The following is a 56,233-nucleotide window of genomic DNA, read 5'->3' as shown; positions in this document are numbered from 1 at the left end:
CGTGTGCGCACTGGCCGGAACATGGGTGGTGGTGCGCGGCATGGCCTTTCTCGGCGACGCGATGGCCCACGGCATGCTGCCGGGAGTCGCGGTGGCCTCGTTGCTCGGCGGCAACCTGTTGCTGGGCGCGGCGATCAGTTGCGCGGCAATGGCGTTCGGTGTCTCGGTGCTCGGACGCAATAGACGGTTCGCACCCGACACCGCGATCGGACTTCTGTTCGTCGGGATGCTCGCGACCGGTGTGATCATCGTTTCGCGCTCCCAGTCGTTCGCAGTCGACTTGACCGGCTTCCTGTTCGGCGACGTGCTGGCTGTGCGCGAACGCGACCTCGGCTATCTAACCGTCGCGCTCGTGGTCGCCGCGGCGGTGGCCGTCCTCGGCCATCGGGCCTTCGTCGCGCTCACCTTCGATCCACGCAAGGCGCACACGCTCGGACTGCGCCCCAAGGCGGCGCACGCCGTGCTGGTCGGCCTGGTGACGCTGGCGATCGTCGCGTCGTTCCACATCGTCGGCACCCTGCTCGTCTTCGGGTTGCTGATCGCCCCGCCAGCGGCGGCGATGTACTGGTCGAGCCGCATCCCGGTGATCATGCTCGTCGCCGCCGCACTGGGATCACTGTCCACCTTCGCCGGATTGTGGATTTCATGGCATGCGGACATCGCTGCCGGGGCCACGATCGCCGCCGTCGCGGTGGCGACGTTCTTCGTGTCCGCGATGGCCTCCGCACTACGGGATCGGGTCCGGTCGGCCGGAGGAGGAGCGGGGGCCATGCTGATGGTCGTTCTCGCCGCTCTGCCATTGCTGGGCTGCGGCGCGGGCGGCGGAGACGCTCCAGTCACCGAGGAGACGACACACGGCTATGTCGCGGGCGCGGAGGAAACGGCCGAGCCGCAGACACGTCTTGTGGTGGCGGACGGGAGCACCGGCGCGGTCCGGGTCATCGACCTCATCACCGAAGAGGTCATGCAGGCCGACCAGGTCCAGGGTGCACGCCACATCGCCGGTGACGGTCGGTTCGCCTATTTGGGCGCAGCGGACTCGGTGCGAGTCGTCGACAGCGGCGCATGGATAGTCGACCACGGTGACCATGTCCACTACTACCGCGCACAGGTCCGCACCGTCGGCGCCTTTTCCGGCGCGGAAGTGTCCGATGCGCACAGCGATCCGATGATCGCGGCCGTCGGCTTCGACAACGGTGGGACGATTCTGCTCGACCGCGGCTCGCTCGATGCCGGTTCGATCATCGAACGCGGTCGCGTCGACCGCGGCGCCGCTGTGCCCTACGCCGAGCACCTCGTCGTCGCCACCGCTGACCGAGTCGAGGTGCGGACTCGAGATGGAGCGGTCGCGGCGACCGCCACCGAGCCCTGCCCGGACCCCCGTGGCCACGCAGTGACACGGCGCGGACTCGCGATCGGCTGCGCCGACGGCGCACTGGTGCTCGCGCGGCGCGACGGAGCATTCGGTACCGAGAAAATCCCGTACCCGCGCGGAATGGGCGGCCGCGCCATGGAATTCACCCATCGCCCGGGCAGCACCACCCTGACCGCCCTTGCCGGGAGCGACGGTGTCTGGGTGCTGGATATCAGGAAGAAGACCTGGACTCTGGTGCCGATCGCCGACGCCGTCGCGGTGAACACCGCGGGGGAGGGCTCCGCACTGCTGGTGCTGACCCGCGACGGCACCCTGCACGCCCTCGACGCCGGAACCGGCAGGCAGACCGCGCAAGTTGCGCTGCTCGCCGCACCGGTGGGCGACCGAACGCTGCCGGTGATCGAGGTCGACGCCAACCGTGCCTATGTCAACGACCCGGCAGGCCGCGCCGTGCACGAAATCGCCTACAACGACAACCTTCGCTCGGCCCGCACCTTCCCCTTGGACATCGCCCCGACGCTGATGGTGGAGACCGGCCGATGAGGATACTGATCCGCGGCCTGGTCGCTTGCCTTCTACTCGCGGCGCCGACGGCCTGCGGTAGCACGACCGACCGCAGCGGAATCGTCGTCACCACCAACATCCTGGGCGACCTGACCCGCGCCGTCGTCGGTGACGCGGCCGACGTGACGGTGCTGATGGCCCCCGACACCGATCCGCATTCCTTCGCGATCTCTGCCAAGCAGGCAGCTGAACTCGAACGCGCGGGTCTGGTCGTGTACAACGGACTCGGTCTCGAGGAGGGGGTGGCACGCAACGTGGCCGCGGCCCGCTCCGCGGGAGTGCCCGCCTTGGCGGTGGCCGATCACATCGATCCGATCAGCTACGTGGCCGACGAGTCGGCCGGTCGGGCCGACCCGCATTTCTGGACCGATCCACATCGCGTGCACCGCGCCGTCGAGGTGATCAGCGCGCACGTCCTCGACCATGTGCGCGGCATCGACGCCGACACGGTGCGAGCGAACACCGACCGATATCTCGCCGAGATCGACCAGCTCGACCGGTGGATGGCCGAACAGTTCGCAGTGATACCGCCCGAACGGCGGCAGCTGGTGACCAACCATCACGTCTTCGGCTACTTGGCACAGCGTTTCGGCTTCCAGGTGATCGGGGCGGTGATCCCCAGCGGTACGACGCTCGCCTCGCCCAGCCCGTCGGATCTCGGCGCGCTCGCCGGCGCGATTCGCACCGCGGGAGTCGGCGCGATCTTCGCCGACTCCTCCCAGCCCGACCGACTGGCCCGCGTCCTGGCCGACCAGGTAGGCGTGCACATTCAGGTGATCGCGCTGCACAGCGAATCGCTCACCCGGCCGGGCAGCGGAGCGGGCAGCTACCTGGACATGATGCGCACCAACACAGCCGCCATCGTCCGCGGGCTCACCGCGCCTCCGGCCTAGAAGTCGCACGAGAAATGGAGCAGCACATGCCTAGTCGGTCACGAGCCACCACAAATGTGGCCCTGTCCGGTCTGATCGCCGCGACGGTCGCGCTGAGCGGATGCGGTTCGGACCAATCCGCGCACCCGCCGATCGGCGAACCGATCGCCCTCACCTACGACGGCGGCATCTACGTCCTGGACGGAACGTCGCTGGAACAGCGCGGCGAGGTGCGGCTCGACGGCTTCAACCGGCTCAATCCCGTAGGTGACGGTCAGCATCTGATGGTGTCCACCAAGGACAGGTTCCGCGTCTTCGACGCCGCGCACGCCGAATTCACCGATATCGCGTTTCCCGCAGCGGAACCCGGCCACGTCGTGCGGCACGCCGGGCGCACGGTGCTATTCGCCGACGGTACTGGCGAGGTCACCGTCTTCGATCCCGCCCAGCTCAACGGCGGCAAGCCGCGGACGGAGATGTATCGCTCGGCCGCGCCCCACCACGGTGTCGCGATCGAACTGGCCAACGGTCAACTGGTCGTCACGCTCGGCACCGAAGAGAAGCGTGTCGGCATCGCCGTCCTCGACCGCGATCGAAAGGAGATCACCCGCAACGAGGACTGTGCGGGCGCGCACGGCGAAGCCACCGCGAAGGACGAGGCAGTCGTGATCGGCTGCCAGAACGGTGCACTGGTCTACCGCAACGGTGTGATCACGAAGGTAACGAGCCCGACACCCTACGGCCGTATCGGCAACCAGTCCGGAAGCGAGGCCTCGCCGATCGTGCTCGGCGACTACAAGCAAGACCCGGATGCGGAACTCGAACGGCCGCAGCAGGTTTCGCTGATCGACACCACCACGGGGACCTTGCGTCTTGTCGTCATCGGCACGAGCTACACTTTCCGTTCGCTGGCCCGCGGCCCGCAGGGCGAGGCTCTCATCCTCGGCACCGACGGCCGAATCCACGTCATCGACCCGGTCGCGGGCAGCGTGACCCGCACAATACAGGTCACCGACCCGTGGCAGGAACCGCTGCAGTGGCAGCAGCCGCGCCCGGCTCTTTTCGCCCGCGGCGCCATAGCCTATGTGTCCGACCCGGCGACGAAAAAGGTTCTGCGAGTCGACCTCACCACCGACGCCGTCACGGCCACAACCACGTTGCCTTCGGCGCCGAACGAGATCAGCGGCATCGTCGACCACTGACGAACGCCCCGCGACGCCACCGCCCCGCGACGTCCACGGTGCGGGCCGCCGCGGGCTCCGCCGCCACGGTCGTGATGTGTCCGGCTCGGGACATGATTCGGGGAAGCTTCGGGTTTCTCGATCCGGCTCGGCCGGAGAGGATCACGCTGATCGCAACCCGTGGGTCCAGGAGCAGAAACGGCTAGCGTCAGCTCCATGGGCAATGCCGACGTGCGCCACCGACCTCTGAAGACCCTCACTGGCCTCAGCGGTGCCGTCAGTGTGTACGCGGCCGCGATCACTAGCCAGCAGCCCGGGGCGTTGACCTCCGCCGGAGACGGTGCCGCGGCGCTGGACGCGGACCGGGTCCAGCCGATCGACCACACGGGGGAGTACTTCACCGTGCGCCGGCCGCTGAACATTCCGCCCCTGCCGCAGCGCAGACGGGACCGGTTCCAAGTCGATCACTCCGCCGGCCACGGCGAAGGTGCCGCCACGGTCACAGTGGCGGCACCTATCACCCTGCTAGCCGATGAGTATCGGGGTGCGAGTGGCCGAGCCGTCGGGGGTCTGGTGCAGCGGCGCGGCCAACGGATTCCGCACCCAGGTGACGTTCGCGATCACATCGTCGTCGAAGACCAGCTCCTCCCACAGGGCCAGGCCTTTGTCCGGTTCCGACGGTGTCTGCTCGATGTGTACGTCAACCGCGGCCACGGGCACGGGCTGCGACGCCGGCTGTGGTTCGGCGGCGCGCCACAGCAGGTTGGCCGCGTACCGGCGGGTGCCCTGAGCGAGCGCGGCTACCGCGGTACCGCAAGCCGTCAAGCCGCCGACCAACGCCGCGGGAGTCAAGCCTGCACTGGCGATGGGACGCGGATCGGCATCCGAAGCCGTCGACGCACCCAAAAGCCTGTCCATGATCGAGCCGAACCCTTCGTGCTGGACAGTCAGGCTGCGAAGTTCGGGTCCCTTGGCATCGAGATACATCAAGGTGATGAGGACCAGAAGCGCCACGGCCGCGCTGGAACCCATGATCAGACAGGAGAGCACCTCGGTGCGCAGCCGCCGGTGCGCTATCACCGCGAACACAGTTGTCACCATGGCGCCGCTCGCCAGCAAGCCCCAGACGCCGGTGATTTCCATGTTGCCGAAGCTGGACACGCCCCAGTCGCCGTAGCTGGCCGAGTCGTCGGCGCCACTGCTGGTGATCCCGTCTACCCGGCCGAAGGCGTCGGTGCTGACCCGGCCGCCCGAACCGGACGCCGAAAGCCACGGCTGGAACAACAGGATGAAGGTGACCACGCTTCCGACGGCGGCAAACAGATAGCCCCACTCCGATCGACGATCCTCCCCGCGTGGCGCCGCGCCGAGTGTCGGGCGGGCGGAGTTCTGGCTCCGACGGGATTGCGCTTCGTTCACTTGCCAAGGGGTTGGTTGTACCATTGCTCCAGTTTCGATGGTGTCGCGTGAATTATTCAGCCGCCCAAGGCAATAACGTCCATTTGGACAAATTGCCCCGTGGCTGGGAACACAGCTTTTCGGTGAGATGGAATTCGAATGGGCGACATCGGCCATCGACGTAAATTACGGTAAGTGCCGAGGCGGAACGGATCAAGCGTGATCGATCTCCCATGCGTTGTCGCCGGTCCCGACGCCGCAAACCAGCACTGTGATCCAACCGGCCGGTAACTTTTCACCGAGGGCGCTGATCTTGGCTTTTGCCTTTGCTCCCGGTTGCGAGCCCCTCGACATGCGAAGGGGCACGCCGGCTTCGATTTGCCACGCAACGCAATTCCTGTGACACGCTTAACATGTCAACTTTGCGAGTTCGATCACATTCGTCCTCGGATAAGCGGCGCGGTAGCGCGCATCAATCCTGGGCGCTTGACCGATTGTTGGATTGCGTCATGCGGAGCGCACGCCGTCGTCAGTGTCTTCCGCAGCAGCACGATCGCTGACGATCGCACGGGCGATCTCCGCAAGACGGTCACTGCCGACCTCGACGGCGCCCTCGGCGTCAACCACCACCGCGGTCGGATAGATATCACGCAGCAGATCCGGACCGCCCGTCGCTGTGTCGTCGTCGGCCGCGTCGAACAGCGCCTCCACGGCAATACGCAACGCCCCCTGCTCATCGATATCACGACGGTAGGTCTTCTTCAGCGCCGACTTCGCGAACAGCGAACCCGAACCGACCGCCGTATAGCCGAACCGCTCCTCGTAACGGCCACCCACCACGTCGAAAGACACGATCCGCGCGGCCTGCTCGGGATCGGTAGCATCCAGGTCGTAGCCGACCAGGAGCGGGACCACCGCCATGTCCTGCAGGGCGGCCGGCAGGTTGTCGCGCACCATCTTCGACAGCTTGTTGGCCTTGCCGTCGAACGTCAGCGACGCGCCCTCGATCTTCTCGTAGTGCTCGAGTTCGACCGCGAACAACCGGATCAGCTCCAGTGCCATACCGACCGTGCCCGCGAAACCCGCCGCCGAGTAAGTATCGGTGATGAAAACCTTCTCCATATCGCGAGTCGACAGCAGATGCGCCATGGTCCCCCTACGGTCACCGGCGAGCACCACACCACCGCGATAACCGACCGCCACGATCGTCGTCCCATGCGGCGCGATGTCCGCGCCGCCGATGCCTACAGCGTCGACACTCTTGTCAGGCAGCAACTCTGGTGCGTACTGGCGCAAGCACTCCGAAAAGGATGCCGCCGTGTAGTCCATGGCAAGCGGAAGATGGCTATCGGACCTCATCGATCACCTTTCCGGGTGGACCGTGCGTCACCCGCGAACGCGACACATGCTCTCAGCCGACGTTACCGCAGCCACGCACATCCCTCACCAAGTCGGCCGTCGCCGGATCTCCGGAGGTACCACAAACGCCACCCGTCACGATGCCAGCGCATTCGATCCGCACCGGGGACCGACTCGACAACACCCGTCCAGCACCGCCGGGCTGCGTCGACCCGAGCCGAAGAGCGCGCGTACCGCAAACGAGTTCGAAACCCATTCACTCCTCAGCGGATCCGTCCTCCGGGCACGCTTGCGGCGCATCGATCTGTAGGCAGGGAACCGGGGCGCGGGTCGGGAGGTAGGTTGCGTCGACCCCACCCGCACGGATAAGCCGGGTATACGCGTCGACCGCGTCGGTCGGGCGGCGAGTCAGTGTCGGATCGGTGAGCACGTCGACCGTGTAGAGACCGAACCGCGGCGCGTAGGAACCCCACTCGTAGTTGTCGGTGAGACTCCAATAGTTGTAGCCGATCACGTTCATGCCGTCGGCTCTCGCGCGTTGCAGCCAGTACACCGTGTCCCGCAGATGATCGGCACGGCTGTAACCGTCCGGACGAGCCTTCCCGTTCTCCGTCGGGATACCGTTCTCCACCACATACAGCGGCCGATCAGGGAACTGCCGCGCGTAATGCCGCAATGCGTAGTAGATACCCTCCGGCTGCACCGGCAACTCCCAGAGCGGTGGACCGCCCTCGGCACCACCCTGCGCTGATGCCCCGGTCTCCGGCAGCCGAGCGAAATAGTAATCGACGCCGACGAAATCCAACTTCGCCGCGATCCGATCGACGATCGGCTGATTGACCTCGGTCTCCGCACCCGCCACATAGCCCAGATTGCTGGTCACCTGCGCGTCCGGCTGGAACCGGTGGATGACATCGTAGATATCGTTGTGCGCCTGCGCGATCCGATCCAGCATCACCGGCGCCTCCTCGACACTGATCCCGCCGGTGCGCAACTCGGTGCCGACATACGCGGCCGGCTCGTTGAACGTCACCCACAGCGGATTGCGCGAGGCATAACGGTCCACCACCTTGCGCATGTTCGCCAACCAGTTCTCGACCATCCCCTGGTCGCGCCACCCACCACGCTCCAACGCCCAACCCGGATACACCCAGTGATCCAAGGTCAGCATCGGCCGCATACCCGCCGCGACGATCCGGGCGATCACGTTGTCATAGAAACCGAACGCCGCCTCGTCCCAGGTACCCGGCGCCGGCTGCACCCGCGCCCACTCGATACCGACCCGGTAGACCTTCACCCCAAGCCGTTCCGCTAGGCCGATGTCGGTGATATAGCGCCGGGTGAAGTCCACCGAATCGTGGTATGGGTCCGCCGTCTCACCCGAGGCAATATAGCGCCGCCAGTTGCTATCCGGTGCGTGCCCTTCGGACTGGAACCCGGACGCCGACACACCCCACAGGAAATCCGCACCGAGTTCCGGCACATGCCCAGGCGGCTGAGCAGCGGAAACGCCGGACGCCGTCAACACGGCCGCCGCGGCGAACGGCGCGGCCCACCCGCGCCGGCGTCTGCGTGTATGCATCGCCGTAGCGTAACTGTCAGATTGCTGACCTCAGGTGTAGAGCCAGCCGTGTCGCCGATCGCAGTACCGTCACGGTTCCGCGAGGACTCAATCCCGCCGCGATCGCCGCGCCAACTCCACAGTCGCCTCCCGCAACCGACCGATCGAACCAATCGGCGCCGCATAACCCACCCTCGTGCGTGCTACCCCACGCGGCGTCACCACCCGCAGATCCAACCCGTAGCGGTCGGCACGCTCACAACTCGCCTCGGTAGAATCGGGATAGCCGCCCCACGCCCGCGCTATGTCGAGCAACGCCTCGGCATGATCGTCGTTGAGATGCGCGATGGCAGGCGCCGCCACCGGCGCCACCGGGTCCGGCTCGGCCGCCGCGTAGTGCTCGGCGCTAGCCGAATCCATCCGGCCGTAACCGCCGACCCAGCGCACCCGCCGCACCCGCAACACCCACACCGAGAAATCGCTGTAGTCGATATACGTCCTCGCCGCCGGAACCGCCGCCAGATGCGCCTCCCGCGCGGCTACCGCTTCCACACCGACCGGACGCTCCACCACACCCGACAATGTGATCCTCGTACCCGCCAGCGGGTCCGCCGGCGGATCCGGCGCCACGATCGCCAGACTCGCCCGCGGATCGCCTTCCAGATTGCGGCCGTGCTCAGCCAACCGCGACACACACAGCACCGGCTGCCCGTCCAACAACCCATAGGTCACCAACGACGCCCACGGCGACCCGTCCTCGGCAAGGCTGGCCAATGTCGCGGTATTCGTCGCCGCCGCAACGGTTCTCGCCTCCTCCGCCGCCGTGGGACGAGCCGGATTCAGCAGCGGCGCCAGCGGCCGCGGAACCGAAGGAGCATCGCCGGGATCACCATGATCGAGAGTCATACCCCTATCTTCCCAGCATGCACCCGCGAAACGCGGCACGTCGCCGCGGGGCCGACCACTTGGCCGCGCGCATCCGCCACAGATCGAGCAGACTTGCCGGGTGACCCGATACGCATTCGACGCCGACCGAACCGCCCTCGTCGCCACCTGGGCAACCGGACGAGGCGACCTCGCCCAGTCCGTGGCCACGCTGCCTCCGCAGGTGACCACCGACCAGGCCACCGATCTGGCGTCGAACCTCACCACATTGTCGCGGTTCCAGTGGCGCACCTACACCCACCCGGCCAGCGCCGCAGGCGACCCCGATGTCCCCAACAGCGAGGCGTGGCGTCGCGCCGAGGAACGCAGGAACTTCAAAGAAGTCGAAGGCGCTTTGCGAACCCCCAACCTCCCCACCGAAGAAGGACTGCTCGTCTCCTACAGCGGCGTCGTCGAATCCGCACACTGCGTCGGACGCACCCTCCACGAGATCGGCGCCGACGCCCTGCGCGACACCGTGCTCGCCGAGGTCCGCACCGAACAGGTGGCCATCGAATCCGCCGAGCGCGGCGACCTCTCCGGCCGCGCACGCCAAGCGGTCGAACTGTCCCGGCCCGATGTGTCCCCGGCCCAAGTCCACGCCGCCGACGCCCTGCTGCGTTCCGACCCACTCGGCACCATCGAACTGTTCACCGAACTCGATCCAGCCTCCGCCTCCGTCGCCGCTGCCCACTGGCTCTACGCGGCGGCCGAAGTGGCGGGGGAGACCGCGAACGTTCCGACCACGGATGTCGTCGCGGAAGCCGACGACATCGAGGCGCTCCAGGTCGAGACCCCCACCCTGGTCCTCGAACGGCTCTGCGCCGGAGAGACCCCGACCGACGTGGTCGTCGACCTCATCGCCGAAGCCATGGCGGTGCACGAAGGACGCGTACCCACGCCTTGGGGCCTCGTCGCGCGGGTCGCCGACATCGAAGCGCAGGCACACAAATTCGGCGTCGACGCCGACACCCGCGACGCGATGCTCGCCGGCTTTCGCATCAGCCGGCTCGATCCCGCGCGCCCAGCCCTCGACCTCCTGGAAGACCTCCTCGACGGCATCCGTGGCTGCCAGCTGCTGTATGCCGCGCACACCGAAGAAGCCGACCCCGAATCCCAGTTCGCCGCCGACGTCCGTCTAGAAGCGGACGCCGACCCCGAAGACCTCCTCTGAACGACGAACGGGACATGGTGCGCAGCGAATCGACGTCCTGCCCAGCGGAGACTCACCGATGGTGTCATGGGCGGGGCGGAACCGAGGGCTGCGCTTCTGTCGTGAGCCAAGGCGGCATGGCCCCGTAGACCGCCCCGCGGTGGAGCGGGCGCGCCGGCTCAGGGCACCCGCGACACAGCCACCGCCGACTCGATGAGACTGCCCAGATACAGCACACCGTCCTGCTCCACCACACCGGTCACCATCGAGTAGTCGGTGCCCTCGATCTGGAGGTCGTGCACCACCTTGCCCTCGAAATCGACCGCCATTACCCAGACCGTTTTGGCCGGTTTGGGCTGCATCCACTCCGGAAGCGTCCATACGATGCGGCGCAGAATGCCCGGCAGCGGAAGAAGGCGATCCAGCAGCGGATTTCGCGGCGAGGGAAGGGCAATCCAAATCAGGCCGTCGCTGCCGAGGCCCATGTTGTCCGGGAATCCCGGCAGATTCTCGATCAGCCGATCGCAGGTTCCCGCCTCGGGCCCGGTCAGCCAGTATCGAGTCACGCGGTAGCCCCCGGTCTCGGCGACCACCACGCAGGAACGGTCGGGTGCGAGAACGACGCCATTGGCGAACTGGAGGTCGTCGATGAGGGTCTCCACCTTGCCCGCAAGGTCGCGGCGGAATAGGCGGCCGGTCCCGGAATGCTCCAAGATGTCGCCCATGTACTCGTCGAGCGAGTACCGGCGCGATGACGAGGAGAAGTAGATCGTCCCGTCGGTATCCCGAACCACGTTGCTGGCGAATCGGAGTCGTTCACTGTCGATCTCGTCGACCAGTACGGTGAGTTTGCCGTCGGGGGTCAGCTCCAGGAGCCCTAGCTCGAAATCGCAGATCAGAATGCGGTCGTCGCCGTCGGCGTGTAGGCCGAGCGGGCGGCCGCCGGTGTTCGCGAGTTCCCGCACGTCACCGGTCGCCGGATCGATGCTGAGGATCGCTCCGTTCTCCGTGCCTGCGATCAACCTGCCGTCGGGGGAGAGCACCACATCCTCGGGGCCTTTGCCGGGCAGCTCTAATCGCTTCACTGCGGGAAGTGGTGGGACGCTCCGGGTTCGGCGTGCGCGGGCCGGAGCGTGCGGAGGAGTCCAGCGCTCCGGCCGCATTGTCGATGGGAGCATGGAATCAGGGTAGCCGGGAGAGTGCGGAGTTCCGTGGGAAATAGTGGCAGGGAAGGTGGCGCCCACGGCCCCAGGTGGGCGAAGCCCAGTGCCGGAGCCGGTGTCAGCCAGCGAGCTATAAAACATGTCCTTACGTAGATATGCGCATCTAACAATGAATCACCTTTCACTGATCGATCACACTCAGTCCACTTCACCAAAAACGCAACGAGGCCAGGGGCATCCAGCTCGGTCGTCTCACAATGAGGCAGGGGAGCGCCAGGGCGGCCACGTCTGGACTTTGCTTGTAGATCGCCGACGATGCATCGGAGAGTCTCTGGGAATCGCCTGGCATCCGGAGTTTGTTCGTCACCTACCGTTCGATGACGGAGCACGCGTCCGACGACGCGGTGTCAGGGCTGGTGTGTAATCGTGTACCAGAGAATGGCAAGGGTGCCGAGTGTGAACAGCGGTGACACGATCCAGATTTCGACTTTGTTCCCGGTTCGATCGATGATCGGGAAGCGGACGCGGATGTCGAAGGGCCAGAACAATCGACATCCATGGTCGGTGAGGCAGTCGCCGATCAGGTGGGCCAGCGCACCGAGGCCGACGGCAAATGGCAACCACACCGGCTTGTCCGCGATCCAATGGTCCATCGCGAAGGTTCCCGCAGCGGCCAAGACGACAATGGGTCCCCACGCTTTGAAGCTGTGGCCGGACGGACACAGGTGCAGTGCGCGGACGGCCAGCGCCAGCAGGAAGAACACGAGACCCAGGGTGAACCATCGTCCGAGCCAGTGCTCGCCGGCCCAGGTGCCGTAGGCGACTGCCGCGACGAACGCCAATGAGTGTGTGGCGTGACGGTGGCCGCCTGAGATCCAGGAGATGAGCTTGCACGCGGAGTGTGTAATCGGACCCAGTGCGTGGGCGATCGTTCCATCGGGGTGGTCCGCGTCGGGGAGTAGTGCCGCTCCAGCGGTGAGGAAGACCCCGAGCAGCAGGTCGACGATGCCGAGATGTCCCGTCGCATCCTGTAGAGCTGGATAGGTCAGCACCGTAACCGGAAGCGCCGCGGCCGCCGCCGACCAGGCCAGGGCGCCACTGGTCGCATGTGAATGTCCAAGCACCGGCCGAACATTAGTTCAACCTCGTATGGGCGCGCGAACGGCGTTGTGCGGTGGCGAAAGGTGAGTGGGGAACTTGCCGACCTGGCTGGCTCACCTGAATGACGCTGGTGCCCTGGGTTATTGCTCTCGTGTTGCGGACTAGGGGAGGGGTGTGGAAACCCGGTGCGTACGTTGCGCGTTGCAGGTGCTCAGGGCGGAGCCTGGGCAGGTAACGACGGTGCGTTCATCGATCCGAATGTAGACGTTCCTGAATCGTCCGAGACGCCGGATGCGGGGCTGTTCTTTTGGATCACTTCTATGGTACATCTAGATACGTACATCTGCGCATATAAGCATGTGTCCTGTATTCGAATCAACCCACTTCTAAAAGAAGAAACGGCCTAGACACTCAGAAACGACCCCGAGCTGCAAACTTTCGGTTTCGCGCTACAGCACATCATCGATGACGACCGTCGCCGCCGCCATGACCTGCCGTGCAAGGTCCGCGCAGTCCACCGGCGCGTTGGTATCGATGGAGACGACGGGGGTGAGGGCGATCGGTTCGGCGAGTCGCGCCCATCGGTTCCAGTCATGGGAGAGGTGGGCGTCATCGTGGTATAGCGCGGCGCGGGTACGGCCGCGGTATCGCGCCAATGCGACATCGGGAGGCGCCGCACACCAGACTTCGACGGCTCGCGTCGCGCCGGAGGTATTGATTCCGTTCGCGAGGAACCGTGAATCACGCGGTTTGAACCACCAGGAGTCGACCACTACTACGCCTGGTAGCGCGGCACTCAGCGCCCATGTTGCGTCCATCGCGATCGCTCCGAGATTCGGTATCACAGACGCATTGTCGAGCCCGGAACCCAACGCCTCCTTGATGATGTCCTTCGAGATGAGATGCGCGCCGAGCTCCTGTGCCAAGGTCGGCGCGAGGGTCGACTTCCCGGAACCGGGCAGTCCGTTGATCAGGATGAGCAGGTCGCAGATGGTGACGAGACCTCCGGTGAGCGCCGAATCTATGACAGGCAGAAACCTTATTGTGCAAGTCGATTCGTGCCCACCCGGAATGGCGTAGCTCCTGGCGGTGGGAGCGTCGCTGCTCGTCGACGATCGGCGGGCCGCCGCGAACCATTTGTTCGAGACCTCGTCTATCGCCGGACAGCGTTGAACGGTTGGAAGACTCGCAGGGAGCAGTACCGCTACGAGACCAGGCCGTCGCGCTGGAACAGAAGTGTGCGCTGCGCATAGCCGACGGAGGTGGCCGATCTGCTCGACGATGTTCTATCGGATCGCGCCCAATCCACGGACTCCACAAATGATCTGAGCACGTGCGATGCCTCCCGCATCCTGGCTGCGAGCGAAATTGGTCCACCGCAGCATCGCCGGATTCCTGCGGCCGAGCCGCGCTCGACCACTTCCCAAATGTGGGGAACTTCATTGCGCGACCGCGCTTACGCTGCATCGCGTAGCGCGACCTCATCGCGAGCCTGTGACCCGACCGCGCACCATCGCTCGGTCTCGCGCAGAGTGGGACGGTGCGTGGCAACAATCCGGTCTCGACCAGGTCGGCTCGACCAGCGGTAAGCGATGTTAGGAGGTTGTTGTGGGTAGGGGTCGCGGAGTTCATCTGTGCGGCAGCGTTCCGTTGGCGGATGCGCAGACGGTGTTCTCGGAAGCAGCGCAGCGGATAGGTTCTCGATTGAAGCGCATTCCGGATGGTGAGACAGGAGTGCGTGACAACTGGGTGGTGTGGCAGCTGCCCAAGATGCAGGCACACCCGGACCTGGAAACCGTTCCGCCGCCGAGCCCGGAATACGGGCCGAGCGAGCGAGTGCAACCTAAACCGGGCGTAGACGGGGCATCAATAGACTTCGGCCCCTTGGGCTATGCCGACGCCGCCCTGGAGTCGTGGCAGGTCTTCCGGCGGCTGCGGGAGGAAGGTGTGATCCCGCAGGGTACCCGATTCCAGGTGTGCCTACCGACGCCGATCGCGGTGATCGGGGCGTTCGTCGCGGGACCGCAGGGGGAGTTGGAGGGCAGGTACGAGGCGCAGCTGCGCAGCGAGCTGGCCCATATCGTCGACGGCATTCCGGCGGAAGACCTTGCGGTGCAATGGGATACTGCGGTCGAGTTCGCCATCTTCGAAGGCGTGTTCCCGTCCTGGTTCGGCGGCGACTATCCGACTCAGCTCGAGGAAGTCGCACAGCGGCTGGTCCGGTTGGGTGCCGCGGTTCCGGAGCCGGTCGAACTCGGATACCACCTGTGCTACGGCGACTTCGGCCACCGCCACTTCGCCGAACCCGCTGATACCGGGCGGCTGGTCTCGGTCGCGACCCGAATTCTTTCTGGGTTGGGCAGGCGCGTCGATTGGATCCACATGCCGGTTCCTCGGTCGCGTGCAGACGCCGACTACTTCAAACCCCTCGCCGATCTCGAGCTGCCGCCCGAAACCGATCTATACCTCGGCTTGGTGCACGCCACCGACGGTCGAGACGGTGCACTGCGCCGGATCGAAGCCGCCCGCACCGCCGTCGCGGACTTCGGCATCGCCACCGAGTGCGGCATGGGCCGCCGGCCGGCTGACCAGATCCCGGCGCTGTTCGAATTGCATGCGGAGCTGGCTGACACACTTTCTTGATCCGGACCGCATGGCGTTGATCGGCATGGTCACAGGTCCACGCGAATGCATGGCACCCCGTGAGCTGACATAGCTCACGGGGTGCCGCACTGTGATCAGGCGTAGACCTCGGCGCGAGCGCAGCTGCGAGTTGGAACCGAAGACTAGTTCGCCGGGCCGTCGACGCGGGGCGGACCACTGGCCGTCGTCGGCCCTTGGGCTGGTGATCCTGCATATTCGCGTTGATCGTATTCGACTGCTCCGAATCTCGCCCGGAATCAAGATCTACGGCCTACTGACCCTAGGTAGCAGGCCTTCTGACAGGCCTGGGCTGCGGCATCGATGCAGGCCCGCATCGCCCACTCTTGGTTGAATCCGCGCGGCGAGCGCTTCTCTCTTTCCCGGTCGTTCCCTGACGCCGGACGCTTCGTCTATCCCGAGATCTATCGCCGCACCGCCGCCTTGTGTCGTGCAGCCGGACCGATACAGACCGCACAGGCCTCAATCACACAACAGAATGGAGTGAAAACCCATGAGTACCCTCCGAATCACCAACGGCACCGAGCGAGCGATCATCGAGAACATGCTCGACCGCAACCGCGAAGCACTTATCGAGACCGTACGCGGTTTGTCTGACGTGGACGCCCGCCGACGACTCGTTACGTCGCTGACGACACCGATCTCATTGATCAAGCATGCTGCCGCCGCGGAACGGATCTGGTTCCAACGGTTCTGGGCGGGACTCGACAAATTCGAATGCGACGGATACTCCGACCGCGACGAGGGCACCTTCGCCGTCGCCGATGACGAGTCGCTGAGCGACGTCATCGCCGAGTTCGAGCGCGCAAGCCAACGATCACGAGTGATCGCGTCCCGCTTCGACCTCGACGACACCAAGGACAATCCCCGCGAGGGCAAGGTCAGCATGCGATGGACCCTGCTCGCCATGATCGAGGAATTCGCCAGGCACGCAGGTCACGGCGACATCCTCCGGGAACAGATCGGTAAGGGCGCACTCCGGCGCCCGAACCCGTAGAACTTCGGGGCTATCCGGACCGTCCGTGGCCCACTTGACATAATGTTGATTATCGGCGGAAGAACCGGCCGAGTTCATTGGTGCATCCGTGATGCTGCGCGCGTTGGATGTGCTGAAATCTGAGAGCAATGAGAGCTGAGATTTTATTCGGTTGATCTCGAGTCTCCGAGCGAGTTCGAAGTGGGTCGGATTGACCGTTGGCGCACGCATGTATGTATGCATAGCTATGCATACAATTCTGTCACTGTGACGAATGTTGTGGTCTGGTTCCCTCTGTCGCGTGGACGAAATTATCGTGTCTTTTTTGTGGGGCGCGCGTGCCTGCTATCGGCGCAGAATAGTCATGACAGCGGACGGCAGGCAGGTACCGGCTCACGGTCGAAATCCGGCGTGCCTACTGCGCGCTCCATAGTCCGGGATGATGTCGATTGAGAAAGAGGTGTACCCATGGTCACGGTGTTCTTGGTCGACGACCATGAGATCGTCCGCCGCGGGGTCGGTGATCTCATCGGTGTGGAGCCGGACCTCGAGGTGATAGGTGAGGCGAGCAGTTACTCACAGGCGCTGGCGCGGGTTCCCGCGTTGCAGCCCGACGTCGTGGTCCTCGACGTGCGGCTACCCGATGGCAACGGCATCGAACTGTGCCGGGAGCTACTCTCGGCGAACCAGGATCTGCGCTGTCTCATTCTGACGTCGTTCACCGACGAGCAGGCGATGCTCAACGCCATCCTGGCCGGAGCCAGCGGATATGTCGTCAAGGACATCAAAAGCCTCGAACTGATCGATGCCATTCGTGAGATCGGGGCAGGCAAATCGCTGCTCGACAACCGCGCCGCCGCCGCGCTCATGGTCAAGCTTCGCTCGGAGGCCGAGGAAAAGACCGGCCCGCTGGCGAGCCTCACCGACCAGGAGAGAACGCTGCTCGCCTTGCTCGGCGAGGGGCTGACCAACCGGCAAATTGCCGGTCGGATGTACCTGGCCGAGAAGACCGTCAAGAACTATGTGTCGCGATTGCTGACCAAGCTCGGGGTGGAACGACGTACTCAGGCAGCGGTGCTGGCCTCGAAGCTCAACCGACCGGACAGATCGGACTAGCCAGCCGCCTGCCCAGGTTTCCAGTGCTCAGCGGTCAGATCCAGGCATCGAGCGTGGAAGAATGCCGGATATGGAACGACAGCCGTCCGGGACAGGCCCGAATGGCCGGATGGCGGTAACCGAAACGCTGTCCCAGTTGCGGCTGCGCGAGCTGCTGATCGAAGTTCAGGAGCGGATCGCGCTGATCGTCGATGTGCGCGATCGGATGGACCGGCTGGTCGAGGCGATGTTGGTGATCACGGCCGGACTGGACCTCGACAACACGCTGCGCACGATCGTGCACGCCGCCATCGAACTCGTCGATGCCGGGTACGGCGCGCTCGGGGTCCTGGAGGCCGACAGGGCAAGCAATCAACTCGCCGAGTTCGTCTACGAAGGGATCGATGACCGGACTCGTGTGTTGATCGGAGACCTTCCGCGTGGCCACGGAGTGCTCGGTCTGCTCATTCAGCAGCCGAAACCTCTTCGGCTGCTGAATCTTTCGGACCATCCGTCCTCGGTCGGCTTCCCGGAGCATCATCCACCGATGCACACGTTTCTCGGTGTGCCGGTGCAGGTGCGTGGCGAGGTCTTCGGCAATCTCTATCTCACCGAGAAGGCGGGAGGCCAGGAGTTCACCGAAGACGATGAGGTCGTGGTGCGGGCACTCGCCGCGGCCGCGGGCATCGCCATCGAGAATGCCCGTCTCTACGAGCAGTCCCGTTTGCGGCAGCAGTGGCTGGAGGCGACCTGGGATGTGGCGACCGAGTTGCTGGCGGGCGGCGAGCCGGGAGAGGTCCTTGATCTTGTCGCCGAGCGAGCACTGACGCTCACAAAGTCCGCATACACGTTTCTCGCTTTGCCTGAGGACACGGACATCCCCCACGATGAGGTGACCGAGCTGGTCGTGGTCTCCGCGGCGGGAAGCGGCTGCGAGGAGCTCATTGGGCGGCGGATACCTCTCGAACAATCCGGTGCCGGCGAAGCCTTCCGGGACGGGCGCATGATCGCGGTCGACAAGCGGTCCTACTTCCAGCTCTTCGGCTCTACCCAGCTGGGTCCAGCGCTGATCCTTCCGCTGCGGGCCGGACGCTCAGTCCTCGGTGTGCTGATCACTGTTCGGCCCGCCGACGCGACGCTCCTCGCCGCCCCTGCCGATTCGATGATGGCCGCGATCGCCGACCAGGCAGCACTGGCGCTGCGACTGGTCGACACTCAGCGCCGGATGCGGGAGCTCGACGTGCTATCCGATCGCGACCGCATCGCCCGAGGCCTGCACGACCACGTCATCCAGCGACTGTTCGCGGTCGGGCTTTCTCTCCAGGGAACGGTGCAGCGGGCACGGGCGCCGGAAATCAAGGCCCGGCTGATGGAAACCGTCGACGATGTCCAGGCGATCGTGCAGGACATTCGCCATTCGATCTTCGACCTGCAGAGCAACTCGGCAGTGGATTCCTCGAAGTACCGCAAACATGTGCACGGCATCATCGTCGACATGACCGCCGAGAGTGGACTACGTACCACCGTGCGATTGGCTGGGCCCGTCACCGTCCTGGCGCCCCCGTTGTCCGATGATGTGGAGGCTGTCCTTCGAGAAGCGGTCAGCAACGTGGTGCGGCACGCTTCGGCAACCACCGTGTCGGTCGAATTGCGGGTACACGATGACGTCACGATCGAAGTGACCGACGACGGGGTCGGTCTACGCGACGACATCACCCGCCGCAGCGGATTGGCGAATCTGGCGACGCGAGCGGAGCAGGCGGGTGGCTGTTTCAGTATCGAGAGCCGTCCGTCCGGCGGCACCGTCCTGCGCTGGTCGGCGCCACTACCCTAGCTCGCCGGCCGCGTGGTTTGTGACCGAGGACCGGTGCTATGTCACGGAGAATTCATGACCTACGGGGCTGCGCCGGTGGACGATGCCTGCGATGTCGTGGATGACCGCGAGTGGATGACCACGACTGGGCAGTGTGCGTGCCGGGTCACCGCGGTGCTGACCGAGCCGAGCGGCGCGCGGTGGAAGGCGCTGAGGCCCCGGCTGCCGACCACCAGCATTTTCACTTGTTCCGACCGAGCGATCAGTGTGGGAACTGGGAGGTCGAACGACACCTCTGTGGTGAGCACGAGTTCGGCATCCGGCACCGCGGCTCGCGCGATCCTGCTGGCTTCTGTGACGATCCGCTCGCCGTCGCGGCGCATGGACTCCATGTCCGACTCGCTGGGTGTCATGCCGGGACCGAAACCGCTGGGAAGTGCTATCGAGGTGAGAATGTGCAGTTGTCGGCGGTGCATGGCAGCCTCGACCGCTGCCCAGGCCACCGCTTGATACGAGCTGGCGGATCCGTCGACGGCTGCGATCATTTGCGGGGCGGACTGTGAGGCAGCGGAGTCGGCCATGGGGTTTACCTATCGTCGTCGGGTTCGCTATCGAGAATTCCCGCAGGGTCTGGTGCGTGGCAGAGACGAAAGTCCCTCGCTGGGCGGCCACCGGTCCTCGGTTGCCCACTGCGACGCGGTTTGCGCCATTGGTCATCGAGGGGCAATTGAAAGGCTCACTCGCAACGGAAGGCGCTGCTCAGTGGGCGGTGGTTTCCTCGGCGTCGAACGGGTCCAGCAGTTCGTCGACCGTTCGTCGTGGCGGCATCGGCAGCGGCGGGGTGTCGTCGGGCAGCCAGCCGATTCTGATGATGGCTTGCGGGAAGGTGGCGTCGTCGAGCACGCCGTGGCGGATCTTCTTGCGCAGTTCGGGAATCTGTAGCGGCTCGGTCAGCAGGCAGGTGGCCAATCCGACATTCGTGGCGGTCAAGAGGACCGCGCTCGCCGCTTCTCCCGCGCGCAGTCGCGACAGCCGGTCGTCGGCCGCTGTGCCGAGCACCAGCAGTTCGGCGTAGTCGGGTTCGCGGATGGAATCGACCAGCCGTGGCGGGGTGAAGACTTGGCTCGGCGTCCTCTGGCTGGTGTGGGGTGGCGGGGTGTCGCGTGCCGGTGCACCGTCGGTGGTGTCGTGCTTGCCGCTCCATGCCGCCAGCTCGAGTTGATAGTCCGGGTCTTCTGGGTGTTGTCGTGCCGCCGCGTTCATCGCCTCGACGAGCCGGTTGCGTGATTCGTATGCGGCCTGGCGAATGACGCCGCCGAACTCCGCGGCGCGTTCGGTGACGAGCCCGAGATAGCCAGGCGGTAGAGGCTTGGAGCTGTAGTTCCTGCGGTCGGTTCGTCTGTCGGTGATCGCGGCACTCAGCGCGATGTCGGTCATGGTCGGCCGGTTCGGGACGAGTTCGATCGAAGCCAGGTGATTGCGATCGGCGGGATTCGGCAGTCGGTGCACGACAGCTGACCATCCCATGGCGGCGAGCGCGATCCGCAAGTGGTGCAGTGCGGTCCCGCAGCTCAGTACGAGATCACGCTGATCGGGATCGGTCGGGGTCAGCGCTCGAGTCGGGTCGAGATGGATGTGCACGCTGCGCTCGCCGATGCGGAACCGCCACGGCTGAGTGTTGTGTACCGACGGTGCCCGTACCGCGAGCGCGAGCGCCGCCTTCATGGTGTGATCGTCGGGCAGTCGGTGATCCATCTGTCGTCCATCTCTCCTTCGTCCGCATCCGATACCTACGTTGCCACCGGTGACGTGCTGTCGGTAAGAGCAGGACGTCCTCTACTGATGGGACGGACTTCCACTGTGGTGACCTCCTGTTGGGTGGCTTCTGCTGGGGGGCATGAGAGAATTCCGAGCATGGAACGCCAGCGGTCCGAGACCGGTTCCAGTGACTGGTTGCCGGTCAGCGAGGCCCTGTCTCAGCTGCGGCTACGTGAGTTGCTCCTCGAGGTCCAGGACCGGATCGCGCAGATTGTCGGCGTCCGCGACCAGATGGACCGGCTCATCGAGGCCATGCTCGTTATCACCGCTGGATTGGATCTCGGCAACACGCTGCGCTCCCTCGTGCACGCCGCTATCGAGTTGGTCGACGCACGGTATGGCGCCCTCGGCGTCCGCGAAACCGAAACGGCCGCCAACCAGCTCGCGGAGTTCGTTCACGAGGGCATTGATGACCGTACCCGGGTGTTGATCGGTGATCTTCCTCGTGGCCACGGTGTGCTCGCCCTACCGTTCGATCAACCGAAACCTGTTCGGCTGGCTGATCTTTCGGCTCATCCCTCGTCGGTCGGCTTTCCTGCACATCATCCGCCGATGGGTACATTTCTCGGTGTGCCGGTCAAGGTCCGCGATGAGGTGTTCGGCAATCTTTACCTCACCGAGAAGGTAGGCGGCCAGGAGTTCACCGAGGACGATGAGGTCGTCGTCCAGGCTCTCGCCGCGGCCGCGGGCATCGCGATCGAGAACGCCCGGTTCTACGAACAGTCCCGGATCCGCCAGCAGTGGCTGGAAGGGATCCGCGACGTGTCGACCGAACTGCTCGCGGGCGGCGAGCCCGGCGAAGTGCTCGACCTCATCGCACAACGCGCGTTGACACTCACGGACTCTGCCTGTACGTTTCTGGCCCTGCCCGACGACCCCGATATCCCTTATGAAGAAGTGACCGAGTTGGCGGTGGTCGCGGCTGCGGGCGTGGAAGCCGACGTGCTGATCGGGCGGCGGATCCCGATCAGCGAATCTCATTCCGGCACGGTTTTCCGGGAAGAGCATGCCTTGTCCGTCGACCGGCTGCTGCACAATGTGCTGTTCGGCTCTGCGGCGGCACTCGGCCCGGTGCTGGTCCTACCGTTACGAGCCGCGAACACCACCATCGGTGTACTCGCTACCTTGCGGCCTGCCGGTGCGCCGCGCTTGGACACTGCGGCGCAGTCGATGATGGTGGCTTTCTCTCATCAAGCCGCGCTTGCGCTGCACTTGGCGGACACGCAACGGCGGATGCGGGAGCTGGACGTGCTTTCGGATCGTGACAGGATCGCGCGCGATCTGCACGATCACGTCATGCAGCGACTTTTCGCGGTGGGCCTGTCGCTGCAGGGCACTTTGCGCCGGGCCCGTGCGCCCGAAGTCGAGGCCCGGCTTACTGAAACCATCGACGACCTGCAGGCCATCGTGCAACATATCCGGCACTCGATCTTCGATCTGCAGAGCAGCACCTGCGCCACCAAGACCCCCACTTTCCGTAAGCGACTGCATGACATTGTCGCCGAGGCGACCGCCGACGGCAGCTTACGTACCACGGTGCACCTGGCCGGTCCTGTTTCCGTACTGGCGCCGCTGTTGTCCGAGGACGTCGCGGCGGTGGTGCGCGAGGGGACGATCAACGCTGTCCGGCATGCTGCCGCGACCTTGGTTTCGGTCAGCCTCACAGTGGGTGACGACATCGTTATCGAGGTGATCGACGACGGGACCGGCGTTCCCGATGACCTTAGGTGGCACAGCGGGCTGGCCGATTTGGCGGCCCGTGCGGAGCGCGCGGGCGGTAGTTTCGGCATCGAGAACAGCCCCACCGGGGGAACCGTGCTGCGCTGGTCTGCGCCGTTGCCGTAGCCGGTAGCGCACGTGGCTGATTACGAACCGCATGAGCGGTGTGGGTGGGGCGGGTGGCGGTAGCGTTTTACAGTCCAGTAGTTGGTAGGTGGCTCTGTTTTGGCGGTCCAGTTTTCGGCATGCTCGGTCGGTGCTGGTTCGTCGGGTGGTCGCGTTGTATGTCGGGTTGTGGTTGTACGGGTTCTCGATGGCCGTGATGGTGCGGGCGGGGCTCGGACTGGATCCGTGGGATGTGTTTCATCAAGGGGTGGGGCGGCATGTCTCGATCAGTTTCGGGGCGGTGACGGCGGTGACCGGTGTCGCGGTGTTGCTGGCGTGGATCCCGTTGCGGCAGTTGCCCGGATTGGGAACGGTGAGCAATGTGGTGGTGATCGCGCTGTCGGTCGACGTCGGCCTGGGGTGGTTGCCGCCGTGGGAGGCGCTGCCGGTGCGGGTGGGGGTGATGGGCGCAGCGGTGATGCTGAACGCGTTGGCCAGTGTGTTGTATATCGGCGCGGGCATGGGGCCGGGGCCGCGGGATGGATTGATGACTGGACTGGTTCGCCGGACCGGTAAATCGGTGTGGGTGGTGCGTACGGCGATCGAGGTGACGGTGTTGTCGACGGGGTGGGTTCTCGGCGGCAGTGTCGGTATCGGGACGCTCGTGTACGCGTTCGGGATCGGTCCGCTGATTCACCTGCTGATTCCGGGGGCGAATCGGTACCTGCCCGGATTTCGTGTTCCGTCGAAGGAGGAATCCGTCACCAGCAGGGTGCCCGACTGTGTAGCTGAGAGGTGACTCCCCTACTTGGTCTCCGGGGACGGCTGCGATTGAACGTCGCAATGAGCAATGTCGGCGCCTGGGCTGGTCGGTCACGTCGGTGGTCCAGTCCACGATTTGCACTGAAACGTGCTGAGCCCGGCGCGATCTGGAGGCTGCGCGTGAATGCTGGATAGTGAGATGCTAGGTTCACTAGTATTGTACGAACGTCCAAGTTTGCTGAAAGTCGGCTAGGTGCGGAGGCTGTATGGGTGGGAGGGTGCGCGCGGTGGTGGCATGTGCGGCGATCGGCGCTGCTGTCTCGGGCGTGCAGGTGTCGGCTTCCTCGGCGGCTCCCCTATTCGGTGAGTACGTCGCTCTGGGAGATTCGTGGGCGGCCGATGCCTCGTTGAGTCAGCCGACCGACGAGTTCGTGCCGATCGGGTGCGCACAGAGCCGGGCCGACTACGCCAAGCAGGTGGCCGCGGCACTGGCGATACCGGTGTTTCGGGACGCGACCTGTGGCGGGGCGACGACCGCGCATATGGCCTCTGCGCAGAGCACTGTGAGTGGAGTGAACGCGCCGCAGTTCGATCGCCTCACCGCATCGACGGATCTGGTGACCCTCGAAATCGGCGGTAACGACGCGGGATTGGCCACCACGGTCCAGCGCTGCCTGACCGCCGACCCTGCGGTGTCGCCCTGTCTGAATACGCTGGTGGTCGACGGCGTGGATCGGATGTCGGCCAGCATCGCCGCGGTCGCGCCGAAGGTGACGGCGGTGATCGAGGGCGTCCGTGCGCGGTCGCCGCGTGCGCGAATTCTGCTGCTGGACTACTTCGCGGGCGTCGGCACCGGATCTGGTTGCTTTCCGGCTGTCCCGATCTCGGATGCGGACGCCAACTGGCTGGGGCACAAGTTGATCGAGCTGGACGCGATGCTGGCGCGAGTGGCGCGGACGACCGGTGTGGAGTTCGTCGACTCGTACGCCACGAGCATCGGGCACGACGCGTGCCAGGCGCCAGGGACGCGGTGGGTGGAGGGGCTGATCCCGTTCTCCAGTGATCCGGTGGGCCCGGCGGTGCCGTTCCACCCGAACCAGCTGGGCGCCGATCATCAGGCCAGGAGTGTGATTGCGGCCTTGGCTGGTTGATTCGGGACGAAAAGCGCAGCTACCCCGCCATTCAGCCACTGCGGAATCCTGGTCAGGGTCGAGGGCGACCAGGTGACGCGGATCGAAGGGAATCCGCAAGACGTGTTGTCGAACGGGTATATCTCCCAAAGGCGACGGCGATGGGTGGGCTGCATCATGACCCCGACCGGTCGCGCACCCCGGTGCGGCGAGTGGGTGAGTTCGTCCGAGCCGAATCGGATCAGTCCGTTGCAGGTGGTTTCGTTGGTGGTGTTGGCGACCGACGGATAGGGAGGATCTGCCCTCGCTCACACGTGGACAGATCCTCCCGGTTCACACGACCGGGTTCCACGCAACCCGCGGTGCGGTCGTCCATATGTCCCGTACGCGCATCCTCGATGGCGCGGGTTCAGCCGACCCGGTTGCCGTGAAATTCCAGGAACGCCGTCAGCATCTCCTTCGGCGCCTCGAGCTGGGGGTAATGGCCGATCCTTGGCAGCTCCACCACGTCCGGGTCGGGGATCAGCTCGCGGAAGCGGCGCACCATATGTGCGCCGGAGACCGGGTCGAGCAGGCCGTCGATGAGCCGGATCGGGACCTGCGCCTGCTGCAGCGCGCCGACCCAGCGTTCCCGATGCTTGCGGCGCTCGGCCATGTAGTGGATCAGCTTGTGCCCGTTGCGTTTACCATGCTTGCTGCACCACAGCAGCCAGAACTGGTTTGCTTCGGTGTCGCTGGGTTTGGTGTCGGGGCCGAACACCGCGGCCAGGCTGTGGCCGAAGGTGCGCTCGCTGCCGAGTACCCCGACTGCCGGTCCCAGTGGGCTAGCCAGCAGCCGCTGTATCGGGCGTGGTCGGTGGGCTTCTGGGAACAGGCCGCCGTTGAGCAGGCACACCGATTCGATCACCAGTGATTCGTCGCCTGCCGCACGGCGTTCGGCGTCGCGGGCCAGCAGTTCCTGTGTGACCGTGTCGCCGTAGTCGTGGGCGAGGACGTGATACCGGCCGACGCCTTGTTCGCGCAGCAGGTTTTCGTGGATGTCGGCCTGGTCGCCGATCGTGTAGTTGTAGTGGCGCGGTTTCGCCGACCAGCCGAAACCGATCATGTCCGGGGCGATGACCCGCGCGAAGCGTTCGCACAGACCGGGCCAGACAGCGTGCCAGTCCCACGACGCGGTGGGAAATCCGTGGATACAGACGAGCGTGCCTTCGGCACCTCCGCCGCCGTCTCGCCAGAAGATCTGGTGACCGCGGTGGGTGTGCCGTCGTCCATTCGCCCGCCAGGACGCAAACTCCTCCATGCCTACCTCCCTTTCGCCGACAAGCATGGCGCGTGGACGCGCCGGGCACAGCCGTTCCGCCGACCGCGCACGTGTCATCTACCGCGCGGCCGGTTGCCGATCGTGCGCTCTGCGAGAATGCAACGGTGCATGTCGCGATCGGCCTGGTTGTTCTCGTCGCGTCGGCGGCCGCGTTGGCGGCGCTGGCGCGTCGGTTCGGGGTGTCCGAACCGTTGGTACTGACGCTGGCCGGGGTGGCGGCGTCGTATCTGCCGTTCGTGCCGGAGATCCACCCGGATCCGGAGATCATTCTGCTCGGTCTGCTGCCTCCATTGCTGTATACCGCCGCGATTCGCACGTCGCTGGTGGATTTCCGCGCCAATGTGCGCGCCATAGTGCTGCTGTCGGTGGGGTTGGTGCTGTTCAGCACGTTCGTCGTAGCGGCGGTGGTGTGGTGGCTGCTTCCGGTGCCGTTCGCGGTCGCGGTCGCGTTGGGTGCTGTGGTGGCGCCGCCGGACGCGGTGGCCGCGACGGCGGTGGCGCGCCGGATCGGGATGCCGCGGCGGATCGTGACGATCCTGGAGGCGGAGTCGCTGTTCAACGACGCGACCGCGTTGGTGGCGTTGCGCACCGCGATAGCGGCGTCGGCAGGCACCGTATCGGTGTGGCAGGCCGGCGGTGACTTCCTGCTCGCGACGTGTGGTGGCGCGGCGGTCGGCATCGTCGTCGCCTACCTGCTGGCGATGCTGCGGCGGCGCATCACCGACCCGGTGCTCGACACGACGCTGTCGTTCTTGGCTCCGTTCGCAGCGTATCTGCCCGCCGAGGGCATCCACGCCTCGGGGGTGATCGCCGTCGTCTGCTGCGGCATGATCCTCGGCCACGGCGCACCGGTGTGGCAGAGCGCGGCGTCGCGGATCTCCGAGCGCATCAACTGGCGGACCATACAGTTCATCCTGGAGAGTTCGGTGTTCGTCATAATCGGGTTACAGGTGCGCGCGATTGTCGAGGGTGCGTGGAGCAGCGGACTGGACCACCGCACTCTGGTGTCGGCGGCGATCATGGTGCTGGCGGTGACGATGCTGGCGCGGCCGCTGTGGGTGTTTCCGTCGACGCTGCTGTCACGCAGGTTCGGGAGGACCGACGATGTGCCGTTGACGCACCCGGTTGTGGTGTCGTGGGCGGGGATGCGCGGCGTGGTGACATTGGCGGCGGTGCTGCTGTTGCCCGAGGACACTCCGCAATTGCCGGTGCTGAAACTCCTCGCGCTGGTCGTGGTGGCAGGAACGCTGCTGTTGCAGGGGACGTCGCTGCCATGGCTGATGCGGTGGCTGCGGCTGCGCGGGCCCAGCCGCGCCGAGGATGCGTTGCAGAAGGCCAACCTGCTGCAGCAATCCACCGCGGCGGGTCTGGCCGCGCTCGATGCGGCGATCACGCCGGATACCCCGCCGGCGGTGGTCGAGATGCTGCGCGACCGCGTGACCTGGAAGAGCAACGCCGCGTGGGAGCGGCTCGGGCGCGGCGAGTCGGAACTGGCCACCCCCACCGCCGAGTACCGGCGGTTGCGGCTGGAGATGCTGCGCGGCGAACGCGAAATCGTGTTGCGAGTGCGGGATTCCGGCGCGGTGGACTACGAGATCCTCCAGCACGTTATGGCGCAGCTGGATCTCGAGGAGTCGATGATCGACCGCTTCGACGAGGCCGAGGAAGAGCGCGTCGAACCGCTGGCGGGCCCGGTGGCCGACGACAACTGCGCGCATCTGCGTGCCATGCCGCTGGTGCGTGAGGCTGCTGGGGCCGACGAGTGTGCCGAATGTGTGGCCGAGGGGCTGGCGTGGGTGCATCTGCGAATGTGCCTGTCCTGTGGGCACATCGCGTGCTGTGACTCGTCGCCGGGCAATCATGCGACCAAGCACTTCGCGGGCAGCGGGCATCCGGTGATGCGCAGCGTAGAGCCGGGTGAGGCGTGGCGGTGGTGCTACGTGGACGAGCTGCTCGGCTAGCGGCCGGGTCTCAGCGCTGGGAGTGTGAGTAGATCAGGCGCGCGTATTCGGTGAGCAGCCCATCGAGCGACAGCTCCTCGCCGCCCGCGGCGATCTGCTGGTACCCGACCAGCATCGCCATGCCCAGCGAGGTCACCACGGTGGTCGTGTCGTCGTCGCCGACGACACCCTTGATCGCCTTGTGCACGGTGCGCCTGCGGGATTCGTCGACGCGTTTGAGGGCGAGATTGACCGATTCGTCATTGGCGGCCCACGCGCGGATCGCGGCCTCGGCGGCATGGTGCAATCCGGCGGCGAGAACGGACATGGCGCGGATGTCGTCGTCGGGGTTGCCCTGGTTGAACTTCAGCGTCCGCAGGATGCGGACCTGACGGTTCTCCCAGTGGTCGAGCAGGGCATCGACGAATCCTTGCCAGCTGCCGAAGTGATGGTAGAACGAGCCGCTGGTGACGCCGAGCCGCCGACATAGCACGCCGATGTTGAGGCCCTTGAACCCGAATTCGGCGAGCACCTCCAGTGCGGTGTCGAAGTACTGCTCTTTGGTGACCACACGTGACATTCGCGGCGCCGTTCTGTTCGTTCGAGCCGGACTTGACGCACCGTACAGTACCCCATCGTCGCGCCGCTCGGGCCGAGCTCAGCGAAGTTCGCGGCGCCCATATTCGGGCGCGGCCTCAGCAGCGGACCGAATCCCCGCCGCGCGTTCGCGTGTGCCTCGCTGTCGATCATGGTGAGGGCGACTACATCAGCGTGCTGCTCGCGGCCGACGAGCTGATCCGAGCCGCATATTTTTGCTGGGTGGACGACCTCGACATCGACATAGGGTGGGAACGAAAGCCCAAAACGGTCGAAAAGGCCCCCGCGCGTCAGCCGGGCACTTACGGTCTGGGAAAGTCAGGTGTACTGAACGAGGTTGTGGGATGAGCGAACCGAATACGTCCTGTGCCGCATTCCAGCGCAACGCGGTGATCGATCCGGCCGCGGTGGCCGTCCGATCCATCGGCGGTGATCACACGCTTACCTGGCGGCAGTACGCCGACCAGGTTCGCGAGGTGGCCGCCGGGCTGCATGCGCTCGGGATCGGCCGCGGCGACACCGTCGCGCTGATGATGGGTAATCGAGTGGAGTTCTATCCCGTCGAGGTCGGCGTCCAGCACACCGGCGCGACCTCGTTTTCGGTGTACAACACCCTCGCCCCCGAGCAGCTGAACTACGTGTTCGAGAACGCGGGCAACCGGGTGGTGATTTGTGAGCAGCAGTACGTTGAGCGCATCCGCCGCTCCGGCGCGCCGATCGACACCATCATCTGCATCGATGGCGCACCGGAGGGCACGCTCGGCCTCCACGAGCTGAAAGCCATGGGCAGCGGCGATTTCGATTTCGAGGCTACCTGGCAGGCCGTGCGGCCCGATGACATTCTCACCCTCGTTTACACCTCCGGCACCACCGGAAACCCGAAGGGTGTCGAGATCACGCACAGCAACCTGCTGGCCGAAGCGCGCGCGTTCCACGCCGTGCTTCCGGTGGTGTTCGGTGATCGCCAGACCTCCTACCTGCCCTCGGCGCACATGGCCGACCGGTTCTGCTGTCTGTACTTGCAGCAGGTCTACGGCATTCAGATCACGGTGGTGCCCGACCGCTCGCTGCTGCCTGCCGCGTTGGTCGATGTGCATCCGACGATCTGGGGCGCGGTGCCGAGAGTGTGGGAGAAGTTGAAGGCGGCCATCGAGTTCGCGGTCGCGAACGAACCGGACGAGACCACCCGGGTGGGGTTGCAGTGGGCGTTGGGGGTGGCGGCGCGCAAAGCCGACGCGCAGCTGAGTGGTACGGCGATCGGTGCCGAGCTGGCCGCGGAATGGGCGGAGGCCGACCAGCGGGTGCTGTCGGCGTTGCGCGCGAAAATCGGTTTGGACCAGCTGAAGTGGGCCATGTCCGGTGCCGCGCCGATTCCGCCGCAGACGCTCGGGTTCTTCTTCGGGCTAGGCATTCCGATCTCGGAGATCTGGGGCATGTCCGAACTCACCTGCGTGGCCAGCGCCTGCCCGCCCGCCCAGGCGCGCCTGGGCTCGGTGGGCCGGATGCTGCCCGGGATGCAGTGGCGGATTGCTGAGGACGGCGAATTCCTGGTGCGCGGGCCGCTGGTGATGAAGGGCTACCGCAAGGAACCGCACAAGACCGCCGAGGCACTCGACGCCGACGGTTGGCTGCACACCGGCGATATTCTCGCCGTGGACGACGGCGGCTACCTGCGCGTGGTCGACCGTAAGAAGGAGCTGATCATCAACTCCGCGGGAAAGAACATGTCCCCCGCCAATATCGAGAACGCCGTCAAAGCCGCGACCGCGCTGGTCGGTGCCATCGCCGCGATCGGCGATGCCCGCCCTTACAACACGGCGCTGATCGTCATCGACGCCGAGACCGCGGCGCTGTACGCCGCCAGGCACGGTTTGCCGGACGCGTCGGCGCCAGCTCTGGCCGCCGATCCCGGTGTGCTGGCCGAGATCGCACGTGGCGTCGCGGCGGGCAATGCGACCCTGTCGCGTGTGGAGCAGATCAAACGCTTCACGGTGCTGCCCACCTTTTGGGAGCCGGGCGGAGACGAGGTGACGCTGACGATGAAGCTGCGGCGCAAGCCGATCTCGGCCAAATACGCCGAGGAGATCGAGCGGCTCTACGCCGAGAAGCCGGGCGACACGGTGCACGAACCAGCCGCAGCGCAGGTGGCGCGGTAGGAGAGGTGCGTCGACGGTAAGAGCGCATGCGACGCTCCGTCGGTGGTGCGCGAGCACAACGCCCGGCTCCGGACGGGAAAAGAACCAAAGAACCGCGACGATCGGCTTTCCGGGTCCGGCGGGGTGCGTGCGGAGTGCCGCTGCCGGATCACGGTCACTTCACCCCGCGCCGACGGTGAAGTCATAGCGGGCGTGGCGCAAGCAAGCGATGCGCTCGACAATCGCGCCGGCCTGCAGCGAGGACAGGTCAGTCGGTTACAGGCGGACGCCGAGCAGGGCGTCGACCGCCGTGGTGATCAGTGCGGGCGCCTCGGTGTCGATGCCGCCGTAGTCGAGGGCCTGCCGGGCCCAGTTGTCCACGGCGTCCAGCGTTTTGGGTGTGTCCAGGTCGTCGGCCAGGTGCTGGCGCAGGCGCGTGACCGTGTCGGTGGCCGACGGGCCCGCCGCCGACGCGGCGGCCGAGCGCCACAACTCGAGGCGTCGCTGGGCCTGCTCGAGGACCTCCTCGGTCCACATGCGGTCCTGCCGGTAGTGGCCGGCCAGCAGCCCGAGGCGGATGGCGGCGGGGTCGACGCCGCCGCGGCGCAGCGCCGACACCAGCACCAGATTGCCTTTGGACTTCGACATCTTTTCCCCGTGCAGTCCGATCAGTCCGGCGTGCACGTAGTGGCGGGCGAAACGACGGCCCGCGATCAGCGCCTCGCCGTGTGCGGCGGAGTATTCGTGGTGGGGGTAGATCAGGTCGCTGCCGCCGCCCTGGATGTCGAATTCCGGGCCGATCCGGTTCAACGCGATCGCCGAACACTCGATATGCCAGCCCGGTCGGCCCGCGCCGAACGGGGCAGGCCACGACGGCTCACCGGACCTGGCCGAGCGCCACAGCAGCGCGTCGATGGCGTCGCGCTTGCCGGGGCGGTTCGGGTCGCCGCCACGCTCGGCGAACAGTCGCTCCATCGTGGCGCGGTCGTAACCGGATTCGTAGCCGAACTGCTCGGTGGCGTCGGCGCGGAAGTAGATGTCGGGGTACTCGGCGTCGTCGACGACGTAGGCCGCGCCGGACGCCAGGAGCTTCTGCACGAATTCGACGACTTCGTCGACGGATTCGACGGCGCCGATGTAGTCGCGCGGCGGCACGATGCGCAGCGCCGACATGTCCTCGCGGAACAGGTCGATCTCGGCAGAGCCCAGGTCTCGCCAGTCCACGCCGTCGCGCGCGGCCCGCTCGAAGAGCGGATCGTCGACATCGGTGACGTTCTGCACGTAGTGCACGTCGTGGCCCGCGTCTCGTAACACCCGGTTGACCAGGTCGAAGGTCAGGTAGGTCGCGGCGTGCCCGAGGTGGGTCGCGTCGTAGGGGGTGATCCCGCAGACGTACATGGTGGCTGTCGCACCGGGGGTAATCGGTCGCACCTGACGGTCCGCGGTGTCGTACAACCGCAACGGCGGCCCTGCTCCGGGGACGGTCGGAAGGGCGGTATCGGACCAGGACTGCATGATTACGAGGGTAAGGGTGTGGTCGAGATCATCCGCCCCCGGCCCGGCCTCGCGCCGCGCGGGAGTCGTCGGGCGGCCGGTGCCGAGCTGCGTCTTCCAGCGAATCGGGGGATGTCAAGGTTTTTGGTTTCGCTGAATCAGCTGTCGGCGCGGCGGGTGGGATCGGTGATCGTGTTCCGGGTGATCGCGAATGTCCCGTCCAGGTCCGGAATGTCCGGGTCGGTGTCGGCGAGGGCGATCTGGGTGAACTCGCCGCGAGCCACGTCGAACTCGAGTTCGTGGTAGGCGACCGTGTCGCCCCAGTCCGGTGAGGGCAACGAGATGAACCGGATGGTGAACCGGCCCGAGTCCACCGACCCCTCGGTGAGGACGTAGACCCCGAAGTGGTTCTCCCCCTCCGAACTGAGCCAGTAGATGCCGTTGTCGTAGAGATGCAGGTCGGTGTCGGGGTAGGGCTTCTTGTCGTAGAGATGCACGTAGTGCAATGCGAATTTGTAGGTCGGCGCGCCGATCCCGATCTGCACGGTCGGTGCCGCACGGTCTCCGGTGGAATGGGTCATCGGGTCCTCCTCGTCGTCGCGCCGAGCATCGAAGCTCAACTGTGCCAGGAATTCCGCGACGGCATCGCCATCGCCGCGGAATCGGCCGGCGAGGTCAGAAGGCAGGCCACGGGATCGGTCGTGCCGTACGCGGCACAGGCATCACCGGGTCGTCGAGCACCCGCTGGGTGCGTTCGGTGAGCGCATCGATCTCGGCGTCGGTGATGTGTTCGCTGAGCGTGTCCGCGAACGCGCCGGGCAACTCTTTCGCGAATGCGGTGAGGTCGGCGATCAGGCCGTCGGAGATCGGCTGACCGGCCCACCCCCACAGCACGGTGCGCAGCTTGTGCTCGGCGTGCAGGCAGATGCCGTGGTCGACGCCGTACACCTGCCCGTCCACGCCTTCCAGTGCGTGCCCGCCCTTGCGGTCGGCGTTGTTGAGCAGGATGTCCAGCACCGCCATCCGTTGCAGTCGCGGATCGTCGGCGTGGATCAGTGACACCTCGTTTCCTTCCTGGTCGAGCGCGCGCAGCACCTCGCAGAAACCCTCCGGTATCGCACCCGCCGGGCACAGGTCGATCAGGTCGAGCCGGTTACCCTGCGCGGTGTGGTTGTCCACGCCCTCGACCCAGCGTTGTACCATGCCCGGTCCGAAGGGCCCCTCCCGCAGGATCGTCTCCGGGATCAGGGCCCAGCCGATTGCCTCGGAGATCAGATACGACGCCACCTCGCGTCCGGCCAGGGTGCCGTCCGGGAAATCCCACAGCGGCTGCTCGCCACGGATCGGCTTGTACACGACCCGCAGCGGAAGGCCGTTCGCGTCGTCGGGGGCGGTGTCGATCACCTCGCAGACCAGGGTCACGTTGCTGGCGGTAGTCACCCGCCCGATCACCGTCAGCTCGCCGCTGCGGAATCGGTCCCCGGTCTCGACCACCGACTCACTCCTCTGCTTCGGCCGCGCCGAAGATGTCGCCGCGCTTGTATCCGTTGGTGCGCACACACATGTGCCCCCGCGCCGACAGTGGTTCACCGCACAGCGGGCACGGGGGACGCCCGGCCGCGATCACCCGGGTCGAGCGCAGCGCGAACTCGCGGGCCTGGATCGGGGTGAGGAACACGCGCACCGCGTCGGGGCCCTCCTCGGTGTCGTCGAGTACCACCGACTCGTCGACCTCGGTTTCGGTGATCGCCAGCAGTTCCACCACCACCGCGCCTGCGTCGGCGTCCCAGCCGAGACCCATGGTGCCGACCCGGAATTCGGCGTCGATCGGGGTCACCAGCGGTGCGTTGTCGCTGACATCCTCGGCCTGCGGCGGCACCTCGGCGCCGAAGCGGCGGGCCACCTCGTCCAACAGCAGACCCATCCGGTCGGCGAGCACCTTGACCTGCTGCTTCTCCAGCAGCACGCTGACGACGCGCGGTTCCTGAACGGCCTGTAAATAGAACGCGCGATCGCCCGGCTCACCGACGGTCCCGGCGACGAAACGATCGGGGGTGCGAAATACATGGATTGCGCGTGACACATGCACCTCCTGATACGTGACCCTGATCGACTACCCGCGGCGCGCGGCTTCCATACAACGGTTGCTACATCGTTTACAAGGAATCTCAGCGCTCCGCATTCCCATTATCCGCACTTCCGGTACCACCAAGCTCCCCGCCGGGAACCGGCCCGGAAGCGTCGGCGGTCGCGGCGCCGGTGCCGGCGGCAGATGTCGGCGCCGAGCGTTGCGGTCCGGTCGCCGCGAGGGCGGAAAGATCGGTGCCGGTGTCGTTGAGCCGCCACACGTAGGGCGCGGTCGGGGTGTAGCGAATCACGCTGATCGAGGCGGGCTCCACCATGATCCGTTGGAAGCCGTCGAGGTGGATGCCCAGGGCGTCGGCGAGCACCGATTTGATCACGTCGCCGTGCGTGCACGCCACCCACAGTGCGTCGCGGCCGTGTTGCTCGGCCAGTGCCCGGTCGTGGTCGCGGATCGCGGCCACCGCACGGGTTTGCACCTGCGCCAGGCCCTCGCCCCCGGGGAATACCGCGCCGGAGGCGTGTCGCTGCACGACCTTCCACAGCGGTTCCTCGAGTAGTTCGGCGATCGGACGCCCGGTCCATTCGCCGTAGTCCACTTCGATGAGTCGTTCATCGAACACCGGCTCGAGCCCGAACTTCTCCGCCAGCGGCGCTACCGTGCGCTGGCAGCGCAGCAGTGGGGAGTGCACGATGCGTTCGATCGGTAACCCGGCCAGTCGTTCGGCCACCGCCCTCGCCTGCTCGTCGCCGCGCTCGGTGAGCTCGACGCCGGTACTGCGACCGGCCAGAGTGCGGGCGAGGTTCGAGGTCGACGCCCCGTGCCGCAACAGGATCACCGTCATGCGGTCAGCCTAGCGATCATGTCGCCGAGACCACCCCGCCCGCCAGCAGACCCATGATGGTCAGGCCCAGCACGATGCGGTAGCCGACAAACCAGTCCAGTGAATGCCGCGCCACGAACCGCAGCAGCCACGCTACCGAAGCGTAGCCGACCACGAACGCCAGCAGCGTCGCCACCAGCAGTTGCGGCCCGCTGGCATGGAGTCCCTGGCCGGCGGGTTCGAACGCGTCCGGAAGGCTGAACAGACCCGAGGCGGTCACGGCGGGAATGGCGAGCAGGAACGAAAACCGCACGGCCGCTTCGCGCTCGAGACCGAGGAACAGACCAGCCGTCGACGTCGCGCCCGAACGTGACACACCGGGAACCAGCGCGAGGCACTGCGCGAAACCCATCACCAGACCGTCGCGGGTGGTCAACTCCCCGATCGGACGCTCTTTGCGTCCGTAGTATTCACCGGCGGCGATCACCAGCGCGAACGCGATCAACATGAACGACACCAGCCACAGATTCCGCGCCCCCGTGCGGATCTGGTCTTTGAACAGGAATCCGAGCACGCCGATGGGGATGGTGGCGATGATCACATACCAGCCCACCCGGTAGTCCAGTCCGCGGTGCGTCTTGTCGGCGAGGCCGCGGAACCAGGCGAGCACGATCCGCCCGATGTCCTTGGCGAAATACACCAGCACGGCGGCCTCGGTGCCCAGCTGGGTGACCGCGGTGAACGAGGCGCCCGCGTCGTCGCCGAAGAACACCGCCGACACGATGCGCAGATGCGCCGACGACGAAATCGGCAGGAACTCTGTCAATCCCTGCACCAGACCGAGCACCAGTGCCTGTACCCAGGTCATCGACTCAACCACGAACTACCTCTCCCTGCTGCCCGAAACCTTCGATCCGACTGGGCAATTGGCGTGCCGGCAGGTTGCACCACCGACGTGATCATCGCCGCAATCTCGCAGCGACAGTACCGTGTCGGGCCGTTGCCGACATGTCGGGCCGTTGCGCCGCGACCCACGGTGCGCGTGGACGCCGACTCGGGGCGGCACACTCTAGGCTTGGCGCCGTGACGAATGCGCGGACACGGTGATGGAACAGCGGACGGTCGGACGCAGCGGCCTCCGGGTGTCCCGGATCGGCCTGGCGACCCACACGTGGGGATCGCACACCGACGCCGAGGACGCCGCGGTGCAGCTGGTGGCGTTCGTGGACGCGGGTGGCACGCTGGTGGACACCTCCCCCGCTTACGCGGGCGGCGGCGCGCAGCGGATTCTGGCCGAGCTGCTGGGGGATCTGGTGTCGCGTGACGATGTGGTGCTCAGCGGATGCGCGGGGATCGCGCTGCGGCGCGCTCCGGCGCCGACCGGGCCCGCGGTGCCCGGCTCTGAGGTGGCGCGGACCACGGTGGACACCTCTCGGCGGGCGCTGCTGGGGCAGTTGGATCGGACGCTGCTCGAGTTCGGCACCGACTATCTCGACATCTGGAATGTCGCGGTGTGGGATCCGCGGACGCCGCTCGAGGAGGTCGCCGCGACCCTGGAGCAGGCCGTGCGTTCCGGGCGGGTCCGCTACGCGGGGGTACGTGGGTTCGGGGCCTGGCAGCTGGCCAGCTTGGCCGCGATCGTGCCGGTGACCGCTGCGCAGACACCGTATTCGCTGCTCGCGCGCGGCGCGGAGGCCGACTTCGTACCGGCGGCCCAGCATCATGGTGTCGGTGTGATCGCCTCGGCGCCGCTGGCGGGTGGCATCCTCACCGGCAAGTACCGTGACGGTGTTCCGGCCGACTCGCGTGGCGCCGACGAGGCGACCGCCGCGGAGATCCGCAGCGGTCTCGACGACCGCGCCACCCGGGTGGTGGACGCACTGGTGACCGCCGCGGATGGGCTGGGCACCTCGCCGCTGGCCGTAGCGCTGGCCTGGATCCGTGATCGGCCCGCCATCGCGAGCATGATCGTCGGCGCCCGCGATATCGGGCAGCTCACCGGGGTGCTGGCTGCCGAAACGCTCGAACTGCCGCGCGCGATCGCGGCCGCACTGGACGACGTCAGTGCACGCACCGAATGAGGCGGATTAGCCTTGCCCGCATGAGCACTGCAGCAACCGTGGGTGGGCGTCTCCGTCGAGTCCGAACCGGGGGGTTGCGTGCCGTCTCGGCTGTGTTCGCGGTGGGCCTGCTCGTCGGTGCGGTCGCGTGCGGTGCCGACAGTGGGACCTCGCACGCGGGACACGGGCCGTCGACGGCGACGTTGAGCGATCTGGACCCGGTGCCGATCGGGTCGGAACCGACGCCCGCGCTGCCGGTGACGGTGCGCTCGTTCGACGGCACCCAGGTCACCGTCACCGACGTGGGCCGCATCATCGCCGTGGACCGCTACGGCACCCTCGCCCAGATCGTCTACGCGCTCGGTTTGGGACCGAAGCTGGTCGGGCGTAGCACTTCAGCCGCGTTCCCCGCGGTGCGGGATGTTCCCAACGTGTCAGGCGGCAACGGGTCGCTGAATGCGGAATCGGTTCTCGCGCTGCGGCCTTCGGTGTTCCTGACCGACACCACCAGTGCCGCGCCCGCTGTGCGAGAGCAGCTGCGCGCGGCCGGTGTCACGGTCGTCTACTTCGATCCGCAGCGCACGATGGAGGGGGTGGTGCCACAGATCGAGGCTGTCGCCGGCGCGCTCGGCGTGCCGGATCGCGGGCAGGCGCTGGCGCAGCGCACCCGCGACGAGATCGCCGCCGCGAGCGCCGCAGTGCCCGCCAGGGATCCGCGACTGACCATAGCGTTCCTGTATCTGCGCTCCACCGCCATTACGATGCTCGCCGGGCCTGGGTCGGGCGCGGACGCGTTGATCGCCGCGCTCGGCGCACGCGACGCGGGAACCGTCGCCGGGTTGACCGAGCCGTTCACCGCGATCACCAGCGAGGCCATGATCGGTGCGGCGCCGGATGTGCTGCTGGTGATGTCGGACGGTTTGAAATCCGTCGGCGGAGTCGACGGGCTGCAAAAGGTGCCCGGCATCGCCCAGACTCCGGCCGGCCGGGACAAGCGCGTGGTGGACATGTCCGATGCGGTGCTGCTGAGCTTCGGACCCAACACCGGGCGGGTAATCGCGGCACTGAGCAAGGCCGTGTACGGCACCGAGCCCGCATGAGTTCCTCGGCCACGAAGCCGGCGGGGCCCACGGTCACGGCTGCGGCGAAGTCGCGGCGCCGCTCGCAGGTGATGATCGTGTTCGTGGTGGCAATCGCCGGGCTGATCGTGCTGGCGCTCGCGTCGGCGGCAATCGGTCAGGTGCCGACGACACCGGCCGAGGTGGCCGGCAGCGTTCTGCACCGTATCGGGCTGGAGTGGGGGCCGATGCCCGCGCATTCCGCCGGGGAGGTGACGCTGTGGCAGGTGCGGTTCCCGCGGGTGGTGCTGGCGATGCTGGTCGGGGCCGCGCTCGCGACAGCGGGTGCGCTGTTGCAGGGGGTATTCGCGAATCCGCTCGCCGAACCGGGGGTGATCGGGGTATCGGCGGGCGCGGCGGTCGGTGCGGGAACGGTGATCGTGGTCGGCGGCGCGTTCGTCGCTGCATGGTCAGTGGCGGCGGCCGCGTTCGTCTCGGGGTTGGCGACCACGTTGCTGGTGTATGTGCTGGCGCGTTCCAACGGTCGCACCGAGGTCGTCACGCTTGTGCTCACCGGTGTGGCGATCAACGCGTTCGCGGGCGGGTTGATCGCGTTGTTGTTGTTCGTCGCTTCTCCGGCGGCCCGCGACCAGATCGTGTTCTGGCAGTTGGGGTCGCTCAACGGCGCCACGTGGGAATCCGTCGGCGTGGTCGCGTGCCTCACTTCCGTCGGTGTGGCCGCGTCAGTGCTCATCGCGCCCCGGCTGGACCTGCTCGCGCTCGGTGAGTCCGCGGCGCGCCATCTCGGCGTCGATGTGGAGCGTTTGCGCCGCAACGTGATCGTCGTCGTCGCTGTTCTGGCCACCGCCGGTGTCGCGTTCACGGGAATCATCCTGTTCGTCGGCCTCATCGTCCCGCACCTCGTGCGCATGCTTGTCGGCCCCGGCCACCGCGTCCTGATTCCGCTCAGCGCGATCGTCGGCGCCGTCGTCCTGCTCGCCGCCGACGTCGCCGCGCGTTCCCTGGTCGACAACGCCGATCTCCCCCTGGGCATGCTCACCTCCTTGATCGGCGGCCCCTTCTTCTTCTGGCTGTTGCGCCGCACCCGAGCCCGCTCCGGGGGCTGGGCGTGACCGCCCGCGCTCTCCGTCGAGTGGCACGGAGCTGCGGCAAACGCCGAGTAAGCCTCTCCGTGGTGTACCCCTCGATCGGTGGCATTCGTGTGGGAGGTGATCGGTGAGCGGGGTGCGGCACGGGTTGGGCGGGGTGTTCGCTCGGGGGCAGGAAGTGCCGGTGGCGCCGGAACGCGGGGTGGTGACGGCGCGCGCGGTCGGGGTCAGTGTGGATCGGCGCGGCGGTGGGGCGCACAGTCGGCGTGTTCTCGAGGGGGTCGACTTCGACGTGGTCGCGGGGCAGGTCGTGGCGCTGGTGGGCCCGAACGGTGCGGGCAAGTCGACGCTGCTGGCTGCGCTGGCCGGGGAGTTGACGCCCAGCGAAGGAGTGGTCGAGCTCGATGGGCGGGCGTTGGCGCATTGGTCGCCGTTGGACATGGCGCGGCGGCGGGCCGTGCTGCCGCAGAGCCACACCGTCGGATTCCCGTTCACCGCACGAGAAGTGGTGGCCATGGGCCGCGCGCCTTGGGTGCGCACCGAGCGCCGCGAACGTGACGAGGAGCAGATCGCCGCCGCGATGGCCGCCACCGACGTGGAACACCTTGCCGCCCGGTCGTTTCCGACGCTGTCCGGCGGTGAACGCGCCCGGGTGGCGCTGGCCCGCGTGCTCGCCCAGGACACCGGCACCCTGCTGCTGGACGAGCCGACTGCCGCACTGGACCTCGGCCACCAGGAAGCCGTGCTGCGTCTGGCCACCGCTCGCGCCGCCGCAGGCGCCGCGGTGGTGGTGGTCCTGCACGATCTCGGTATCGCCGCCGCCTATGGCGACCGCGTCGCCGTCCTCGAATCCGGTCGCATCGCTGCCGACGGCCCACCCCGCGACGTCCTCACGACTGCCTTGCTCACTCGCGTCTACCAGCACCCGGTGGAGGTCCTCGACCACCCGGTCACCGGCGCCCAATTGGTCCTTCCCGTCCGCCGGTGAATTTGCGCCACGGCGACCTACGTGACGTGAAGCTACCGCCAGATCATTTTCAGGACGGCGGGCGTCAAAAGCATGCGGATAACGGTGGCATCCAGGATCAGTGCCGCGATCATCCCGTAGGCGATGTATTTCATCAGCACCAGGTCGGAGAATCCGAACGCGCCGGTGACCACGATGAGAATTGCGGCCGCGGAGGTGATCACGCCGCCGGTGTGGGCGATGCCGTAGCGGATCGCCTCCGGCGCGTCGGCGCCTCCGGCGCGCGCCTCCGACATCCGCGACAGCAGGAACACCTCGTAGTCGGTGGACAGCCCGAACAGCACTGTCACGATCAGCGCGAGCACCGCGAACATCAACGGTCCCGGCGTGAAATGCAACATTCCCGCGCCGTGCCCCTCGACGAACACCCAGGTCAGCACGCCGAGGGTCGAGATGAGGCTGAGTGCGCTCATCGCGACGGCCTTCAGCGCGAGCACGACCGACCGGCATGCCGCGTAGATCAGCGCCAGCGCCGCGGACACCAGGATCGCCAGCAGTGTCGGCAGACCCTTCAGCAGACCGTTGATGCTGTCGCGTTCCAGCGCGGGCACCCCGGCGACCATCACCTCGACCCCGGGTGGTTCGGGGAGAGCCCGCAACGCCGCGATCACCCGGTCCGCTTCGCGTTTGTCGGCGAGCCCGGCGGCGAGCACGTTGATTCCGTCTGTGGTCGGCGCGGAGGGATCGAACCGTCCGGTCAGCCCGGCGACCTGGTTGGCGGCGAATCGGATGTCGCTCAACTGCTGCGGGTCGGCGCCCACCACGACGAGTTTCAACGGCTCGGTACGGAAGCTCGGGAACAGTTCGTCGAATCGTTCCTGCGCCACCCGCGCCGGATTGTCGTCGGCGAGATACCGCTCGCTGAGTCCGCCGAACTCGATGTGCCGCAAGGGGATACTCAGCGCGAGTAGCCCGAGCGCGATCGAGACCACCACCGCGAGCGGGCGCCGCATCGCCCACAGCGCGAGCCGGGAGAAGAACCCGGCGTCGATCTGCGCCTCGGTCCTGGTTCGGGAGAACCGCTTCCACCCGAGGAAGTCGATGCGGTGTCCGACGATGCTCGACGCCGCGGGCAGCGCGGTCACCGACAGCAACGCCGCCAGCAGTACCGAACTGATGCCGCCGTAGGGCACCGAGCGCAGCACCCCGATCGGGAAGATGAACAGCGCGCCGAGGCTGATGGCGATGATCGCCGCCGAGAACAGCACCGTGCGTCCCGCGGTCGCGACGGTACGCGCGGTGGACTCCTCCACCGTGTGTCCGGCCGCGAGCTCCTCCCGGAAACGGGTGACGGTGAACAGCCCGTAATCGATCGCCAGTCCAAGACTCACCAAAGTCATGACGGCGTTGGCGAAGACGTTGACGTCGATGTAGTCGGTCAGCAGTCGCAGTCCGCCTTGCGTGCCCAGGATCGTCATGCCGCCGATCAGCACCGGTAGCAGCGCGCCGATGACGCCGCCGAACACGAAATACAGCAGGATCGCCACGATCGGCAAGGCGATGATTTCCGCGCGTTTGATGTCGTGCTGCATGCCGCTGTTGATGCCTTCGACGACCGGCTGCAATCCGGCCGGCTGCACCGTGGTGCCGCCGGGGCCACCGCCGTCGTGCCCGGAGCCGAGATGGTCTTTGATGGCTGTGTAGTTCTCCACGGTCGCGGTGCCCGCGCCGCGCAAGCCGATGCTGGCGAACGCGTGGGTGTGCGAGGCGTCGGTGGCCTGTGTGGAAAACGGGCTGTCCCAATAGCTGTCGATCTTCAGTATGTGGTCGGGATAGGTCGCCAGCAGGTGTGCGAGTTGTTCGGTCACCGGTCCGCGGACGGTGGGATCGTCGACCGTCTTCCCGTCTGGGGCGGTGTAGAGCAGGATCAGGTCGCTGTCGGTGTCGCGCCCGAAGGTGTTGTCGGCCAGTTCGGCGGCCGCGACCGATTCGCTGTTCTCATCGAACCAGCCCTCCTGGGTCAGCCGCCCGGACAGGTCGCGACCGTACCAACCCGACACCAGTACGAACAGTACGGACGCGGCCAGCACGAGATAGCGGTTGCGGTGGACGAACCGTCCCCACCGCAGCGATCCGGATCTCAGCATCGGGTCGCGGAGCCCGGTTCAGCCGCAGGCCGGGGTGCGGTAGTCGGCGGAGCGCAGGATGCCGCACAAGTCGGTGCGCGAGATCTTCCACTTGCCGTCGACGAGAACGAAGTGCATAACGGTGGTGCGCACGGTGGTGCCGGTGCCGTCCTTGTCCAGCCGCATGGTCGCGGTGAGCGTGCCGTCGTGGTTGTCGAAGACGGGGTCGGTGACGCCGTAGACGGCGCGGGGGTTGTCCTGCAGCGCCCTGTACATGTCGGGGATAGCCTGGCGGAAGGCCTCGCCGTCCTCGATCAGGTCGGTGCGTTCGCTGTCGGGCAGTGCCGGGTCCAGTGCCCGTTTGATGTGGGCGTCGAGCTCGGCGGCGGTGGGTAGCGGCCGGTGGGCGGCGCTGGCCGAGGCGGTGACCGACGCCGACAGCGATGCGTTCGCAGAGGAGCGCGCGGCGTCGACGGCGGCCTCGTCCGGGCCGGTGCTGCAGGCCGCGGCGACGGCCACCCACAGCAGGCCTGCCGCGATCCGGGCGGCCCGGGCGAGCGGTGTGTCAGTCATCACTGTCTACATACCCTCGATTACGGCGCTGATTCGTCCCAGCAGGGCTCGCACGGTCGTGACGTCCCGGTCCGCGGCGGACTCGACCGGTGCGGCGTCGGGGATCATATCCCGCACCAGGGCGATGACACTGCGTTCGTCCTCGAGGTCGATGTCGGTGACTCTGGCCTCGGCGACCGCCACCACGTCTTCCGGGGCAGGGACGGCGCTGTCGAGGTCGCGGCGGTAGATCTCGAGCATCAGGGTCGAGCGGACCGTGCGGAACGCGTAGGGGCGGCCGTCGGCCGTCGTGCCGAACCCGTGCGCGTAGCCGCCGACGGTGATGTCGTCGATGGTAAATCCCGACGGATTGTCGGCTTTCAACCGGAACTCCCTGATTCGGACAGTGTGTGGAGTCCACCGTAACCCCGATCACCGACATTCTGCTCGAGTAGAGACCCGGTCGGTCGGTCGGTTACGTCATCATGGTCAGATGGTTCGGTTGCGGAAGATTCGTCGGTAGAAGGAGTTCGGTGGATGCGCCCTCGTGGCTCGGTCTGCTCGGCATTCGCAGGTGTGGCATTGCTGGTGCTGCTGGCCGGATGCTCCTCCGGCACCGGCGGTGACGATCAGCCGACCAGGGAACCGGCCACTGCCGCGGTCGCGCCCGCCGCGAGCGCGCGGCCTGCGGGCGAGGTCTTCGCGCTCGCGAATCAGGTCGGCGGACTGCTCGCCGAGGTGGGCACCGGGCAGCTCGTCGCGCTCGACGCGAGCAGCGACACCACCGCCATGCTCTTCGTCGTCGATCCCGCAACGCTCACCCGCGTCGGCCCCGGAGGCATTCCGGATCCCGGCATGCGCACCCTGCAGCTGCCCGCACACGGGGCAGGTCTGGCCCAAGGCAAGCCAGGGGAAGTCCTGGTGCCCGCGGCGAACCGTGTCATCCGTGTGGACCTCGTGACCGGCGTGATGAGCGAGATACCGGTCGACGGCGACGCCGAGTCGGTACAGCAGCGCCAGGACGGGTCGCTGATCGTCGGCACCGCGGACGGCAAGGTCCGCACCGTCTCCCCCGACGGTAAGGTCGCCGAGACCGTGTCGGGGCTCGCCTCCGCCGACGCGGTCGCGCTCACCGGTGAACACGTCTCTGTGCTGGACCGCCGCCAAACCTCTTTGACCCAGGTCGACCTCGGTGCAGACCGCCTCGGTCCGGCGCTTCGCGCGGGCGACGGCGCCACCAACCTGGTCACCGATCTGTTCGGCCGTATCGTCGTCGCCGATACCGCAGGTAACGAACTGCTGGTCTATAGTGCTGGACCGCTCGTGCTGCGTCAGCGGTTCCCGGTAGGATCGTCGCCTTACGCGCTCGCCTATGACCAGCGGTCCGACACCGTATGGGTGACGTGTACGCAGAGCAACGAAGTCGTCGGATTCGACCTGTCGACGGGTATACCGGAGGAAGTGGGCCGCTACTCGACCGTTCGGCAGCCGAACTCGGTGGCCATCGAGCAGCGCACCGGTGACTTGTTCGTGGGGTCCGCGACCGGCGACGGTCTGCAACGGATCGGTGCGAACGATCGGAAGAGAGGGCACTGATGGCTCGGACACCGCGCGCGGGCGACGATTCCGCGGCACCTCCCGATCCGACGGCGCACCGGGCGCGCCAGCGTGGCCTGCCCGCGGGCTGGGAGACCAGCAGCGACGATTACGAGTATGTGCCGCTGCGCTTGCCACCCGACGTGACGCGGGTGACCGCGTCCATGCGGCTGACGATCCAGGCCGAGTTCGGTGGCTGGGAGCTGTCGCGGGTGCGGGCCTACACCGACGGCAGCAGGCGGGTGCTGCTGCGCCGACGAAAATCCGCAATACCTCAGCCCGAACCCGGAATGTGAGCCGATGTACGCCCTGCTACTACGACTGATGTTCCTGGTTCCGCCGGAACGCATCCACCATCTGGCCTTTGCCGCCATGCGGTTTGCCGCCTGGTTCCCGCCGCTGCGCTGGGCGATGACCGAGCTACTGACCACGAATGACCCCGTCCTGCGCGGCACCGCGTTCGGGGTTGATTTCCCCGCGCCGCTCGGCCTGGCCGCCGGTTTCGACAAGAATGCCGACGGCGTCGACGCGTGGGCCCCGCTCGGGTTCGGTTTCGCTGAGATCGGTACCGTCACCGCCCAGGCCCAGCCGGGCAATCCCGCGCCGAGGCTGTTCCGGCTGCCCGCCGACCATGCCCTGATCAACCGAATGGGTTTCAACAACCACGGGGCGGCCGCTGCCGCCGAACAGCTGCGCAACCGACGCGGGGGCGTGCCGATCGGCGCCAATATCGGCAAGACGAAGATCGTCGAACCCGACGACGCGGCCGCCGATTACGCGACCAGTGCCGCCCTGCTCGGGCCGCACGCCGACTTCGTCGTCGTCAATGTCAGCTCCCCCAATACCCCCGGCCTGCGTGACCTGCAGGCCGTCGAATCGCTGCGCCCGATTCTGCGTGCGGTGCTGGACCGTGTGCGGGTGCCGGTCCTGGTGAAGATCGCCCCGGATCTATCCGACGAGGACATCGACGCGGTTGCCGATCTCGCCGTCGAGCTCGGTCTGGCGGGCATCGTGGCCACTAACACCACTATCCGCCGCGATGGGCTGCGCACAGGTCCCGCCGAGGTTGCCGCCATGGGCCCGGGAGGCCTGTCCGGCGCACCAGTCGCCGACCGTTCCCTCGAGGTTCTGCGCCGCCTGTACCGCCGTGTCGGCGACCGTCTCGTGCTCATCTCGGTGGGCGGCATCGAAACTGTCGACCAGGCATGGGAACGCATCCTTGCCGGCGCCACCCTGTTGCAGGGCTACACAGGCTTCATCTATGGCGGCCCGTTCTGGATGCGCAAGATCCATCGTGGTCTCGCCGATCGGGTGCGCGCGGATGGATATCGCAGTATCAGCGAGGCCGTCGGCGCGGAGCACACCGCCGACGCCTGAGTCGCGTCGGCGGCGCGGTCGATCTGTCAGCCGTGCACGAATGGCGGTTCGATGCTGTGGGTGCGCAATCGTCGGGTACGCGGGCCGGGCCCCGGCGGCGCCGTGTCGCCTTTCGTTCGCTGGTCGTGGCTCAATCTCGCCGCCATCCGCTTGGCCAGCAGGATCACGGCGTGTTCGCGCAGTATGCCCAGTTGGTCGGCATAGGTGTCGGCGCGGGCCTGGATCATCCGGTCGTGGACACCGTGCGGGTCGCTGAGCAGTTCGTCGAGTTCCATACCCGCCTGCGCTTGGGCGCGGGTCAGTGACCGGTTCGGCAGCCAGCTCAGCCGCCATATGTCGGTGCCCTCGATGTCGCGGTAGGCCGACTCCGGGGTGATGTCACTGGTCATCGTCCATTCGGTGGTGTGAACGGTCATTGTTGTCTCCGGTGCAACAGGTGGAGTGAGGCCGGCTCCAGGGTGCTGGGATCGATGGTCACGAATGCCTCCTGTCGTGCATCCGCTGAGGCAGCGCGATCGATGCGTGCTGCAGGGTGATTCCCTGTGCGTCGGCGCACTCGTGGGCCGACGGGTCCGTTGCCGAGCCGAAGGCGCTGAGCAGTCCGCTCAGGTTCATTGCGGCTCGTGCCTGTTCGCGGGTGAGGCGGGGAGTGCACCAATTCAGTCGCCATGCCTGTTCCTCGCTGCCTGCCCGCCACGCCCACTTCGCGTAGGTCGCCACAGCTGGCTCCGTGGCGGACGAGTTGGCCGTGGCGCACCGATCGCAGGAGGCTGTGCTCGGCCCGGCGGACGCACAGACGGCCTGTGGGCGGCTTCTTCGCTGCGGGTGAGTTGGGCGGCTCGTTCAGTCCACCACCGACTTCGCCACCAGCTCGGTCTCTGGTCCGGCGGGGCGGTGCTGCCGTCGCCGTCGAATCTGCCATATCAGGAGAATCACTTTCATCACCAGCCCTCCCGAATGCCTGGTGCTGCGATGGGGATCGCCACATCAAGTGTGGCATTTGCCGTTCCCCGCGCGCAATTGCCGTTGTAATTTGGTAATTGACAGTTCGCTGGCTGACTAAACCCGAGTGGCTGACGTGAGTGCGGCGCACCGACGACGCGCCGATCGAGGAGGGGGCATTCGCCATGGTCGCGCAGGACTCGGGAATGGTTGCCGTTCGCAATATCCTTACGCGGTTGTGCAAACGGTCCGGGCTGAGCTCGAACCGTTTGCGCAACACCGAAATCGACGTGCTGCCGCTGCTGGATCTGCTCGCGGTGCGCCAGTACGCGTGGCGTGCCGGCATCGCGCGGGAGGAGGCGGTACTGCCGCTGGTGCAGGAGCTGGTCCTGCGGTTGGAGCCCACCGACCGGCTGATCGTCGATGCGGAGCTGTCATTGGGTCTGCTGCGCGAGCGTCCGCCGAACGGCGTGGACCTCGACCGTCTGTACGCCTCGGATTTGGGTGAGCGTCGCGAATATCTCACCCAGCGCTGGGATGTGCTGCACGAAGCCATGGGGGCGCAACGGATTCCCGCCGCGCCGACGGTTCGGTCGCTGCGTGCGGCGCCCGAGCACCGTGCGTTCACCGAACTGGCCTCCCTGCTGGCCACGGCGTCGGTCTTCGACGGCGCACACGTCGTCGACGCCGTCATCGCTGCATCGGAAATTACCGTGCGCCAGTCGATTTCGGCGAAGTCCCGCGGTGCGGTGACTGTGATCGGTGACGCGGTCATCGACCACATGTACCTGGTCGACCGGATTCCGGGCCCGGGCGGCACCGCCCGGGGCAGCTATGAGGAGCATCCCGGCGGTAAGGGCCTGACCCGCGCGGTCGCGGCCGCCCGGCTCGGGATGGACGTTCGCCTGATCTCGGCGGTCGGCGACGACGACGCCGGAAGTCGCATTCTGGAGTATCTGCGCAGCGAACGGGTCGACACCGAACTGGTCAAGGTGGTGCCTTACGCGCCGACACCGGTCACGTCGGTGATCATCGCCGGCACCGGCGCGGCCAGCACGATCGGATGCAAGGATGAGCGAATCCGGTTGAGCGCCCAGGATTTACGCAGTTCGGGCATCCGCAACGCGCTGGCCGGCTCCGATGCGATATTGCTCACCTTCGAACAACCGACCGGGGTCATCGAGCAGATCATGGCGGAGCTGCGGTGCCTGGAAACCCGGCCGCTGGTGGTCGTCCATCCGGCGCCGCCGCTGGATCGCCCCCAGTATCTCTACCAGTACCTCGGCGCAGTGGACTATCTGGTCGGCGCGGACAAGGAACTCGGAGCGCTGGCGATGCTGCCCGACGGCGCCACCGGCTCCGGTGCCCAGACCGCAACGCTGCTGCGTGCGCTCGGAGTGCGGTCGGTGTGCGCGATCCAGGACTTTCGGTGCACGGTGTGGTCCGACCAGGTCAGCGCTGAATTCCAGCCGTTTCCGACCGCGCTGGAGGACTCGGTCGGCGCTCACGCCGCCTTCTCCGCCGCGCTGGTATATCGTCTCGTTTCGACGCGCCGCCCCGCCGAACGCAACGACTACGTCTGGGCGACCGCCGCGATGGTGGCGACGCAATCGGTCGGGGATGTCCCCGGCGCAATGCCACTGGTGAGTGAGGTCGAACGGATATTCCGACTCGCTACGGAGGAGCATTGACCAGAATTGTCTCCGGCCTTGCCGATACCGATCATCGGTTCGGTCGCAAGGGGCATGATTTGCGAGTTCGTGTGGTGGAACTGAACGAGGACAACGAGCGGGGACACCTGTTGATGTTCGGTGCGGTAACCGACGGATGTCTGGTCAGGGTGCACTCGCGTTGCCTGTACGGTGAGGCGTTGCGATCCGATGACTGCGATTGCGGGCCCGAGCTGGACAAGGCGCTCGATCTCATTCAGGCCGCGGGTTGCGGGGTGCTGGTCTATCTGGAGCAGGAGGGCCGCGGCGCGGGACTGATCGCGAAGGCGCTCGGGTACAGGGAGAGCGAACTGTCGGGCACCGATACATTCGCCAGCTATGAGAAGCTCGGCTACCCTGCCGACGCCCGCACCTACGTCGCGACCGCGCGCGCTCTGACGGATCTGGGCCTGCGTTCGGTGCAGTTGCTCACCAACAACCCCGGCAAGGTCGAAGCCCTGCGGCAGGCCGGTTTGCAAGTCACCGCGGTGCCGTTGCGGACCGAGGTGCACAGTGAGCGGGCCCGCGACTATCTGGAGGCCAAGCGCAGGCGTCGCAAGCACTGGATTCCCACGGATTCCGCGCCGTGGGCGGTCGAGCCGGATACTGGGCAGCTCCCCGTGCCCGCCGATGACCCTGCGGCGGTGGTCCCGAGCGTCGGTGACGTGCCGTTGGCTGTTGATCCGGTTGTCATCACGCCGGGCGAAACCGTCCACGCGCGGCCAGGCTCCGCATCGGCCACGGATCTCATCGGCGCGTAAAGGTCTCGACGTCCGAGGAAGGCCAACCACAATTCCCGCACGTGGCTACGATGATCGATCCGAGCCACCGCTCACAGGCACTCTCGGATACCTCTTCGGGTCGTCCATCGTTATCTCGACCGCGTCGTACCAGTGCCGCGCGCGCTATTCCTCACGAGCGGTCAGCAGACGGCATCGGAGGGGATACCAAGAGGTCGGCGTACTACAGCTGCGCCGTGGCGAAGCCGATGAGTAGGACACTGAAGCCTCCGATCTCCGCCGACGATCAGAGCGGCTAGCACGAAACGCATCGAGGGCGGTGGGTTGCGCATCTGGTTGTCGGTCTCACGCCGCAATCCGAGCCGGATATAGTTCGCGATCGTCACCACGAACAGCAGGATCATCGTCGCAGCCGCAGCGAAGTTCACCGCTGACGGCCAACCGGACAGTTCGACGAACACCGCGATCAGCCCGGTCGCGAACGCGTAGAGCAATGCGGCTCGGTGGGCGATATCGACGTAGGGGTGTGCCAAGCCATTCGGCGAGTTGGTCATCGCCTGCCATTTCCACACACCGAGAACCAGTGCCCACAAGAATATGAGCCCGGCGAAGAACAACACAAAGGCCGTTTCCGTGCGGATATTGAATTCGTTCCCTCATCGTTCCATCAAGCAGCCCGCCTGGGTCGCCTTCAGTGGTAGCGTACCGCCTTTGGTCGACGGGGCACCAGCGTTCAACTGCCGCTGCGCTATCGGCCTGATCGACCTGATTGTCCGGTCCTCAGGTGCTGGTCGGCAAAGCCGCTCACGTCTGCTGTCGGCCGGTCTCTCGATCGGCTACGCCGTGAATGTGAGTCCGAAATGCGCGCCCAGCCGATTGAGCGCCTCGGGATCGCCGAAGACGGCTTCCCCGTTCACGTCCTCGTCTCCGGGATCCACGGCACAAAAGCGCTCTGGGGAGTTCGCGGGGATCCCGGTGAGGTGCGTGGCGAAGACAAGTCCGGCTTCGAAAGCCTCGTTCTCATCCCCGGGATACACCGGCCACGACTCGGTCACGCCGTTACAGTCGAACTGCAGCCGCCAGCCCGCATCGTTCTCGACCAGTCGCACGTTGGTGATGGTCACCACGCCGCGGCTGCAGGAGGCGATCGACTGCAACTCTTCCCGATACCACTGCAGCCGTTCGGCGTCGTCGGCCTCGTGGATGCCGCGAAACGTCTTGTAATCGAACCAGTATCGAATTTCCAGTTCGCTGAGCAGACTGAGCACGGCCTCCTGGGCCGTGTGTCCGAAGTAGCTCAGCGGCTCGTCGAGTACGTCCGGCTCGAAGGTCTCCGCGGGTATGGACCGGTCGACAAGACCGAGCTCGATGATCATGTCCACCACCTCGCGGACAGTGCGTTCGGAACCCATCAGTCCTCCTCTGGGTCTTCTCTTGGAGCGGTGACAACGGACAGAGGATATCCATATCCCTCGAAACGCCTCCCGCCCCAACCCATCCCCTCTCTCAGGGGTCTATCTCGCCTGGGTAACCCGTGTCATGAATGGTGACCGACTCGAGTAACGGCGGCATGCAGATGGGCAGATGCACAGGAAAAAGCATTGTGGCCCTGAGCATTTCGCCCAGGACCACAGCTCGTGTCCGAGTTCTACTTCTGCTCGTAGGTGCCGATCAGGGTGGCGCGGGCCAGCGTGTGCGAGAACAAGGTGAAGCCGAGGTAGGCGGGTGTGGCGTTTTCGTCGATGCCGAGCCTTTCGACGTCCACTGCGTGCACGACGATGAAATAGCGGTGCGGGCCGTGACCAGGCGGCGGTGCCGCGCCGACGTAGCCGTGGAAGCCCCCATCGTTGCGCAGCGTGATCGACCCGGACGGCATCGCTCCGCCCTCCTCCCCGCTGCCCGCGCCGCTGGGGAGCGAGGTCACGCCGGCCGGGATGTCGGCGACTACCCAGTGCCAGAAACCAGAGGCGGTGGGCGCGTCAGGGTCGTACACCGTGACCGCGAAGCTCTTGGTCTCCGCAGGGAAGCCCGACCAGGACAACTGCGGCGAGATGTCGTTGCCTCCCGCGCCGAACACGCCGCTGACCTGGTTGTTGCCTAGCGGTTGCCCGTCGGTGACATCGTCGGAGGTGAGGGTGAAGGACGGTAGCTGAGGAAGCGCGTCGTACGGGTTGTAAGTCATGGAACCTCTTTCGGATCGGTTCAGCTGTGCAGTAGGAAGTGTTCGAGCACACGGGTGCCGAATTCGAGAGCCTCCACCGGAACCCGCTCGTCGACGCCATGGAACAGGGCGGTGAAGTCCAACTCCGGCGGCAGCTGCAGCGGTGCGAACCCGAAGCAGCGAATTCCCAAGCGGGCGAACGCTTTCGCGTCCGTGCCACCGGACAGCATGTAGGGCACGGCGCGGCCACATGGGTCGTGGGCCAACACCGCGTTGTTCATCGCGTCGACCAGGTCGCCGTCGAAGGTCGTCTCGTAGGAATCGAGTTTGGTGATCCACTCGCGTTCGACGTCCGGGCCGATCAGTTCGTCCACCTCACGCTCGAACGCCGCCTGCCGTCCTGGGACTACGCGGCAGTCGACCACGGCCTCGGCGGTCTGCGGGATCACGTTGGCCTTGTAGCCGGCCTGCAGCATGGTCGGATTCGCGGTGTCGCGCAGCGTCGCGCCGATGATGCGGGAGATGGTGCCCAGCTTGGCCAGCTGGCCCTCGATGTCGGGACTGGACGGGTCGAGCTCCAACCCGGTCTCCTCGGCGACGGCGGCCAGGAACTCGGCTACCGAATCCGAGAGAACCAGCGGGAAGGTGTGTTTGCCCAGTCTCGCCACCGCGGCCGAGAGGATGGTCACCGCGTTGTCCTCGTGCAGGAACGAGCCGTGACCGGCGCGGGCCTTGGCGCGCAAACGCATCCAGCCCAGACCCTTCTCGGCCGTCTCCACCAGATACAGCCTGCGTTCGGTGCCGTCGGGACGCGGGACCGTCAGCGAGAAACCACCGACCTCCCCAACGGCCTCGGTGATGCCCTCGAACAGGTCGGGCCGGTTGTCCACCAACCACTGCGAACCCCACTTGCCGCCGTTCTCCTCGTCGGCGATGAAGGCGAACACCAGATCGCGCGGCGGCACCGTGCCCTCGAGCTTGAACTGGCGGGCAAGCGCCAGCATCATCCCGACCATGTCTTTCATGTCGATCGCGCCGCGACCCCACACGTAGCCGTCGCGCACCGCGCCCGAGAACGGATGCACGCTCCAGTCGGAGGCTTCGGCGGGCACCACATCCAGGTGCCCGTGGATCAGCAGCGCACCCCGGGTGCGATCGGCGCCTTCGAGCCGCGCGAACACGTTGCCGCGCCCCGGCGCCCCGGATTCCACGTACTCGGTGGTGTACCCCGCCTGATTCAGCTGATCGGCCACCCACTGCGCGCACTCGCGCTCGACCTTGGTAGTGGCCAGGTCGCCGGTGTTGGAGGTGTCGAAGCGGATCAGCGTGCTGACCAGCTCCACCACTTCCGACACCGCGCGTGAGCTTCTGTTCGGATCAATTCCTTCGCCAGTTGCGGACACGTCCCCTTTCCTACCACCTGACGGACGAGCCTCGGTGCACTCACCACCGAGCCAGGGCCGCGCGCACTCGGCCGTGGTAGGTAATCAGCCTGCTCGAGGCTCCGGGCGGATCCGCATCATCCTGATCGTAATCGGTGCTCTCCCCCGGTACCGTCTGGTCGGTCGGCCTTCGAATCCGGCGATCGGTCACGATCGTGCCCAGCGGTTCGATGACGGCATTGGATCCACTGTTCCGGTCGGTCCTGCCGAGCATCGACCCGTCGACGGTGCAGGCCGTCCTCGGCCGCTCGAACTACACGGATACCTGGGAACGGGAAGCGGAGTTGTTCGCCACTATGGTCATGGCCGCCGCTGCGCGACCAGAGCCTGAGGAACGTCTTGTTCACGCGGCAATGACCTCGTCGGTTCCCGCCGCGGCCGCATGGCCGGTGATCGGGCTGATGGTGTTGGTAGTGGGCGGTGGATTCGCAGATACTGGCTTGATCCACAGCCAGGGAGGGGATTCCCGACCGTGAACGCGGATCCGCGGAGGCCGCACTCCAACTCGCTTTCGCCTTGCGCGATCGCATCCGCGTTCCCGAGACCGCGGATCAGCCTCCTACGGCAGCGCCCGCGTTCGAGACTCTGGACGACGAAGTCGCGGACCTTCTCCGACTTGCCCGATGGTGGCTCGCGGCCTGTCGGTTCGGCACAGCCGAATGGGATCACAGTCGCACCGACCGCTGTTCGGGCGCACAACGATAGGCTGGTCAGTCCGACTGGTGCACGCGCGCCGCGCCGATTCGATCTATGCGGTCGCGACCCCAAGCGCCCAGTGGTTCCAGAGCGGCGTTGAGCGAGACCCCGCGAGCGGTCAGGCGATACTCGACCCGCGGCGGCACCTCGCGATAGACGACCCGGTTCACGATCCCGTCCTCCTCCAGCTCCCGCAGCTGCTGAATCAGCATCTTTTCCGAGACGCCCGGCAGGCCCCGGCGCAATTCGCCGAAGCGCCGCACCATGTGGTTCGCCAACTCCCACAGAATCAGCGCCTTCCACTTGCCGCCGACTACGTCCATCGCGGCGTCGATACCACAGAAATACGGCCCGGATCGCTTCGCGCCCATCGTCCGACCTCTCTACCTGCTTACATACAGTTTGGTAAGTACCAGACAAAATAGTAGGTACTTGCCGGTCCGCCGGGCAAAGGGCAACCTTGGCTTCAGCGCGCTGACCACGATGTTTTCCATCTTCCAAGGAGTTGAACCGCAATGGCGGAGACTACGAACACCCCGGTCGCGATCCTGGGGCTGGGCGCGATGGGCAAAGCGCTGGCCGCGGCCTTCCTGAAGGCGGGCCTGCCGACGACGGTATGGAACCGCACACCCGGCAAAGACGCCGACCTTGTCGCGGCAGGGGCCGCCGGTGCTGCCACCGTCGACGAAGCGATCCGCGCCGGAGGGCTGATCATCACAGTCCTGCTCGACCACGCCTCGGTACACGACACCCTGGACCCGGTGGCCCACCGGCTGTCCGGACGGCAGCTGATCAACTTGACCAGCACCGCTCCCGGCGAGGCTCGTGAACTCGCGGCCTGGGCGGCCGAGCACGGCAGCGCCTTCCTCGACGGCGGAATCATGGCGGTGCCGTCCATGATCGGCCAGCCGGGCGCCTCGATCCTCTACAGCGGCTCACATGAAATCTTTGACGCCCACCGCGAGACCCTCGAATTGCTCGCTGCCGCAGAGTACTTCGGCGACGACGCGGGACTCGCGTCAACCTACGACTTCGCCCTGCTCGCGGCCATGTACGCGATGTTCGGCGGCTTCTTGCACGGCGCAGCCATGATGCGTTCGGTCGGCGTGTCGGCCGCCGAGTTCGGCGAACGGGCCGCCGCGTGGGTCGCCGCGATGACCCAATCACTTCCATACCAAGGCCGCGTCATCGACGCCGGCAACTACGCCGACCCTGTCCAATCCATCGCCTTCCACAAATCCGCACTCGGTGCGATCAACCGCGCCAGCCGCGACGCGGGAGTCACCCTCGACTTCGTGGCTCCCCTCCAATCACTCCTCGACCGCCAGGTAACAGACGGCCACGGCACCCTTGCCTTCGAACGTACCTTCGAAGAACTCCACTGACACCCGCGCGGGGCGTGCACCCGAAACAAACCCTTCGGTCGCGCGGCCCGCGCGGCGTCGCCGCGCCGAAGCCATCCCGAGTATCGCCAGGCCCAGGCGCGATTTGGTCCACGCGGAGGGATCCGATAATCTTGCTGAGCACCACCGGTCCGGGTGGCGGAATGGCAGACGCGCTAGCTTGAGGTGCTAGTGCCCTTTATCGGGCGTGGGGGTTCAAGTCCCCCTCCGGACACAAATTTGTAGCATCGGTGCTGTAGGAAAGGTGTTCGAGCAGTGCTCGGACACTCGCCTCGACTCAATCCTCGTGACCTGCGGTTTCACCCTCTTTGGGGGTGATTTGTGTGACCGATGACACACTCGCTCCGGTCATTCCCTTCTTCTCACCCACTGCGGCTACCGCGCGGTTCCGCGGCGACCAGTCGCCGCGAACCGGGCCCGCGCTGCCGATGGCAAACCTGGAGCCACCGCGCGAGAGCACGGCTGTCTACGGCATCCGGGCCGTCGACACCAATGGACGCGTGGCCGATAAATCGGTGCTGGGCGCTCTCGGGTGGCGTCCTGGCGACAACCTGACCTGGCGGGTCAACGGCGGGCTGATTGAGGTTCCCCCGCTTAGCCGGAGAGCGAATTATCTGGTTCCGGCTGGAACCGGTTGATGATAGCTGGCTTCGAACTCGTCGGGTGATCGCCAGCCCAGCTTCTTCTGTATGCGCTGGGAGTTGTACCAGCCGTCGATGTAAGCGAACAGGGCGTTCGCGGATTCTGTCGCTTCGACGGAACCCGCCACCTGCGCCGCAGGAATGCGCCTTGCAACCCCGCCGACCGCATCAACCGCTCGACTCGTTTGCGACCGACCCGAATGCCGCGACGGGCGAGCATGGCATGCACCCGCGACGAGCCATACGCGCCGCCCGAGCTGGTGTGGATGTCCACGATTTCGCCCAGCAGTTCCTCCTCCAGCAGCTGCCGCGCCGAGGGCCGCGCGCCGCGCCTGCGCCACTCATAAAAGGTTGAGGACGGAATTTCGAGCACCCGTAATACGAGCTCGACCGGGTACTGCGGGTGTTCTTTGACGAACCGCACGATCACCTCCGGGTCTGGTCGAGCTCCGAGGCGAAATATGCACTCGCAGAACGTAATACCGCATTGACTCGCTCCAGCTCGACCACCCGCTTCTCGAGTTCCCGATT

54 protein-coding genes, 1 tRNA gene and 3 pseudogenes (1 of these 58 cut by a window edge) are annotated in these 56,233 nt (G+C 66.4%); 29 read left to right on the top strand and 29 right to left on the bottom strand.

From position 1 onward, the window contains the following. The 4 genes and pseudogenes from aztB to AB0H00_RS21935 all read left to right on the top strand — a co-directional run. Positions 1–1,918: the 3' portion of a zinc ABC transporter permease AztB gene (gene aztB / locus AB0H00_RS21950; protein WP_357269125.1), read on the top strand. It extends 74 nt beyond the left edge of the window; 1,918 of the gene's 1,992 nt are visible here — the last part of the coding sequence; the start codon falls outside the window, past its left edge; it ends in the stop codon at positions 1,916–1,918. Further along, a complete protein-coding gene (gene aztC / locus AB0H00_RS21945; protein WP_357268940.1) occupies positions 1,915–2,832 on the top strand; it encodes a zinc ABC transporter substrate-binding protein AztC in 918 nt (305 codons plus the stop codon). Before aztB ends, aztC begins: the two co-directional genes overlap by 4 nt. 26 nt (positions 2,833–2,858) lie before the next feature. Then, the gene (gene aztD, locus AB0H00_RS21940) at positions 2,859–4,013 is read left to right on the top strand and encodes a zinc metallochaperone AztD (RefSeq protein ID WP_357268937.1); all 1,155 of its coding nucleotides are present in this window, start codon (positions 2,859–2,861) and stop codon (positions 4,011–4,013) included. Positions 4,014–4,295: 282 nt separating this feature from the next. After that, positions 4,296–4,451, top strand: a pseudogene (locus tag AB0H00_RS21935) (LLM class flavin-dependent oxidoreductase); the annotation flags it as partial. Between the two features lie 66 nt (positions 4,452–4,517). Here AB0H00_RS21935 and AB0H00_RS21930 read toward each other — a convergent pair. The 4 genes from AB0H00_RS21930 to AB0H00_RS21915 all read right to left on the bottom strand — a co-directional run bounded on the left by AB0H00_RS21930 (position 4,518) and on the right by AB0H00_RS21915 (position 9,216). Continuing rightward, the gene (locus AB0H00_RS21930) at positions 4,518–5,411 is read right to left on the bottom strand and encodes a hypothetical protein (protein ID WP_357269143.1); all 894 of its coding nucleotides are present in this window, start codon (positions 5,409–5,411) and stop codon (positions 4,518–4,520) included. A 486-nt stretch (positions 5,412–5,897) separates the two neighbouring features. Continuing rightward, positions 5,898–6,749, bottom strand: a complete 852-nt coding sequence (gene prcB / locus AB0H00_RS21925; RefSeq protein WP_357268934.1) for a proteasome subunit beta — start codon at positions 6,747–6,749, stop codon at positions 5,898–5,900. 256 nt (positions 6,750–7,005) lie between these two features. Next, positions 7,006–8,331, bottom strand: coding sequence for a family 1 glycosylhydrolase (locus AB0H00_RS21920; protein WP_357268931.1), 1,326 nt, complete (start codon positions 8,329–8,331; stop codon positions 7,006–7,008). A gap of 87 nt (positions 8,332–8,418) precedes the next feature. Then, positions 8,419–9,216, bottom strand: coding sequence for a DUF2470 domain-containing protein (locus AB0H00_RS21915; protein WP_357268928.1), 798 nt, complete (start codon positions 9,214–9,216; stop codon positions 8,419–8,421). Positions 9,217–9,316: 100 nt separating this feature from the next. Here AB0H00_RS21915 and AB0H00_RS21910 point away from each other — a divergent pair, with 100 nt between their 5' ends. Next, positions 9,317–10,408, top strand: coding sequence for a hypothetical protein (locus tag AB0H00_RS21910; RefSeq protein WP_357268925.1), 1,092 nt, complete (start codon positions 9,317–9,319; stop codon positions 10,406–10,408). A 158-nt stretch (positions 10,409–10,566) separates the two neighbouring features. On the opposite strand, the gene AB0H00_RS21905 is transcribed toward AB0H00_RS21910, so the two are convergent. From AB0H00_RS21905 to AB0H00_RS21895, 3 genes are all read right to left on the bottom strand, one after another. After that, complete coding sequence (locus AB0H00_RS21905) at positions 10,567–11,565, bottom strand: SMP-30/gluconolactonase/LRE family protein (protein ID WP_357268922.1); 999 nt, start codon at positions 11,563–11,565, stop codon at positions 10,567–10,569. Positions 11,566–11,957: 392 nt separating this feature from the next. Beyond that, positions 11,958–12,674, bottom strand: a complete 717-nt coding sequence (locus AB0H00_RS21900) for a metal-dependent hydrolase (protein ID WP_357268919.1) — start codon at positions 12,672–12,674, stop codon at positions 11,958–11,960. 426 nt (positions 12,675–13,100) lie between these two features. Continuing rightward, positions 13,101–13,622 (bottom strand): AAA family ATPase, encoded by a 522-nt coding sequence (locus tag AB0H00_RS21895; protein ID WP_357269122.1) that lies wholly within the window; start codon positions 13,620–13,622, stop codon positions 13,101–13,103. A gap of 733 nt (positions 13,623–14,355) precedes the next feature. Here AB0H00_RS21895 and AB0H00_RS21890 point away from each other — a divergent pair. From AB0H00_RS21890 to AB0H00_RS21875, 4 genes are all read left to right on the top strand, one after another. Then, entirely contained in the window at positions 14,356–15,294 is a 939-nt protein-coding gene (locus AB0H00_RS21890; RefSeq protein ID WP_357268916.1) for a hypothetical protein, read from the top strand. A 511-nt stretch (positions 15,295–15,805) separates the two neighbouring features. Further along, a complete protein-coding gene (locus AB0H00_RS21885) occupies positions 15,806–16,309 on the top strand; it encodes a DinB family protein (RefSeq protein ID WP_357268913.1) in 504 nt (167 codons plus the stop codon). Between the two features lie 447 nt (positions 16,310–16,756). Further along, the gene (locus AB0H00_RS21880; protein WP_357268910.1) at positions 16,757–17,404 is read left to right on the top strand and encodes a response regulator transcription factor; all 648 of its coding nucleotides are present in this window, start codon (positions 16,757–16,759) and stop codon (positions 17,402–17,404) included. Between the two features lie 109 nt (positions 17,405–17,513). Beyond that, the gene (locus AB0H00_RS21875; RefSeq protein ID WP_357268907.1) at positions 17,514–19,217 is read left to right on the top strand and encodes a GAF domain-containing protein; all 1,704 of its coding nucleotides are present in this window, start codon (positions 17,514–17,516) and stop codon (positions 19,215–19,217) included. A gap of 59 nt (positions 19,218–19,276) precedes the next feature. On the opposite strand, the gene AB0H00_RS21870 is transcribed toward AB0H00_RS21875, so the two are convergent. Both AB0H00_RS21870 and AB0H00_RS21865 read right to left on the bottom strand, forming a co-directional pair. After that, positions 19,277–19,777, bottom strand: coding sequence for a universal stress protein (locus tag AB0H00_RS21870; protein ID WP_357268904.1), 501 nt, complete (start codon positions 19,775–19,777; stop codon positions 19,277–19,279). Between the two features lie 178 nt (positions 19,778–19,955). Further along, on the bottom strand, positions 19,956–20,951 hold the full coding sequence (locus AB0H00_RS21865) for an NAD(P)H nitroreductase (RefSeq protein WP_357268901.1): 996 nt from the start codon (positions 20,949–20,951) through the stop codon (positions 19,956–19,958). 159 nt (positions 20,952–21,110) lie between these two features. On the opposite strand from AB0H00_RS21865, the gene AB0H00_RS21860 reads away from it, so the two are divergent. The 3 genes from AB0H00_RS21860 (at position 21,111) to AB0H00_RS21850 (ending at position 24,751) form a co-directional block, all read left to right on the top strand. Continuing rightward, positions 21,111–22,859 carry a GAF domain-containing protein gene (locus tag AB0H00_RS21860; protein ID WP_357268898.1) on the top strand — a complete coding sequence of 583 codons (1,749 nt, stop codon included), beginning with the start codon at positions 21,111–21,113 and terminating at the stop codon, positions 22,857–22,859. Positions 22,860–23,046: 187 nt separating this feature from the next. Next, complete coding sequence (locus tag AB0H00_RS21855) at positions 23,047–23,637, top strand: hypothetical protein (RefSeq protein ID WP_357269119.1); 591 nt, start codon at positions 23,047–23,049, stop codon at positions 23,635–23,637. A 229-nt stretch (positions 23,638–23,866) separates the two neighbouring features. Further along, positions 23,867–24,751: an SGNH/GDSL hydrolase family protein gene (locus AB0H00_RS21850; RefSeq protein WP_357268895.1), complete on the top strand. Its 885-nt coding sequence runs from the start codon at positions 23,867–23,869 to the stop codon at positions 24,749–24,751. 388 nt (positions 24,752–25,139) lie between these two features. Here AB0H00_RS21850 and AB0H00_RS21845 read toward each other — a convergent pair whose 3' ends face one another. Beyond that, the gene (locus tag AB0H00_RS21845) at positions 25,140–26,030 is read right to left on the bottom strand and encodes an alpha/beta hydrolase (RefSeq protein WP_357268892.1); all 891 of its coding nucleotides are present in this window, start codon (positions 26,028–26,030) and stop codon (positions 25,140–25,142) included. A gap of 125 nt (positions 26,031–26,155) precedes the next feature. Between AB0H00_RS21845 and AB0H00_RS21840 the strand changes: the two genes are divergently transcribed. Next, positions 26,156–28,012, top strand: coding sequence for a Na+/H+ antiporter (locus AB0H00_RS21840; RefSeq protein WP_357268890.1), 1,857 nt, complete (start codon positions 26,156–26,158; stop codon positions 28,010–28,012). A 10-nt stretch (positions 28,013–28,022) separates the two neighbouring features. Here AB0H00_RS21840 and AB0H00_RS21835 read toward each other — a convergent pair whose 3' ends face one another. Next, positions 28,023–28,571 carry a TetR/AcrR family transcriptional regulator gene (locus AB0H00_RS21835; protein WP_357268887.1) on the bottom strand — a complete coding sequence of 183 codons (549 nt, stop codon included), beginning with the start codon at positions 28,569–28,571 and terminating at the stop codon, positions 28,023–28,025. Between AB0H00_RS21835 and AB0H00_RS21830 the strand changes: the two genes are divergently transcribed. Then, positions 28,565–28,936: a hypothetical protein gene (locus tag AB0H00_RS21830; RefSeq protein ID WP_357268884.1), complete on the top strand. Its 372-nt coding sequence runs from the start codon at positions 28,565–28,567 to the stop codon at positions 28,934–28,936. The two genes, AB0H00_RS21835 and AB0H00_RS21830, sit on opposite strands and share 7 nt — an antisense overlap. Then, positions 28,933–30,744, top strand: a complete 1,812-nt coding sequence (gene fadD11 / locus AB0H00_RS21825; protein WP_357268881.1) for a fatty acid--CoA ligase FadD11 — start codon at positions 28,933–28,935, stop codon at positions 30,742–30,744. The genes AB0H00_RS21830 and fadD11 overlap by 4 nt, the downstream gene beginning before the upstream one ends. Positions 30,745–30,999: 255 nt before the next feature. On the opposite strand, the gene mshC is transcribed toward fadD11, so the two are convergent. The 6 genes from mshC to AB0H00_RS21795 form a co-directional block, all read right to left on the bottom strand. Then, complete coding sequence (mshC, locus tag AB0H00_RS21820; RefSeq protein WP_357268879.1) at positions 31,000–32,238, bottom strand: cysteine--1-D-myo-inosityl 2-amino-2-deoxy-alpha-D-glucopyranoside ligase; 1,239 nt, start codon at positions 32,236–32,238, stop codon at positions 31,000–31,002. A 137-nt stretch (positions 32,239–32,375) separates the two neighbouring features. After that, a complete protein-coding gene (locus AB0H00_RS21815; RefSeq protein WP_357268877.1) occupies positions 32,376–32,798 on the bottom strand; it encodes a hypothetical protein in 423 nt (140 codons plus the stop codon). Between the two features lie 94 nt (positions 32,799–32,892). Continuing rightward, positions 32,893–33,711, bottom strand: a complete 819-nt coding sequence (locus tag AB0H00_RS21810) for an SCO1664 family protein (RefSeq protein ID WP_357268875.1) — start codon at positions 33,709–33,711, stop codon at positions 32,893–32,895. A gap of 4 nt (positions 33,712–33,715) precedes the next feature. Further along, a complete protein-coding gene (locus tag AB0H00_RS21805; protein ID WP_327117022.1) occupies positions 33,716–34,300 on the bottom strand; it encodes a DUF3090 domain-containing protein in 585 nt (194 codons plus the stop codon). Between the two features lie 85 nt (positions 34,301–34,385). Next, entirely contained in the window at positions 34,386–35,144 is a 759-nt protein-coding gene (locus AB0H00_RS21800; protein WP_357268872.1) for a histidine phosphatase family protein, read from the bottom strand. Positions 35,145–35,160: 16 nt separating this feature from the next. Continuing rightward, positions 35,161–36,003, bottom strand: a complete 843-nt coding sequence (locus AB0H00_RS21795) for an undecaprenyl-diphosphate phosphatase (protein WP_357268870.1) — start codon at positions 36,001–36,003, stop codon at positions 35,161–35,163. Positions 36,004–36,229: 226 nt separating this feature from the next. Here AB0H00_RS21795 and AB0H00_RS21790 point away from each other — a divergent pair, with 226 nt between their 5' ends. From AB0H00_RS21790 to AB0H00_RS21775, 4 genes are all read left to right on the top strand, one after another. Further along, the gene (locus AB0H00_RS21790) at positions 36,230–37,204 is read left to right on the top strand and encodes an aldo/keto reductase (RefSeq protein ID WP_357268868.1); all 975 of its coding nucleotides are present in this window, start codon (positions 36,230–36,232) and stop codon (positions 37,202–37,204) included. Positions 37,205–37,224: 20 nt separating this feature from the next. Continuing rightward, the gene (locus AB0H00_RS21785) at positions 37,225–38,283 is read left to right on the top strand and encodes an ABC transporter substrate-binding protein (RefSeq protein WP_357268865.1); all 1,059 of its coding nucleotides are present in this window, start codon (positions 37,225–37,227) and stop codon (positions 38,281–38,283) included. A gap of 71 nt (positions 38,284–38,354) precedes the next feature. Beyond that, entirely contained in the window at positions 38,355–39,374 is a 1,020-nt protein-coding gene (locus AB0H00_RS21780; RefSeq protein ID WP_357269116.1) for an iron ABC transporter permease, read from the top strand. 103 nt (positions 39,375–39,477) lie between these two features. Then, on the top strand, positions 39,478–40,338 hold the full coding sequence (locus tag AB0H00_RS21775) for a heme ABC transporter ATP-binding protein (RefSeq protein WP_357268863.1): 861 nt from the start codon (positions 39,478–39,480) through the stop codon (positions 40,336–40,338). Between the two features lie 32 nt (positions 40,339–40,370). Here AB0H00_RS21775 and AB0H00_RS21770 read toward each other — a convergent pair whose 3' ends face one another. The 3 genes from AB0H00_RS21770 to AB0H00_RS21760 are packed head-to-tail and all read right to left on the bottom strand — an operon-like array spanning position 40,371 to position 43,379. Further along, the gene (locus AB0H00_RS21770) at positions 40,371–42,464 is read right to left on the bottom strand and encodes an MMPL family transporter (protein ID WP_357268860.1); all 2,094 of its coding nucleotides are present in this window, start codon (positions 42,462–42,464) and stop codon (positions 40,371–40,373) included. Between the two features lie 18 nt (positions 42,465–42,482). Next, complete coding sequence (locus AB0H00_RS21765) at positions 42,483–43,016, bottom strand: hypothetical protein (RefSeq protein ID WP_357268857.1); 534 nt, start codon at positions 43,014–43,016, stop codon at positions 42,483–42,485. A gap of 6 nt (positions 43,017–43,022) precedes the next feature. Then, positions 43,023–43,379 (bottom strand): hypothetical protein, encoded by a 357-nt coding sequence (locus tag AB0H00_RS21760; protein WP_357268853.1) that lies wholly within the window; start codon positions 43,377–43,379, stop codon positions 43,023–43,025. A 153-nt stretch (positions 43,380–43,532) separates the two neighbouring features. On the opposite strand from AB0H00_RS21760, the gene AB0H00_RS21755 reads away from it, so the two are divergent. Genes AB0H00_RS21755 through AB0H00_RS21745 form a run of 3 tightly spaced genes read left to right on the top strand, consistent with a single transcriptional unit; the run spans position 43,533 to position 45,968 of the window. After that, entirely contained in the window at positions 43,533–44,591 is a 1,059-nt protein-coding gene (locus tag AB0H00_RS21755; protein WP_357268850.1) for a hypothetical protein, read from the top strand. Next, a complete protein-coding gene (locus AB0H00_RS21750) occupies positions 44,591–44,887 on the top strand; it encodes a DUF5703 family protein (RefSeq protein ID WP_357268847.1) in 297 nt (98 codons plus the stop codon). Before AB0H00_RS21755 ends, AB0H00_RS21750 begins: the two co-directional genes overlap by 1 nt. Before the next feature lie 4 nt (positions 44,888–44,891). Then, entirely contained in the window at positions 44,892–45,968 is a 1,077-nt protein-coding gene (locus AB0H00_RS21745) for a quinone-dependent dihydroorotate dehydrogenase (RefSeq protein WP_357268845.1), read from the top strand. Between the two features lie 26 nt (positions 45,969–45,994). On the opposite strand, the gene AB0H00_RS21740 is transcribed toward AB0H00_RS21745, so the two are convergent. Both AB0H00_RS21740 and AB0H00_RS21735 read right to left on the bottom strand, forming a co-directional pair. Continuing rightward, positions 45,995–46,384: a hypothetical protein gene (locus tag AB0H00_RS21740; RefSeq protein WP_357268842.1), complete on the bottom strand. Its 390-nt coding sequence runs from the start codon at positions 46,382–46,384 to the stop codon at positions 45,995–45,997. A 58-nt stretch (positions 46,385–46,442) separates the two neighbouring features. After that, positions 46,443–46,688 carry a hypothetical protein gene (locus AB0H00_RS21735; protein ID WP_357268839.1) on the bottom strand — a complete coding sequence of 82 codons (246 nt, stop codon included), beginning with the start codon at positions 46,686–46,688 and terminating at the stop codon, positions 46,443–46,445. Between the two features lie 362 nt (positions 46,689–47,050). Between AB0H00_RS21735 and AB0H00_RS21730 the strand changes: the two genes are divergently transcribed. Next, positions 47,051–48,601, top strand: coding sequence for a PfkB family carbohydrate kinase (locus tag AB0H00_RS21730; protein ID WP_357268836.1), 1,551 nt, complete (start codon positions 47,051–47,053; stop codon positions 48,599–48,601). Then, the gene (gene ribA / locus AB0H00_RS21725) at positions 48,598–49,380 is read left to right on the top strand and encodes a GTP cyclohydrolase II RibA (protein WP_357268834.1); all 783 of its coding nucleotides are present in this window, start codon (positions 48,598–48,600) and stop codon (positions 49,378–49,380) included. The genes AB0H00_RS21730 and ribA overlap by 4 nt, the downstream gene beginning before the upstream one ends. Positions 49,381–49,582: 202 nt before the next feature. Here the strand turns inward: ribA and AB0H00_RS21720 are convergent. The 4 genes and pseudogenes from AB0H00_RS21720 to AB0H00_RS21705 form a co-directional block, all read right to left on the bottom strand. After that, positions 49,583–50,000, bottom strand: a pseudogene (locus AB0H00_RS21720) (hypothetical protein). Positions 50,001–50,195: 195 nt separating this feature from the next. Beyond that, positions 50,196–50,771 (bottom strand): hypothetical protein, encoded by a 576-nt coding sequence (locus tag AB0H00_RS21715; RefSeq protein ID WP_357268831.1) that lies wholly within the window; start codon positions 50,769–50,771, stop codon positions 50,196–50,198. A gap of 236 nt (positions 50,772–51,007) precedes the next feature. Continuing rightward, entirely contained in the window at positions 51,008–51,541 is a 534-nt protein-coding gene (locus tag AB0H00_RS21710; RefSeq protein ID WP_357268828.1) for a YbhB/YbcL family Raf kinase inhibitor-like protein, read from the bottom strand. A gap of 20 nt (positions 51,542–51,561) precedes the next feature. Next, on the bottom strand, positions 51,562–52,923 hold the full coding sequence (locus AB0H00_RS21705) for a M20/M25/M40 family metallo-hydrolase (RefSeq protein ID WP_357268825.1): 1,362 nt from the start codon (positions 52,921–52,923) through the stop codon (positions 51,562–51,564). Positions 52,924–53,132: 209 nt separating this feature from the next. On the opposite strand from AB0H00_RS21705, the gene AB0H00_RS21700 reads away from it, so the two are divergent. Beyond that, entirely contained in the window at positions 53,133–53,438 is a 306-nt protein-coding gene (locus tag AB0H00_RS21700) for a hypothetical protein (RefSeq protein WP_357268822.1), read from the top strand. After that, positions 53,425–53,667: a hypothetical protein gene (locus tag AB0H00_RS21695; protein ID WP_357269113.1), complete on the top strand. Its 243-nt coding sequence runs from the start codon at positions 53,425–53,427 to the stop codon at positions 53,665–53,667. Before AB0H00_RS21700 ends, AB0H00_RS21695 begins: the two co-directional genes overlap by 14 nt. 5 nt (positions 53,668–53,672) lie before the next feature. Here AB0H00_RS21695 and AB0H00_RS21690 read toward each other — a convergent pair whose 3' ends face one another. Beyond that, positions 53,673–54,029, bottom strand: a complete 357-nt coding sequence (locus AB0H00_RS21690) for a helix-turn-helix domain-containing protein (protein ID WP_357268819.1) — start codon at positions 54,027–54,029, stop codon at positions 53,673–53,675. 144 nt (positions 54,030–54,173) lie between these two features. Between AB0H00_RS21690 and AB0H00_RS21685 the strand changes: the two genes are divergently transcribed. From AB0H00_RS21685 to AB0H00_RS21675, 3 genes are all read left to right on the top strand, one after another. Beyond that, complete coding sequence (locus AB0H00_RS21685) at positions 54,174–55,043, top strand: NAD(P)-binding domain-containing protein (protein WP_357268816.1); 870 nt, start codon at positions 54,174–54,176, stop codon at positions 55,041–55,043. Between the two features lie 147 nt (positions 55,044–55,190). Next, a tRNA-Leu gene (locus AB0H00_RS21680) sits at positions 55,191–55,275 on the top strand. Between the two features lie 109 nt (positions 55,276–55,384). Continuing rightward, positions 55,385–55,699 (top strand): hypothetical protein, encoded by a 315-nt coding sequence (locus tag AB0H00_RS21675; protein WP_357269140.1) that lies wholly within the window; start codon positions 55,385–55,387, stop codon positions 55,697–55,699. Here the strand turns inward: AB0H00_RS21675 and AB0H00_RS21670 are convergent. Both AB0H00_RS21670 and AB0H00_RS21665 read right to left on the bottom strand, forming a co-directional pair. Next, positions 55,672–55,830: an IS3 family transposase gene (locus AB0H00_RS21670; RefSeq protein WP_357269110.1), complete on the bottom strand. Its 159-nt coding sequence runs from the start codon at positions 55,828–55,830 to the stop codon at positions 55,672–55,674. The two genes, AB0H00_RS21675 and AB0H00_RS21670, sit on opposite strands and share 28 nt — an antisense overlap. A gap of 11 nt (positions 55,831–55,841) precedes the next feature. Continuing rightward, positions 55,842–56,075 (bottom strand): annotated as a pseudogene (locus AB0H00_RS21665) (IS3 family transposase); the annotation flags it as partial. Positions 56,076–56,233: the final 158 nt, after the last annotated feature.

The organism is Nocardia sp. NPDC023852, from assembly GCF_040639505.1.
Classification (GTDB): Bacteria; Actinomycetota; Actinomycetes; order Mycobacteriales; family Mycobacteriaceae; genus Nocardia.
This window is presented reverse-complemented; position numbering and strand designations above follow the sequence as displayed.

Excerpts from the sequence above, each read along its gene's own strand:
- aztC (WP_357268940.1), top strand. The coding sequence starts at position 1,915 with ATGAGGATACTGATCCGCGGCCTGGTCGCTTGCCTTCTACTCGCGGCG.
- aztD (WP_357268937.1), top strand. The coding sequence starts at position 2,859 with ATGCCTAGTCGGTCACGAGCCACCACAAATGTGGCCCTGTCCGGTCTG.
- prcB (WP_357268934.1), bottom strand. The coding sequence starts at position 6,749 with ATGAGGTCCGATAGCCATCTTCCGCTTGCCATGGACTACACGGCGGCA.
- AB0H00_RS21920 (WP_357268931.1), bottom strand. The coding sequence starts at position 8,331 with ATGCATACACGCAGACGCCGGCGCGGGTGGGCCGCGCCGTTCGCCGCG.
- AB0H00_RS21915 (WP_357268928.1), bottom strand. The coding sequence starts at position 9,216 with ATGACTCTCGATCATGGTGATCCCGGCGATGCTCCTTCGGTTCCGCGG.
- AB0H00_RS21905 (WP_357268922.1), bottom strand. The coding sequence starts at position 11,565 with ATGCTCCCATCGACAATGCGGCCGGAGCGCTGGACTCCTCCGCACGCT.
- AB0H00_RS21885 (WP_357268913.1), top strand. The coding sequence starts at position 15,806 with ATGAGTACCCTCCGAATCACCAACGGCACCGAGCGAGCGATCATCGAG.
- AB0H00_RS21880 (WP_357268910.1), top strand. The coding sequence starts at position 16,757 with ATGGTCACGGTGTTCTTGGTCGACGACCATGAGATCGTCCGCCGCGGG.
- AB0H00_RS21875 (WP_357268907.1), top strand. The coding sequence starts at position 17,514 with ATGGCGGTAACCGAAACGCTGTCCCAGTTGCGGCTGCGCGAGCTGCTG.
- AB0H00_RS21870 (WP_357268904.1), bottom strand. The coding sequence starts at position 19,777 with ATGGCCGACTCCGCTGCCTCACAGTCCGCCCCGCAAATGATCGCAGCC.
- AB0H00_RS21865 (WP_357268901.1), bottom strand. The coding sequence starts at position 20,951 with ATGGATCACCGACTGCCCGACGATCACACCATGAAGGCGGCGCTCGCG.
- AB0H00_RS21860 (WP_357268898.1), top strand. The coding sequence starts at position 21,111 with ATGGAACGCCAGCGGTCCGAGACCGGTTCCAGTGACTGGTTGCCGGTC.
- AB0H00_RS21855 (WP_357269119.1), top strand. The coding sequence starts at position 23,047 with ATGGCCGTGATGGTGCGGGCGGGGCTCGGACTGGATCCGTGGGATGTG.
- AB0H00_RS21850 (WP_357268895.1), top strand. The coding sequence starts at position 23,867 with ATGGGTGGGAGGGTGCGCGCGGTGGTGGCATGTGCGGCGATCGGCGCT.
- AB0H00_RS21845 (WP_357268892.1), bottom strand. The coding sequence starts at position 26,030 with ATGGAGGAGTTTGCGTCCTGGCGGGCGAATGGACGACGGCACACCCAC.
- AB0H00_RS21835 (WP_357268887.1), bottom strand. The coding sequence starts at position 28,571 with ATGTCACGTGTGGTCACCAAAGAGCAGTACTTCGACACCGCACTGGAG.
- fadD11 (WP_357268881.1), top strand. The coding sequence starts at position 28,933 with ATGAGCGAACCGAATACGTCCTGTGCCGCATTCCAGCGCAACGCGGTG.
- mshC (WP_357268879.1), bottom strand. The coding sequence starts at position 32,238 with ATGCAGTCCTGGTCCGATACCGCCCTTCCGACCGTCCCCGGAGCAGGG.
- AB0H00_RS21815 (WP_357268877.1), bottom strand. The coding sequence starts at position 32,798 with ATGACCCATTCCACCGGAGACCGTGCGGCACCGACCGTGCAGATCGGG.
- AB0H00_RS21800 (WP_357268872.1), bottom strand. The coding sequence starts at position 35,144 with ATGACGGTGATCCTGTTGCGGCACGGGGCGTCGACCTCGAACCTCGCC.
- AB0H00_RS21790 (WP_357268868.1), top strand. The coding sequence starts at position 36,230 with ATGGAACAGCGGACGGTCGGACGCAGCGGCCTCCGGGTGTCCCGGATC.
- AB0H00_RS21785 (WP_357268865.1), top strand. The coding sequence starts at position 37,225 with ATGAGCACTGCAGCAACCGTGGGTGGGCGTCTCCGTCGAGTCCGAACC.
- AB0H00_RS21780 (WP_357269116.1), top strand. The coding sequence starts at position 38,355 with ATGATCGTGTTCGTGGTGGCAATCGCCGGGCTGATCGTGCTGGCGCTC.
- AB0H00_RS21770 (WP_357268860.1), bottom strand. The coding sequence starts at position 42,464 with ATGCTGAGATCCGGATCGCTGCGGTGGGGACGGTTCGTCCACCGCAAC.
- AB0H00_RS21765 (WP_357268857.1), bottom strand. The coding sequence starts at position 43,016 with ATGACTGACACACCGCTCGCCCGGGCCGCCCGGATCGCGGCAGGCCTG.
- AB0H00_RS21755 (WP_357268850.1), top strand. The coding sequence starts at position 43,533 with ATGCGCCCTCGTGGCTCGGTCTGCTCGGCATTCGCAGGTGTGGCATTG.
- AB0H00_RS21750 (WP_357268847.1), top strand. The coding sequence starts at position 44,591 with ATGGCTCGGACACCGCGCGCGGGCGACGATTCCGCGGCACCTCCCGAT.
- AB0H00_RS21745 (WP_357268845.1), top strand. The coding sequence starts at position 44,892 with ATGTACGCCCTGCTACTACGACTGATGTTCCTGGTTCCGCCGGAACGC.
- AB0H00_RS21740 (WP_357268842.1), bottom strand. The coding sequence starts at position 46,384 with ATGACCGTTCACACCACCGAATGGACGATGACCAGTGACATCACCCCG.
- AB0H00_RS21715 (WP_357268831.1), bottom strand. The coding sequence starts at position 50,771 with ATGGGTTCCGAACGCACTGTCCGCGAGGTGGTGGACATGATCATCGAG.
- AB0H00_RS21710 (WP_357268828.1), bottom strand. The coding sequence starts at position 51,541 with ATGACTTACAACCCGTACGACGCGCTTCCTCAGCTACCGTCCTTCACC.
- AB0H00_RS21700 (WP_357268822.1), top strand. The coding sequence starts at position 53,133 with ATGACGGCATTGGATCCACTGTTCCGGTCGGTCCTGCCGAGCATCGAC.
- AB0H00_RS21690 (WP_357268819.1), bottom strand. The coding sequence starts at position 54,029 with ATGGGCGCGAAGCGATCCGGGCCGTATTTCTGTGGTATCGACGCCGCG.
- AB0H00_RS21685 (WP_357268816.1), top strand. The coding sequence starts at position 54,174 with ATGGCGGAGACTACGAACACCCCGGTCGCGATCCTGGGGCTGGGCGCG.